Genomic DNA, 53874 nt, shown 5'->3' with positions numbered 1-53874 from the left:
GGTCCATTCAATCTATAATGCCAACGTTTTCCGCTCGGACTTGCAAAGCGCCGGAACGGGAACGGGCAAATACGGCTTCAACATTCCATTGCCAGTCAACCTTCGTGACGGCAAGCCGCATCAGTTAAGCGTGCGTGTGCAGGGCACCACATATGTGCTGTCAGGCTCACCACGGACATTAACTTGCTCAGTTCCTTCTCAGTATTATGGAAGCGTTAATGCACTGGATTGCAGCACAGTTCAGGGCTGGGTATGGGACAAGTCATATCCTGACTCTTCGCTGACGATCGAACTCTATGAAGGCTCGACAGTGCATGCTACTGTGGTGGCCAATGCATACCGTGCCGATGTGAAGTCAGCGGGCTATGGAACAGGCAACTACGGTTTCAGTTTCGCGCTTCCTTCGGCCCTGAAAGACGGCCAGTCGCACCAGCTTAGTGTTCGGGTAAAGAATAGCAGTTATACGCTGAATAATTCGCCAAAGACTGTCACTTGCGCTACAACTGCACGCATTGCCGCACCGGATGGGCCAAGTCAGGAAGTTGAAAAGGTATTTTCAGGGGCCGGTGAACAGCCGGAATTGGATATTGATCTGGTAATCTTCCCAAATCCTACAAGAGGAAAAATAAATGCGAGCTATTCTCTTAGTGAGAATGTTAACGCTGAGTTGACAATAACAAATATCGTTGGACTGCGGGTTTGGCGGCAGTTAGTGAAGGGAACAGGAGAGCGAGTTGAAATGCCATATGATTTTAATCAACTGGCTGATGGCGTTTACATTATGAAACTGGCTACATCAGATCAGAAAGTCGAGGTGAGGCGAATTGTACTGACGAGATAACAAGCGACTATTGTGCATCTAAACGGGTATTGAACAATGAGAGCGGTGAAGCTAACGTTTGCCTCACCGCTCCAACATCCCTTCCTGGTGACGCCAGAGATCTTGGAAAACTTCGCTGGTTGCCCGTAACCCTGTAAACGTCCCTTCGTCGATGAGATGCCCGTCCCTTAGGATATAGACGTAATCAAATTTGGTTAGCAGGTGAAGCCGGTGCAGTGTCGAGATGACGGCCTTGCCTTTGAATTCTTCAAACATCTTGTCGTAGATATGCGACTCGGTCTTCGGGTCTACACTGCTCGTTGGCTCATCGAGTAGAACGATTTCGCTCGTTCGCGCAGCCAGAATGCCTCTTGCCAAAGCCAATCTTTGCTTTTGTCCGCCCGAAAGATTGACGCCTTTTTCCTGAATGTTCGATTCGAGGCCGTTCGGAAGTTTAGCGATCACGTCTGTGAAATGGGCTGTCTTGCACACTTGCATAATCTCCTCTTCGTCGAAAGGAAGGCCCAGCGTAATGTTATAGGCAATGGTGTTTTCAAAAATTTCCGGGTCCTGCGGAAACAATGTGATCTGATCTGCCAGCAGTTGCATGTCGGTTCTATGCTTCTCGTCCACAACGACTTGCACGCCATTTTCCGGCTCATACAAACCCCTCAGCAAGGCTAGCAATGTGCTTTTCCCGCTTCCGCTTTCACCTATGAATGCAATGCGCTGACCTTTTTTAATGCGGATATGCAAGCCATGCAGACTGTGTGCCCGCATCTCGGCATCATAATGCTGACTATGCGAGAAACTGAGGTTGCTGATCTCAATTTGCTGCCAATCTTCGGGGAGACCTTCACTTGCGTCAGGCCGGTGTTGTCGGTTATAAGTTTCTGATATCGAGCGTGCAGTCTGGACTTCGGTGTTGTAACGGATGATCTCGGTATATTGCCAGGCAATGTCCTGAAACACGCTCGTAAACTGATTTACATAACTCAGCAATGTGACCAAACCGCCGACCAGGAAAACTTCGCCCGGAACATAATTTTGATAAACATAGCCCGTGGTAACCACAATGTAGATCAATGCAATGAACATGCTGGCCGTAAACCATTTCCACTCGTTGATTTTTATAGATCTCACAAATGGCAGAAACACTTCGTCAACTTTGCTCATCAAACTGATTTTCATCCGCTTTTCGAGCCGCAGTGTTATCACTGTAATGATGTTGGACAAGCTGTCGAAGAGCGTGGAAGACACAACGTGCTCCCGCTCATTGGTTTCGTCAAGAGCCTTGATAAATGGTTTGTCGAATTTGAATATTACCCAGACGTTAACAATGCCAATCAAAACGCCGATTGCGCCAAAAAGGGGCGAGAACCATATAATCGCGATGAAGGAAAAAATGAACTTTGCAAAGGCGTGCAAAAACATGAAACCGTTTTGGAAAAACTCTTTTAATGCCTCGTATGCCTTGCGAATGCGGTTGATGGTCGAGCCACTGTGATGATCCTGGTGCCAGCGAATAGGCAGGTGGAGGGCCTGGTGATACATTTCATCCAAAAAATTTTTGCTCAGGTCAAATGCCAGTTTCCGCTCCATAATCCGCGCAGGGCCGTGGAAAGCCCATTCAGCGAGCGTCAAAACAAGATAAGCACCTGTATATAACCATACATTTTCCAGAACATGCGACGGATCTTTTTGAATGGATTGGACAAACCAGCCATACATAAGCGGGTGCGCGGCCAACACAATGTTTGCCATTACAAACATGGCGTAAACCAGCACATAACGTTTTCTTTGCTGACGCGCATATCGCCAGGCAATGGCAAGCAGAGATAAATAGGGATTGTTCATTATAATTAATTCGCAGGCAAATATAGCAAAGCGTAAACTTCCGCTTTGCAACGTGCTACGCTGAGCGATATTCTATTTATGAAGAGTAGTTTTTTACCAAATGCGATTTTTTCGTAAAAGAGTTTAAATCACCCAAATACAACTGAGATTAATGTTCTTATGAAAAAAACATTTAATAATTTGTTCATAGTGCTCATAATGAGCATTGGATTACAATTTTCGGCAGCTACCCAGGATGGCTGGATCTCACTTTTCAATGGGAAAAATTTTGATGGCTGGAAGATTGGCGCCAATGCCTCTTCTTTTACAATCGTTGATGGCAGCATTCAGGTTGCTGGGCCGCGCGCGCACTTGTTCTATGATGGCCCGGTGAAAAACCACATGTTCAAGAATTTCGAATTCAAGGCGACCGTAATGACCAAGCCGGGTGCCAATTCCGGGATTTTTATTCATACAGCATATCAGGAAGACGGCTGGCCTTCGCAAGGATACGAAGTGCAGGTTAACCAGTCGCACACGGATTACAAGCGCACGGGAAGTTTATATAATGTAGTCGACGTGAAGGAAACCTACGTGAAAGACAATGAATGGTATACCGAATACATCAAGGTTGAAGGCAAGCACATTACCATTAAAATTAACGACAAAGTCGTTGTTGATTACGAAGAAGCCGATGTGGACAAAAGAGAGGGTGATATGAAAACAAAAGCGCTTAAAGCCGGCACTTTCGCATTGCAAGCGCATGATCCAAAGAGCGTTGTCCTTTTTAAAGACATTATGGTTAGGCCTTTGACAGAGTAAAAAAGGTTTTTTAAAACAAATAATTTGACAATTTGTCCTAAATAATAACTTAATCGCTTCCCGGAAAAGGGAGGCGATTTTGTTTCGTAATTGCTGATGATTTAGCAGCGCCGTTTTTTGCAGTCAAGCCCTGCTTGTCTTAGCCTTCTTTTCATTTTTTGCAGGATATTTTTTATATTTGTTCAAATCAAGCGGTTTGCTGACTGGGAAAGTTAAAGTCAGCTCATTTTTTAACATGTCCGTAGTCGTTTAAATCTATGGACCTTACAAGCTGAATTTTGAATTTCAATGAATTTGAGCTCCACGAAGACGTGCTAAACGCCGTGGATTCCATGAACTACCAGCAGGCAACGCCAATCCAGGAACAAGCAATTCCCTATATTCTTAACGGTAAAGATCTTTTGGCCTGCGCCCAAACCGGCACCGGAAAGACTGCCGCATATCTGATCCCCATTCTTGACAAAGTTGCACACGAGAACAATGGCAACACCGGAGCTTTAATCCTGGTGCCCACACGTGAGCTCGCTGTACAAATTGACCAGCAAATTCAGGGTCTGGGTTATTTTGTAGGCGCGACAAGCATTGCAGTGTATGGCGGAAATAAGGGTCCCGAATGGGATCAGCAGAAAAAAGCGCTTACCCAGGGAGCAGACATTATCATTGCGACGCCAGGAAGGCTCATTGCACATTTGCAACTCGGTTATGTCACTTTTGGGAATGTAAAGCATTTGGTGTTGGATGAGGCCGATCGGATGCTGGATATGGGCTTTTTGAGCGATATTTTGAAGATCATGAGTTTCTTGCCCGCAAAAAGGCAGACATTAATGTTCTCTGCGACAATGCCACCAAAAATTGGTGAGCTGGCAAAAAGAATTCTCCAAAATCCCGAAGAGATCAGACTTGCTGTTTCGCGTCCGGTTGACCGGATTGATCAGCAGTTTTATATGGCAAAAGACGAGCAGAAATTGCCGTTGCTATTGCATTTATTAAGCCAGGTCGAAAGCACAAGCATGGTGCTTTTCACCTCCCGCAAGTCTACCGTGGAGCCAATCGTACGGGCGCTGCGAAAGCTTGGACTTGTGGCAAGAGGAATTTCGTCGGATTCGGAGCAAGCTGATCGTGAGATTGTTTTGCGTGATTTTAAAAACAGACAATTTCCCGTGCTCGTAGCCACAGACGTGCTTTCACGCGGCATTGACATTGATAATTTGAGCCACGTTGTTAACTACGACGTTCCCCGCGATCCGGAAGATTACGTTCACCGCATTGGTCGAACAGCACGCGCTGAATCCAAAGGCACGGCCATCACGTTTATCAATGAGGCAGACCAGAAATATGTGTTGAAGATTGAAAGACTTTTTGAAAAAGAAGTCGAAAAACGATCGGTAACGCAGGATTTGGGACTTGGCGAGCCTCCGGTTTTTGAGCCGAAACGTTTCAGGGCAACCGGCGGTCGCAAACCGGCGGGAGCCGCAAAATCGGCTCATAAGTCTTCCAACAGACCAAAAAGACGTAAACCCAAAGCAGAACAAAATAATCCTACCCAGGCTTAGCCTATCAGAGTTTGTCAAACATGACGCAGCAGAAGTGAAGAAGTAATATGACTATATCAATGATTATTTTTACGAAATAAATGATTTGATCGGGATATGCCTTTTTTGCTTTTCATTTGCTTAGCTTTTTAAGTCGTCATGAATAAACTTAAATACCGTACTATTGGACCGTTTGATCGATTGGATTAGGAATCATAGGTTTAGCATAACAGATCCCCCCATCGTTTCTATGGAGGGCTTGTTTTCGCTCCTGCTGCTGTTATTGTTAAGCCTTGTAGCCGTATTTTTCCACCTTATCCGCATATTTTTTAACTCTCCCGTTGATTTTTCAATGGACTGGAACCTGTTTTTAAGCTGGATTCCACTGATAATGGCGTTTTTAGCCGATAATTTTACAAAACGCTTCGGACGCATTCCCTTTACATTGATCGTAATGACCACAATATGGCTGGCATTTTTCCCAAATGCACCATATATGATCACCGACCTGGCCCATTTGACCGTTGATTATCAGCGCGATCTGACCTGGCATGATACGATTATGCTGTTTTTCTACGCAGAAGTAAGTTTGTTTAATGGATTGGTGTCCCTTTATTGGATTCACCGTTCCTGGCGGCGCGTTTTTACGAGAAGTACAACCGTTACTTTTTTACTTTTAAGCCTTCCGCTGGCTGGTTTTGGGGTTTATTTAGGAAGAGTGAGGCGCATGAACAGCTGGGACATTCTTCATGATCCAAGAGCCATTTTGAATAACCTCATCGAAAGCGCGCTTGACCGCACAGCCTGGGTTTTCAGCATGGAAATCGGCATGCTTTTGGGCATTCTTTATCTGGTGCTATGGGCCATAGTTCGGTTCAGGATTCGTTATAGCAAGAAGAACAGCCGCTTACAACACGACGATTAAGGCATTTTTTCAATTGTATTTAAGCCAAAAAATAGAATATCGATATGCGAATATCCGATAATGTGAAGGATTCCTATTCGTCCCAATACAGCGACGCATCTGTCGAATGGCGAAACACGGGTGCGAAATACAAGGCGCAAAACATTGTTTCTCTTTCAAAAAACATCAATTTTAAAAATGTGCTGGAAGTGGGAGCAGGCGAGGGGAGCATTCTGAACTGGCTTTCGCAGTGGAATTTTTGTGAGGATATGAGCTGCGTTGAGATTTCCGAAAGCGGCATTGCATTGATTAAATCGAAGCAGATCAAAAACCTGAAAAATGTGCTGCTTTTCGATGGTTATCAGATTCCTTTCCCCGATGATCATTTCGATTTGGTGATCTGCTCGCACGTTCTCGAACATGTTGAACATGAGCGGATTTTGTTGAGAGAGATTAAAAGAGTTTCAAAATATCAGATTTTCGAAGTGCCCATTGACTTTTCATTTTATGTCGACAAGAAAGTAAAGCATTTCCTTTCTTACGGGCACATTAACATTTATACACCCGCTTTAATGCGATTTCTGTTGAAGTCAGAAAACTTCGAGGTGATCAAAGACATTTGTCATTTGTATAATGATGAGGTGCTTTTGCCAACATTCAAAAATAACAAAGCAGGGTTTTACGTAACAAAGGCCAAACATTTTATCCTCAAAATGTTTCCCTATTTATTGGGCATCAAGCCGAGCGCTTATGCTGTGTTGACGGCCAAGTCCAAAAATGATCTTTCTATATTTTAGGTGAAAGAACATTTCGCACCGCTTCAAATCCTTTATCAGGACGCTGACCTTGTTGCGATCAACAAACCCAACGGTTTGATGGTGCATCGTTCGCCCATTGCGACCGATACGAATGTCTTTGCCGTCCAATTATTACGGGATCAGTTAGGGCAAAAAGTATATCCTGTTCACCGCCTCGACCGCAAAACTTCGGGCGTGCTGCTTTTTGCGCTTAATGAAGAAATGAACAGTGTCATGCAGCAAAAATTCCAAAACGGTGAAGTTGAAAAGACCTATCACGCCATTGTTAGAGGCTACACCCCCGACACGCTCGACATTGATTATCCCCTAAAAAAGGAAGACGGAACAATCCAGGAAGCCTTCACATCCCTCCGAACACTCCAAAGAACAGAAGTCAATTTTGCCATTGGCAAACATCCAACCTCGCGTTATTCCCTCGTAGAATTAAAGCCCACTACCGGCCGCATGCACCAACTCCGCAAGCACATGGCCCACATTTTCCACCCCATCATCGGCGACCGTCCCCACGGCTGTAATAAGCAGAATAGGTTTTTTAAGGAGGAGTTTGGGATGGAGGAGATGATACTGCATGCTTTGAAGATTTCGTTTTTAAATCCCGTAGACAAGCTAAAAGTCGACATTGTAGCGCCCCTGAATAAACCTTTTACCAACATGATAAACCTTATCCAACTACATAGCAACCCCGCCTAACCAAACAAAAAAGCAAAACCCGAATGACCTTCGGTCATCCGGGTTGCTGTAATTAAATTACAATGCTTTTGTCTAAAACTATTCGTTGCTAGAACCGCTTGTTCCTGAGCCGCTGCCTTTATTTTTTTTCTTCTTGTTTTTCTTGGTTTCGCCTGACGAAGAACCAGAAGTTCCTGATGCGCCTGTATCAGTGCCTACTGTGGTTCCCGATCCAGTTGAGCTTCCTGATGTTCCAGAAGTTCCTGATCCAGTTGAGCTTCCTGATGTGCCGGAAGTTCCTGATCCAGTTGAGCTGCCTGAACCAGATGTTCCTGATCCACTAGTTCCTGATGAACCCGAAGTTCCAGAGCCAGTGCTGCCTGATGTTCCTGATCCAGTTGAGCTGCCTGATCCGCTGCCAGTCGTTCCGCTGCCAGAAGATCCGCTAGTGCCGCTTCCTTGCTGATACTGACCACTTGTTCCAGAAGTTCCTGAGCCACTTGTGCCTGAACCCGAAGTTCCAGTGCTGCCAGATGTTCCTGATCCAGTTGAGCTTCCTGATCCGCTGCCAGTTGTTCCACTGCCGGATGATCCGCTCGTGCCGCTTCCTTGTTGATACTGACCGCTTGTGCCAGAAGTTCCTGAACCGCTAGTGCCTGATGTTCCAGACGTGCCTGAGCCAGTGCTGCCAGAAGTTCCTGATCCAGTTGAGCTGCCTGTTCCGCTGCCGGTTGTTCCGCTGCCTGATGATCCGCTCGTGCCGCTTCCTTGCTGATACTGACCGCTTGTGCCTGATGTGCCAGAAGTTCCTGATCCGGTGCTGCTGCCAGTCGTTCCAGATCCGGTTGTGCTGCCTGATCCGCTGCCAGTCGTTCCGCTAGTTCCGCTGCCGGAAGTTCCGCTAGTGCCGCTTCCAGTTGAACCGCTAGTGCTGCTTCCAGAGCCGCTGCCGCTAGTTGTTCCCTGAGAATTTTGTTTTGATTTGTCCGTTGTTTGTGCGAATACTGTCCCCGCTGAAATCAACAAGAACAAAGAAACGCTTAATGTTAACTTTTTCATTTTTTTAGTTTTTAGAAGTCAATGAATTATTAATGAAATACTTTTTAATTCAGGGCGGAGTTATAAAAGTCGTTCCAGTGAAAAGTGTGGAGCGTTTGTTCACATTATGCATATCCGATTGGCACCATATTTTGATTTCAACAGCAACCTTAAACACTAATTCATTCACTATGAGCTCGAATTCTTACGCTTACGACTTGCCGGGGACCGTGTCGGCAGTCTTTTTTACTAAAAACAATGCAGAGAATGCCTATCGCGCGTTGCTTAGACTTGGGCACACGGAAGATGATATTTCCTTGCTTATGTCAGATGAGACATTGAATAAGCACGCAAATCCGACTCAGGGGGACGTTATTACAGACTCGGACACAGCTTATGAGCCTTCACAGGACCAGTCAAAATCCTCAGCCAAGCATATGCTTGCCGATGCCATTATTTCAATCACTTCCATGATATCTTTGCCCGAACTGGGGATTTCCATCTCCCGAAAACTGCTAGGAAGGGTTTCAGGAGTGTCAAATGAGGCTATTCCGCAGAAGGAAACCATTGGCAGCATCATCGCGACCAAGATTCCTGAGGCACATTGCCAGACTTACGAGAGTGGAATGAAAGAGGGAGGAATCATCATTAGTGTCGATCCAAAAAATCGGGCGGAAAAGGATGCAATCATCCGGGAGTTCCGCCTCAATGAGGGACACGATATTTTGGGTGATGACGGTTATACTGAGATGGATTAACCGGCAACAACACCCATGATCATGTCCCTCTACGATTCAAAAATGCTGTTTTTTACTTCTTAGGCCTTATATCCAGGTTGTGAAATATGAAAACCCGGAGCACATTGTTGCTAATGAAATGGTTTCCTGACGGAAGCTGCTGGAATTGGTTCATATAACCAACCTGCGCATTCAGTCCTTTTGTAAATTGATAGCCAAGCCCAACAAAAAATCTGTTCTGGTCAAAAAGATTATAGGTTATTTGTTTCCCCGCATTGATGTGTATTTCATCATTAAATGCAAAAAACAATGTGTTAGGTTCTATAAAGTCCCTGTTCAGGGGAACCATCAAGTTGAGAAGATAGCGGAAGCGGAAGTTGAAATTGTGGCCATCTTGCAGCTCGTCGTTCGCAATTTTTCGGTTAAACCGTTCTTCCAGGCGCACCCATTGCTGCGTTTGCAAACGCTTCTGCCGACTTGTCCAAAGTATTTGTTGCCAAAGCCTGTTCTCTGGCCTGACCGTATGCAGACCTGCGGCCGGATAACTGCGCGCGTAAGCATAACCAGCTGTAAATCTCAAATGATCATTAAAATAATAAGTGATTCCTGGTCTGATGATCTGTGTTGCCCAGCGATCCAGAAAATCGGTGCGTCTGGCGTGCAAGTCCAGCCACAATCCCCACCGATCCGAAATTCTGGTTTGATTAAAATATCCCAGCCACACGCCGCTAACATTGTTGACTTGTTTTTGGCCAAATGAGGGGATTGTAAAAAGGAGAAATAGCAGTAAAAGTCGACTCTTCATAATTGGTTAATAAGGTTACATTCAAAACATTGCCCGGTCAGTAATGCATACACTTTTCGGCCGCTGTCTTCCATATCAGCAGGCCGATTTGCAATGTTAAGCAATAGATAAATATGGAAATAGCACGAAAATGACCATTTGTATATTTTTTACTTTTTAAAAATCACCATTAAAAGTTGGTACAGCATTTGTATACCCTCAATCTTCACATAACAGCGAGTCACATGAGCAATGGTACAGGTTCTGAACCGAAATTTAAAACGAAAACATCAGCCGGTGCACAGCCAGCATTGATGAAATTATTCCTGGATAGTCTGCGCGATATTTACTGGGCAGAAAATCACCTGGTTAAGGCACTTCCAAAAATGATGCAGTCTGCAACGGCAGAAAAGCTGAGCGCTGCAATCGCGAATCACCTGGAAGAAACAACGGAGCAGGTTAGCCGCCTTGAACAAATTTTCGAATTGTTAGGAGAAGAGGCAATCGCCAAGAAATGCGATGCAATGGAAGGCTTATCCAAAGAAGGTGAAGTAATTGTGGAAAGCACCGAAGAAGGAACTGCAACGCGTGACGTGGGGATTATCCTTGCAAGTCAAAAAATAGAGCATTACGAGATTGCAACCTACGGCGGACTTACACAACTTGCGGCAACATTGGGGCTGGAAGATATAGCCGACCTGCTGGCATTAACATTGGCAGAGGAAAAACAGGCCGACGAATTGTTGACCGAAATCGCTGAAAACAGCGTGAATTACGACGCAGCGGAAGAAGTTTAATGCGTTTGAACAAGACAAATAAAAAGCTGCTGATAAGAAGCGCCCATCGGGGGTCTCTTATCAGCAGCTTTTCTCTTTTATAACAAATGGGCTTTTATCGCCAGTTGCCTAGATTTTTATCCCTAGTTTTTTAGCAATGTCGGCAAACATTTCCGGATCAATGCCCACTTCACCAGGTGAGTTTAATTGTGGTTCTTCTTCCAGATCCGGAGCAGGGAATCCTTCCGGCGCACCAAAAATAACTTCCAATGGCTGCCCATCTTCCGGGTGAGGACCGTTGAAAACCATTCCGGCTTGCTGATAATCGTCCTTGCTGAAAGTGTATAATTTCCGGTGAACACCATTCGCTTCATACTTGCGCGTTTCCGGAAAAGCCTTGTTGCTTAAATCCGGCACGGGAACTAGCTTGGTAACCGCAACGCCGGTCAGGATTTCCAATGCACGTGCATATGCAACCACGTGAAGGCCTCCTCTTACGAGCAGAAAACCAACCATTTCGCGCGCAGTCGGATCCGTAACCATTTCATATACACGCATTTTGTTTGCACGCGCTCCACATTCCAGGAAGAAATTATGAAGCAAATCGAGTCTCAGGTTACCGCTGCTGAAAACATTTTGTCCAGTCCACCAGTCGCCCATCGAATCTATAGGCAATGAGGTTTGCGCACTCGAAAGAAAATGGCGCGAAATGCGTGCGTCAACAGTCTCGCTCAAAGGCCCCGGCTCAGGGTCAAATCCTCTTTTCGTAGTTCCGGTTAAAAGTAAGTTTATCGCGTATGAAACAACTTCAATATGACTATATTCTTCCCCTGCAATGCTGGCCGTCAGGTCGTAAAAGGGTCTTAACCGCTTACGTCCCCTGAAATTGAAGGATTGAAAAGTATAGTTCATCAATGTAGACATTTCCCCAAATTTACCGCCAAGCAATTCTTGGATAGCGGCAGCATCATTGGGGGACGGATTTGTAGGTGTTGGCAGCTCAATCGGCAGCCGATCCATTTTTAAAATCATATTGTTGAAGTTTGATGAGAAATCATGCCCGCTCAATAAAAACTGTTCCAGACGGCAAGTGCGTAGAGTGGGGAAAAGCTGAGGAACAGGATTTTAGCATTCGATTGCACGGAAGTGTAACTAGGGTTTTAACTTTTTTATCAAAACAAAACAAATGAGGTCATGACGAAAAAGAGTGCAGGAATTCTGCTTTACAGAAAGCTAAATAAGACGTTGGAAGTTTTTCTGGTGCATCCGGGCGGTCCATTTTATTCCAGAAAAGATTTGGGCACATGGAGCATTCCGAAAGGCGAATACACGGACGAAGATCCGGAGCTGGCAGCGCGCAGGGAATTTTTTGAAGAAACCGGAAGCATGCTAGCCGGTGAATTAATGTATTTGGCGGAAACCAAAATGAAGAGCGGCAAGCTGATCAGTTGTTGGGCGGTGGAAGGTGATTTTGATGAAAAAAATCTGATATCCAACACATTTGAATTGGAATGGCCGCCCCGCTCGGGAAAAATGAGCGCGTTCCCGGAAGTGGACAAAGGCGCCTGGTTCAACATTGAAGACGCGAAAGAAAAAATACACCCAAGCCAGCTTGTGTTTCTGGATGCATTAGTGACATTTTTTGGGAGCTCTGGGAGTTAGCCAATGGAGTAGCAGGCGGGCTTAAATCCAAATTCTTCTCGATCCATTGCAACGTTCTTCTGCAACATGGTGTCTAAAATGAAAATTAGCCTCCCAAATCACAGCGCCATGAAATATTCGTTACTGCTGCTTTTGCTTGTCGCTCTTATTGTGTCCTGCACCACCGAGCGTGACGAGCCTTTACAAAGATTTCCCTTCGACGGGACCGGTTACCGACCAATTTACAGCACCGAAGAAAACCTTGCGAAAATCGAGACCATTGGTGCGCAGCCGTTGGCAAAGCCGGGCAAAATTTATCTGCTGGACAATTATTTGTTCATCAACGAATCCGGTCAAGGCATTCACATTATTGATAATGCTGACCCCAAGAATCCAAAAAACCTCTCCTTTATTTCCATTCCGGGCAACTATGACATTGCGGCAAAAGGGTCATTTTTGTATGCGGATAATTTATCCAATCTGCTGGTTTTCAACATTAGCGATCCAAAATCTCCCAAACTCGCCAAGACCATTCCGAACGCAATTCCGGTAAATAATTACCCGCCATTCAACAATGTTTATTTTGAATGCGTAGAAAGTAAAAAAGGGATTGTGACGGGATGGGAAAAAGTGCCGATGTCAGAAATGCCAAAATGCTCCCGATAACGACAATTCCTGGCAACCATTCTCCAAAAACTAGAAAGCTAGCGCTGAAATCATGAAAAGATTTGCTCCCATTATATTTATATGCCTCACTTTGATCGGCCTGTTTTTACTTCTGACAGGTTGTGAGGACGGCCGCACCGATTCGGCATTAAATCCCCAGTCCGGCACCGGCGGCTCCATGGCACGCTTTGCCATAACTGGCACCACACTTTACATTGTTTCAAAGCAAACGCTTGAAGTTTACGACATTGCCGATGGCGCCAACCCTGTAAAAGCGACCGACAAAAACATGAGTGTGGGGATTGAAACCATATTTCCATACAAAGACAACCTGTACATCGGTGCCAGCGACGGCATGTATATTTTCAATAATACCAATCCAAAAAATCCGCAACTCCTGTCGAAATTCCAGCACATTCAATCATGCGACCCGGTGGTGGTTCGAGATAAATATGCCTATGTCACGCTGAGGAGTGGCGTTACGTGCCGACCGCAAAATTCATTGAGCTCGCTGGATGTCATTGACATCAGCAACCCGGTCGACCCAAAGATGGTGCACACACAGCGCATGAGTTCGCCTTACGGTTTGGCTGTTTCGGGCAATAAATTGTTTGTGTGCGAGGGCTCGCTTGGGCTGACGTTGCTGGATATCACCAACCCAGCCTTGCCCGTATTCAAGCAAACATTCGGTGATTTGCCTGCCTATGATGTTATTGCAAGAGACAAACATCTGATTGTCACAGGGGAAAAAGGCTTGTTTCAGTTCAAATATGACGATGCGGATAATGTTGAATTGTTAAGTAAAATTCCTGTTTTATGAGATTGTTCTTTACGTTTTTGGTCGCATGCTGCTTACAAGCTTATACATCATTTGGCCAAATTGATGCCGAAACAGCGCAGCAGCATGTTATTGTAAAATTCGCGCCGCTTGCACTTTTCGACTTTGATAACGCAGTTCAGTTCGGCGTCGAAGTGCCACTGGGCACATCCGGAATGTCGTTGCAGCAAGACCTTGGTTATGGACATTCGTCCTTTAATATGTGGTATGAAAATGAAAGCATCCGACCGCGCAAATACACTTATAAAAGCAGAACGCAACTGCGTTATTATTACATGACGCGCCGCCGGGTTAAGGCTTATGTTGCAGGTGAATTTATGCTGAAAAAAGTGATTTACGCCGAGAACAAATGGGTGGGCATGGATTGCCTGGATGGCAACTGCAATTATTTTGAAAACAAATTTGTCAAAACGGGACGGACAGTAGGAGCAGGGCACGTGAAGCTCGGCTGGCAATTTTACTTCGGCAACCGCATGGCGCTCGACTTGTTTACCGGAATCGGTTTTCGCAACATCAGCGTAAAAGCAATCACACCCGGCCTCGACAATGCCAACATTCCCCGCACCGATCGCTGGTTCGAATACGATCGCCCCGGCGTCAACGAAATCGTCCCCAGCATAGCAATGGGAGTCCATTTCGGGATTGTATTGGGGAAGTTTGGTGATTAAATCTTAACCTGCAAAGTCAGATAAAAACCTCTTCCGTCCGAGGGCAGGATGCCGGGGCCGGGATATCCTGTGGCGCGGCGGGTGAAATACATTTCGTTGGCCAGGTTGTTGATGCTGCCCTCGGCTTTCAGGCGTTTCCATTCGTAAGAAAGGCTGACATCCATGATTTTGTAAGCTGGAATGAGGCCGACGACTGACGACACGCCTCCATCAACCGCATTGGTTGCTTCGGAAAACTGGTCTGTTAAATGTGTCAGCTGGAATGAGCCTTTGAGTTTTTTATAACCAAGCCTCAGACCCGTTTTTAAGTTTAACTTTGGCACAAATTCAACTTCATTGCCCTGAACACCAGGAATTTCGCTGTTCTTGTATTCTGATTTGATGAAGGCAATGTTCGCAAAAACAACAGCGCTCCAATCCCTGTATTCCGGATTTGCAAGTTTGATAAAATCAGCTTCCGCATAAGATTCAACACCTGTAATGATGGCTTGGCCCACATTGCTCCTAAGCCGCAGCACCCGGTTGCTTTCATCATAAAACTGCACTTCGCCAATCCGGTTATTATAATTGAGATAAAAAAGACTCACATCATAATTGAAAAACGCAGTCTGATGACTTCTAAAACCCAAGTCAACGCTGTATCCTTTTTCATCTTTTAGGTTAGGATCTATGACGGACGATGGATTGGCAATGCGCATGTCGCTGAATGTGATCGAGCGGTAATTTTGAGAGATGTTTCCATAAACTTCCACATTCAAATGCGGCTTGTAACTCACGCCAACACCGGCCAGGACAAACTGACGCCCATTTTTTCGATACTCATCGGTGCGTGTAATGTTGATAATGTTGCCGGCAAGATCGCGCGAAATGTTTCCGTAAAATCCGTCGGCGGTTGTTTTAATGTATTCAAACCTGACGCCGGGCGTCACCGAAAGTCGGTCTGTGAGATAAAAGATGTTCTCTGCAAAAAGCGATACATTCCGGTTCGGGAAGCGATAATCGTAAGTGATGAAACGCTCGGGCTGCACGAAATTGAAATCTGCATCTTTTCCTGTGCTTCCGATTCCTTGCAAACTGTGGTTGAACCCATGATAATAACGCCCGCCAACCAGCAGCACAGACTGCTTTTTAGCAATAAAATATCTTTTCAAATAACGCGCCTCGGCTCCCCAGTTCGTGAAATCGCCTTTTATCAAATCACGTTCGCTGTTATCATCAATGGTCGCCACGCGGTTGGGCCTGAAACCAAGAGAATAACGATGCGCAGCCAGTCCGAAAACGCGGAGATTGAAGTCGCTCGTTGCATTTAGTTTTTGGTCAAAATGCAATGCAAGCATGTTCCAGCCCACTTGAAACCAGTTTCTTTCACGGTTCGTCTGCCGGGGATCTTGCGAAAACATCGCATCCGAAAGCCCACCCGGCTGCTTTGCCAGATAATCCATATGCGTAACGTCAATGCCAATGCTGGTTTTATTAGATATTTTGTAATCAATGTCCGCATAGGCAGTTTTGTTTTCAAAATGCGAATTTTCCCGCCAGCCGTCTGCCTTTTTATATTGGAAAAAAGTATAATAACTCAACTTTCCCACCGTCCCGCTTGCGCTGGTGAATGCATTGTAAAACCCGAAAGAACCAACACTTTGCCGTGCAGTGATTTCGAGTTTTTTGTTCTCAACAGGCTTGCGCATCACAAAATTGATCAATCCGCCAAACTGCGTGCCATATTGGAGTGAAGCCGCGCCCCGCACGATCTGAATGCGGCCGACGCCTTCAATCGGAGGGGTGTAATAACTTTCCGGGTAACCCAATGCATCCGCGCTGATGTCGTGACCATTTTGCCGCACATTAAAATTAGAAGTGCGATTAGGGTCTAGTCCGCGGCCGCCAATGCTAAGCTGCAACCCGCCGCCGTCATTTTCCCAAATGTTCAAACCCGCAACTCGTGAATAAACTTGCCGTGCATTGTTAGTAGAAAGATTTGCGACAAGCTGATCGGGCGTGATAACTTCCGATTTCTTTCCCTCATAAATGCCCATATTCTCCACTCCACGTAACCGCGAAAAGCCGAAATCGGTGGCTTTTTCGGTGACCGTCAACTCGTTTAACGTTTGTTCGCTGGAAGTCAGGTGAATGTCAATGTGTTGGTCCTTGCCTGACAATGCGATGTTTTTTTGAAACGATCTGTAATGTGAGGACACGGTTTGCAGCGTGTGTTTTCCGTTGGGAATGTTGGCAAATGTGAAATGGCCGTTTGTGTCGGTAACCGTTTTCTGATTTTCGTTTAATAAAACAATGCACCCGGAAATTGCGGCACTATCCGACTTGGACAAAACCCTTCCGGAAATGCGAAACTGGGCAGCGGCGACACTTGAAAGGGTCAGTAATAATAAAAGGAATTTAAAGCCCTTTGATCTCATCATTAAAAGGAATAATCCAGGATTTGTGTTGGAAGGAATCAGTTTGTTTGGCCAGGTCAACTGCGGGATCAACGAGTGGTTTGCCCATCCGGCCATTGAGTGCCACGTAAGAATCCACGTAAACTTGTGGTTGTTGAAAGCCCGCAGCCGCGTAATGGTCACGAAGCATATGCGCATATTGCACGATCATATCCGGCTGGGTCGACATCATTTTCTCCTGCAAGCGCGTCAGGAAATCGTTGTTATTGACAATCTGTATTTTGCCAGAAGCATCCATGACCGTAAACTGCGTGTAACCCGCTTTTTCCATCAGCATAACCCGCCAGGAAAAACGATAACCTTCTTCTGTCCAGAAAAGCTCATCGGCATACAGCAAATAACGAAAAGGAAACAAGAGCTGAAATGTAAAAAACAGCGCAAAAATGGTGAGCAAAATCGGTTTTGCAATGCCTAAAACAATGTATGAGCGCTTTGGTCTGATGAATTGAATGGGCAAATGCAATGCGAAACTAATGGCATCGATGATTTTCTGGTGAAATTCGCCCGGGAAAAATATGAACGCCGTGACGATCATAATGTAAGGAAACATGCCGATTGGAAAGAGAACCGCAGTGAGCAAATGGAAAATGATCACCGAAATAAATGCAAACGGACGCGTTTTTCTGTTCCAAAGCAAAAAGCCAACGCTTAAATCATAAATGCATCCGGCCCAGCTGAAAAAGTAAGGCATCCATTTGTAATTAAACAGATTTCCGATAACGGGCAGGTCATTCTTGGCAGGCAACCAGATTTTTAATGGCAATGCATGTAAAAGCCAGTCACTGTTCAACTTGGCCAACCCGGCGTAAAAGTAAATGATGCACACCAGCAGTCTGATGCTGTCAATGCACCAGCTCGGAACCTGGTCTGCGAGCAATCTTTTGTTCCGGTAAGCGTCGATTGAAAAGGACGCGTGGGCTGGCAAAAAAATGAGCATGAAGCTCACCATGCTGACAAAATAATAGTGATTCAGATAAGTGCTTTTGTCGATCAGTTCAATGTAAGTGAATGACAGAAAGAGCATTAATGCGGAGAATCTGTAAAATAAGCCCAGTGCGACCATTAGTGCGGCCAATGCGCAGACGGCAAAAAGCACATAAGTCCATTCTCCCAACGGCCTGATGAATTCAAAACCGTAAAACGCGAAATGATATTTCGGTAGAATATAAAGATCATTGATCCAGCCTTTTGCCCAGAAACGGCAAATGCTCAAAAAGAGCATCATGCCGAAAATAACCCGGAACAAAGCCAGCGTCGCAGCCGGAGAAAATCTGTTAAAATAAGCCCGCATGAATGATGCGTTTAGTCGCCGTCGTTATCCGTGTAAGTGATGGTAATGCTCATAGCCGAGGTCATGTCCACTTTCAGCATTCTTACAGCTTTTTGCATTTCCGTGTAAGTGTCCTTCATCGCCTGATTATTGGTTTTCACCTCTTCGTACAGGTTGGGTTTCAAGACATTCAACTTCGTTTTGCTGGCTTCAAATTGTGCATTAAGCAACTCCGTAAGTGACTTTCCGGTGGCGCTATCTTTCGCGCCAAGCGCGTCCAGATATGTTTTTAGCGAAGGCCCGGTTGCATCCGATTTTGCGCTTTTGCCGTTGAAAAAGTCAGCAAACGCCTGGTGTGCCGTTTTTGCAAGAACCAATGAAATGTCTTTCTTATAATAAGCTTCCACTTTTTCAGCTGCGGGAATGCCGTTCAACATTGCCCCGGATGGAATCCCGAACTTGCCGGAACGGATATAACGCTCGTAATGAAGCACATAGCCATTCACCAGCAATGAAGTCGAGGAGCCAATGTCCAGACCGGTTTTAGTAACAAATGTTTCTCTGTAAGCGCCTTTCCATTCGCTGGTAACTCTATCCAGAATGCTGTCCATGCGATCGGTAACGCGCTTCATATAAGCCAGTTTGGCGGCAGCGTTTGGTGCGGTTGTGTATTGCGCAATAATCGCTGCATCCGTGGCGCCTATGCCGTTGATCAGATAATCAATTGCTGGAAATCCTTGTTTGGGATAAGAATCCGGCGTTTCAAGACTCGCTGTTGGATCGGCAATGTTGGCTGCAATTCCCTGCTCGCTGGCAGGGTAAATATTGAAAAAATTCCGGATCGTGTGTTTTTCGCCCGGACCAAAATCGAAGAGCTCAACTTTTTGCCATTCCGTATAAGCGTCCACCCAGGCTGCGCGGAAGTCTGTGAGCGTTGCAGCGTCTGGTTTGGCGGCAAATGCATTGGACTTGGTCACCATCAAGTCAAACTTCGTCTGAAAATTATCGTAAGACGGAATAATGATGTTATCGGCCAAGTGCGTCAACATTGCTTTCCGGTCCATGCCATCGTTAACAGGCTCTGGTTCAGGCTTTTCTTTTGAATCTGAACAGCCCAGAAAAAGCAAGGTCAGCAAAATCGCCAGGTAATTTTTCATTTGAATTAGTGGTCAGTTTTAAAACAATAAATGGTGGACTGACGAAAAACGTCAATCCACCCAGGGTCAGAAATAGTCTGAAATTATAATTTGAACTTCGCTGTTATCGCATCCGAAGCAGCGTTGATCTTGTCATTGGTCAAGTCCCAGAAACCATTCGGCGAGCCGATCAAGCCCAGCAAAATTGCGTCAGAAAACGCAGCGTCCGCCCCGTTAATCGTGCAGTAACGTAAAGAATAAATGAATCCAAGTCCTTCGCCAATCGCGTGTGCTCTGGCCGCATCGGTCGTTCCGCTCTTCCATTTGCTAAGATAACCCAATGCAGCAGAGGCAATTGCCTTTTCCATTTCGGTTCTGATGAATGTTGCTTGCGCCTTAACCTCCGCCTTGTCGTTGTTAACAATGGCCGCACGGCCTTTTACAAACGCCGGGTGCACTTTGGCATAACTTGCCTTATTGTATTCCCAGATATAAGAACCAAGGAATGACTCATTTGAAGTTCTTACAGCGTCCGTAGCGCCAGCAAGATAAACCGGATTCAGGGTTAGCAAGCCGTAAGCTTCATCCCAGTTGTGCTCCAATGCAGTGTATTTTTTGCCCGAAACCAGCGCTGAATTGTCAGCTTCCAATCCTTTATCAAGCAATACATTGCCGATCAAGTCCAGCTGCAATGCGCCGATGAGGCCTTTTTGAATGATCTGCGCGTGTTCAATTCCTTTTGCATCAACTAAATATGTTCCCAGTTTCCCCGCAACGCCTTTCGCGGCAGTGGCTTTTACTGATTTGCTGGCAGCTTCCAGTGCGGCAAAGCTCGCTTCCAGATTTGCTTTCGCCGCATCGGCTTCCGCAGAAGTTCTCGACGAAGCAGTAACATCGCGCAACTGAACACCTGACGCATTTAGGTCAGCGCCTTTGATGTTGATCGTAGCCGTGCTGATGTCCGTGAAAGGGCTTCCTGTATTTGTATACATGTTTTTCAACACCGTTGCACTCACCTGCGTTGTGTCGCGAACTGCTGAGCCCATGTAATAATTGAGCGCCTGAAACATTTTGTAACGCATGTTACCGGATGTCAAATCGGCTGTTGTATCGCCTTTTGCGTCAACGAAAAGGCTTTTGTAAGGTGTTGTTGGCGTGATCTTCGCGTAATCGATCTTGGTCCGAAGTTCTGTGGTTGGAGGAGTTACCGTCGGTTCAGCATCGTCTGAACAGGAGGTCAATCCTGCGATCAGCATCGAAGCGAACATTACATTGCGAAGGTTTAAATGTTGTAGCATTTTTTGCAAATTGTTGTTTTGTCAGGAAATGTAAGAGGTTGCTTTATTTAGACTGAAACTAAGCAGAGGCAAACATATACATTATTTAGAATTAGAACAAATTGCCTAAAAGAGTTTTCACAAGCATTTTACCCGACTCAAATAAAAAAAGACACTTTTCATTGACTGCAAGCCTGTTAGCTCGAAGACGATGAAAAGTGTCTTTATATTAATTTATTGTTACCTCAGGGCAATTATGGCCTAGCTGCCGCTGTCAGTTTTCTTTTTACTGTTGAATTTTTTCTCGGCCGTTTTTGCTTTTTCAAAATCCAGCACAACGCCGTTGATGCAATAACGCAAGCCGGTTGGAGGTGGGCCATCTTCAAAAACGTGGCCTAAATGTGACTTGCATTTGCCGCACATGACCTCGGTCCGGCGCATGCCAAGTGTGTTGTCTGCGGCTTCTAAAATCGAAGTTTTGCTTAATGGCTCAAAGAAGCTCGGCCAACCACAACCGCTTTCATATTTGGCATTGCTTCTGAAAAGTGCATTGCCGCAAACCGCGCAATAGAATGTTCCCACATCTTTGGAATGTTCAAATTCGCTGGTGAACGGGCGTTCTGTTCCTTTCAAACGGGCCACTTCGTAAACTTCCGGAGAAAGGATTTTTTTCCACTCCTCATTACTTTTATTAACTGAACCAGAGTCCTTTCTGGAATAAGCCGGGCTTTCCTGTTCTTTCTGCGCCGGTGCGGATTGTCCGTAGCAGCTTTGCAGCATTAATGCGAGCACGCCTGTAAATAAGAGCGCGGTTATCTTTCTCATGCTATTTTAGTTTGATGTTTTCTTATATACGATTTGCGGGTGTCAATAGTTGAATGTCACACCATTTTAGTAACAATAATGAGCAGCAAAAGATTTAAAGTTTTAAAACCATTGGTTTTAGCCGAAATTATAAAAAAGCGGCGAAACCGGTGAAAATCCGTGTTTTTGCTTTAATATAGTCGCTTCGATTCAACTCAACGTTACATGCAGGAAATTTTAAGGACTTTAAAAGTCAAGTATCCCGCGTATTGGCAGGATACACAAGCCGTCAGCCACATCCGAAAGAAAACCCTCCGATTTCTCTTGTTTGCCTATTGTATCATGGGCGTGCTGCTGGCCATGCTGCATTTGGCACAACACAAGAATTTTCTGCTTTGGAGAGTCCTCTTTTTCACCACATTAACGTGGGTGGGATATCAAATGCTTTGCCGCGGCGTGCACTTCAAAAGAGTTGGGCATTATGTCATGATTTGCCTCTGCCTGATCGTCTTGTCCACTGCGGTGCTGTATCAGAATGGACATTATCTCGTCACTTTACAATTTATTTTCGTCATTCTCAGCGCCGGATTCTACATTCTTGGACCCAGATGGGGACTTTTCTATTCGCTGGTTAGCGTGCTCTTGGTTGCCTGCGTTTTTGTCCTTAACCAATATTTTGATATTGAAATTAGAATAAAAGCTTCCGCAGTCGACACATATGCTCTGGCTTTTGCGCTGATTTACAATTACTTAATGCTGATTTACATTCACTATTTTTATTTTAAAGAATCCGAACTGGCGAGTGCAAAGGAAGCGACGCTTTTGAGTGAATTAAAAATTGCGGCAACAAAATCGCAGGATCTTGCCGAATACAAAACCAACTTTCTGATCACGATGTCGCACGAAATTCGCACGCCGCTGCATGCGATCATCGGCGGTTTGGAATTGCTTTCTTATGAAAATTCCAAAACCGATCAGGCGAAGAATCTGGAAAATGTGCGGTTTTCAGCAGATATTCTCAACTCGATCATTAATGACATTCTGAACCTGAATGCAATCGAAGGCAATCAAACCAAGCTTAATAAGGTTGCGTTTAGACCTGCCGTTATCATTAACGACATTTGTAAGGCACTGCAAGCTGCGGCGCGCAACAAGGGGTTGACGATGAGGCTAAATGCGTCACCGGAACTGGACGCGCTCTGGGTTGACGGCGATCCCGAGCGTCTGGCTCAGATCGCGATGAACCTGATTAGCAACGCTATCAAATATACCGAGCACGGCTCCATTGAGGTCACGCTGGATGCGAGGCGAATTGCCGATGATCAGCTGCAAATATTCTTTAATGTGACGGATACGGGCATTGGAATTCCTCCGGAGGTTTTTCCATACATTTTTGAGCCGTTCAAACTGGTTAACACGGGGATGAAAAAACAATATCACGGCACCGGCTTGGGACTGTCGCTGGCACAGCGGCTGGTTGATCTGCATGGCGGAAAGCTTGACTTTACCAGTCAGGAAGGAGTGGGCACATCATTCTTTTTTGACTTTCCTTATCCATTGAGTCAGGAACCGGTTTTATCAGAAAAACCTGCCTCGAACAAAGATCTCGGTCCGCTTGATATCAATGTGCTGGTTGCGGAAGACAATAATATGAATGCAATGATCCTCAAAAAGTTCCTCGAAAAATGGGACGTAAAGTTTGATATTGTTCAAAACGGCCGTGCCGCTGTGGAGTCAATGCTGGTAAAGAATTACCAGGTTATTTTAATGGATATCAACATGCCTGTCATGGACGGAATTCAGGCAAGTCAGCAAATCCGCGCACTTGAAGATGTGGAGAAAGCAAAGATTCCAATCATTGCTTTGACTGCCACCAGCAAAGAATCACTCGAATCGAGCGGCATGCTTGCTTTGTTTGATGACTGGATAGCAAAGCCCTTTCACCCGCAAATGTTGCATGCAAAGCTTGCGGGGCTTTCGTTAATCAACAGATAATCAATTGTTAAGCTAAAATTATTACACAAAAACGGACAAATCTTTAACACCGAGCTTTCTGGAAGTCGTAAATCCTTCTCCAAACGTCACACCAATCGCATGTCCCATTTCACGGGCGCGCGCAATGACAAATTCAAGGAAATCGGGTGAGGAAATGTAACTTTGAGGCTCGTCGCTGTTGTACGATGGCACGTAAAATTGGCTTTCAAAAGCGCGGATCGCTTCAATTTTCTTATCGTGCACATCTGTGATATCGACAATGAAGTCGGGCACAATGTAACGGTCCTGAACAGTGTGAAAAACGTGCTTTGGCCGCCAAGCTTCCTGCTTGTTTCCCTGCTCATCAAATGTTTTGACCATGCGCAAGCCTGAATAAAAACAACTGTCTGAAACCAGCTGACCAGCCCTTCCGTGATCGGGATGGCGGTCGGTTATTGCGTTGGTGATGACAATGTCAGGCTGATATTTTCGGATAAATGGAATGATGGCTTTTTGGTGCGCCTCATTGTTGGCAAAGAAACCATCTGCCAATCCTACATTGTCGCGAACGGGAATGTTCATGATTGCCGCTGCGTTCAATGCCTCCTGAATCCTGCCTTCCGGTGTTCCGCGCGTGCCGAGCTCGCCACGCGTCAGATCTACGATACCAACTTTTTTGCCAAGTGCAAGTTGCGAAAGCAATGTGCCGGCACAGCAGAGTTCGACATCGTCAGGGTGGGCTGTGATGGCGAGAATGTCTAGTTTCATAGAGGTGGTTGTTATTTGATGCGGAGTTTCTGCCCAATCCGCAATGTGGATCGACTTGAAATTCGGTTTTTTCTGGCAACGGATGAAATGCTTACGCCATATCTTCCGGCAATGGAAGAGAGCGTTTCGCCCGAGCGCACTTTGTGCAGGATCGAGCGCGTGTAAGCGACTGGCGCGTCGCCTGAGGCGAATTCACTTTTGGTAGACTTGCCGCGCAAATGGCTCCAAACATTGCTGGTCAGCAGGAAGTGATTTGATTTAATGGCTTTGTTTTCCCAGTCAAAAATATTTCTCGGGTCAAAAGGATTTCCCTCGTAACGGTTTTCATAATGCAAGTGCGATCCCGTGCTGCGTCCCGTATTTCCGCCTAACCCGATCACGTCACCCGCTTTCACGATTTGACCTGATTCGACGAGTTGCTTGGATAAATGTCCGTAAAGTGTTTCAAGGCCATTGTAATGTCTGACCACGATAAAACGTCCATATCCGCTGCCGTCGAAGGCCACAATGCGAACCATTCCGTCATAAGTTGAACGCACCGTGTCGCCCGTTTCCAGGTCCAGGTCGCTTCCATTGTGCCATCTTCCCCAGCGATAACCGAAGTTGGAGGTTGCCTTGGTGTCCGTCATCGGTGTTGCCCACATCCTGTTCGCCGTCGAGTCATACAATGTCAGCTCGACGGGTTCGTCAAACTCCAACGGGCTGAGTCCGTATGGATTAATGGTCCGGGCATCCCAAATGACATAATATTCGGCTGATTTTACCCATTCATCCGCAACTAACAATGAATCAACAACTTCCACGACATCCGTTTCACCTTCGTCAATGGTTGTGGTGTCCTCGCTTACGACAGGATTGAGTGGTTTCACAGGTTCAAACTGGTTTTGGAATCGGAGATTGGAGGTTTCGACCTGATATTCGTCCTCTGGTTGAGGCGTGCTTATTTTTGTTGGTCCTTCGTTGGCGTTGTTTCCGGACTGATTGATTTTTGGATTTCTTTTGAATTTCCCTCGCTCTTGCGCTTGCGTGTTCCAGGAGATCAAACACACGATCATTAGCAAACTTACAATAAGCTTTACTTTCATAGGTATAAAAATCAGATCAGACTACACTGCCTGTAAAAGCATTACCAGTGTAGCCTGAGTCAAATTAGGGGTTGGGCAAATAATTTTAAGCTGTTTCTTCGATAATGTTCTCCACTTCAAGCTCCATTAAAAAACGCTCGGCGTCCAATGCGGCCATACAGCCGGTTCCCGCAGCCGTAATGGCTTGTCTGTAAACATTATCCTGCGCATCACCGCAAGCGAACACACCTTTCACATTCGTGCAGGCGCTTCCTTTTATTGTTTGAATGTAGCCGGTTTCGTCCATGTTCAGATATCCTTTGAAAATATCCGTGTTGGGCTTATGTCCGATGGCTACAAAGAAACCGGTTGCGTTCAAAAGTTGCTCCTCGCCGGTTTTATTATTTTTTACCAAAACAGATTCAAGACCGTGCTCGCCGTTCAATTTAACTGTTTCCGTGTTCCAAAGGATTTCAATGTTTGGCAACATTTCAACGCGTTTCTGCATGATTTTAGAAGCACGCATTTCATCGCGGCGAACCAGTAAATACACTTTACGGGCCAATTTGGCAAGATAACTTGCTTCCTCAGCAGCTGTATCACCCGCACCTACAACGACAACATCTTGTCCTCGGAAAAAGAAACCATCGCAAACCGCACAGGCAGATACGCCATGTCCGTTAAGGCGTTGCTCATCTTCCAGGCCAAGCCATTTGGCAGAAGCACCCGTTGAAACAATCACTGCATCAGCTTCGATCTCGTGTTTGTTGTCAATGGTCACTTTAAGCGGATGCGTTGTAAAGTCAACCGCAGTTGCCAATCCGTAACGAATGTCTGTTCCGAAGCGCTGTGCTTGTTTTTCAAAATTCATCATCATTTCAGGGCCGGTAATGCCATCTGGATAGCCGGGATAGTTATCGACTTCCGTTGTAATGGTGAGCTGGCCGCCTGGTTGCGCGCCTTGGTAAAGTACAGGATTCAAACCTGCTCTGGATGCATATATTGCGGCTGTATATCCGGCAGGACCGGAGCCGATGATTAAGCAGGAGACTTTCTCGGGTGTCATGATATTTTATTACTAATTGTTAATGACGGATGTTTACGAACTAAGTTGTACTCGTCTATTACAACATTGGCAGATCGACAAAAGTGCAAAATTTCACTTCTTTATGCAAATACATTCAGAGGATCCGCCACTCGATCCTGCGGTTCTTCTGCCGGTTTTCCTGGGAGTCATTTGGGGCAACGGGATGCGTTTCGCCATAGCCTTTGGAAGTGATCCTTTCGGCAACTACGCCCGACTCATGCAGATATTCCTGAACAGAGAGCGCCCTTCTCCTTGATAATTCCATATTTTCCGTGTCGGAGCCCACATCGTCGGTGTGCCCGGAAATCTCGATCTTCACTGCTTTATTCTTATTTAAGAAATCAACCATTCGTCCAAGTTCCACCTTAGACTTCTCGTCCAGACTGAATTCTCCCGTTTTGAAAAATATATTGTTGAGCACTTCCGCGCGGTCTTTTTCAATGGCTTCCAAAGGAATGTCCAGGTTCACGAATGACGCGGAATCATTCACTGTAAATGACAAACTTTTAAACAAATAACCTGTTTTGGATACATAGAAAGCATATTCACCGCCGCTGTTCAGCACGGCAAGGAAAGAGCCCGTTTGCCCGTCGGATGCAAATTCACCGACTTTTTGTTGTGTTTTAAGATCAAATAAATCGATTGCGGAGGCCAGCGGCGTGTTTGTTTTTTTGTCAAAAACCTTCCCCTTTGCATAGCGCGTCGGGACGATCAAATCTTTAACCTGCTGGGGCAAATTGAATGTGTAAAGCAGCGAGCGGCCTTTTCCTTCCGAAGCATCGTCGGTGTAATAAGCCTTCTGCCCGTCGGAAGCGATAAAAAGTCCAACCTGATCGGCGACGGTGTTGATGGGATAACCAATGTTTTTCGGCTGCGACCAGATCGTGTCCATGCGCTGCGAGATGAAAATGTCGAATCCGCCCATGCCCGGCAATCCATTGGACGCGTAAAATAATGTTCTGCCGTTGGCGTGAATGAATGGTGCATTCTCTTCGTCGGGCGTGTTAATGTGCGCACCCAGGTTTTTAGGCGCTGCCCATTTTCCTTTTTCGTCAAGCCGCGTAACCCAAATGTCGCGCTTGCCCTGGCCGCCCCGGCGATCGGAAGCAAAGTAAAGCAAATGGCCGTCAGCCGATAACGACGGCTGCGATTCCCAGTCCCGCGTGTTAATTTCCTGGCCCAGATTCACCGGCGCGCTCCAATCTTTTCCTTCCTTTCTTGTAATGTACAGATCGCAGCTTCCATAGCCGTCGGGCCGGTTGCAGGCTGTGAAAACCAATGTGCGACCGTCGGCAGAGACGCTGCAAGTTCCCTCGTTATTGGTCGTATTAATGGATGCAGAAATCTCCTCCGGCACGTCCCAGCCCTTCGTCGTGCGATGCGTGGTGTAAATGTTTTCGTCACGCTGCTCGGTGAGGCCGGTGAAGATCAATGTCTCATCATCCGCCGTCAGAACGGGAAAATATTGGGTGTTGAGAAAATTAATGGTGTCGCCTAATGAGCGTTTTTGAATGCTAAGCGGGTTTTTGATCGCTTCGCGGGCAAATTTTGAAGAGGCAATCGATTTCTCCGCCAATCTGCCTAAGCTCGATTTGGCAGGAAACAATGGCAAAGCTCTTTCAAAATAAGCCTGAGCTGAATCATATTTTTCCGCCTCGAAATAATTCCGCCCGATCCATTGCAGCGCCGCCGCAGATTGCGGCACAGCGGGCCTCAGTTGAATGGCTTTTGTATAATATTTCTTGGTAAGATCGGGATTGCGTTGCAGTTCGTAAATCTGCGCAAGCCGCAGATTGGTGTCGTAGCTGTTGGGTTCCTGTTCAAGGACTTTTTCAAAAAGCTCAATGGCTTCCGGCAGTTTCCTTGCCTGCCACGCCTGCTGTGCTTTGTCGTAAATTTCCCTGGCCTTTCTGGACAATGTTGCGTCCTGGGCGGAAGCGGATTTTGAAAAAACCAAACAGATAAAAAGCAAAAAAATAGCAGCGCGGCGCATTATGGAATGTTCATGTACTTGTGAGTTTGTAACGACATTTTCCATTTGGGATTGTCTTTGATATAGTCAATGATCAAAGGCAGCATCACCTCGTGCTTACTCCATTCGGGCTGCATGAGCAATGTACAATCATCGGAAACGAGCGCGGCGTGCAATTCAGCAAACTCAAAATCACTCTTATTATAAATGATGGCTTTGAGCTCATTGGCATTTTTATAAATGTCTGGATGCGGCGTTTTGAATTTTTTAGGAGAAAAACACACCCAATCCCAACGTCCCGTAAACGGATAGACCCCGGAAGTTTCAATGTTGGTTTTGAAGCCTGCATCTTTAAGTTGGCCCGTCAGTTCATCCAGATTATACATTAAAGGCTCGCCTCCGGTGATCACCGCCAGACGCCCGGGATATTGCAAAGCGCCTTCCACAATCTTATTAATGTCAAATTTTGGATGCAGGTCCGCATTCCAGGATTCTTTTACGTCGCACCAGTGGCAGCCCACTTCGCAGCCGCCTAGGCGGATAAAGTAAGCGGCGCGCCCGCTGTGCTGGCCTTCTCCCTGTAAAGTATAAAAAGCTTCCATAACCGGAAGCTTTGTGGTTTGAATTGGTAAAGTCTCGGTAAACATTTTGCAAAGATACGAAAATCAAATCAGGCGTTTCCAATAAATCATTATCAGCATCGCATTGTTATATAACAGCTTTATTATACGTTTGTTACGCACCTCAATGGAATTACAAACCTCTATGAAAAAAGCTTTACTATTAAGTGTAATCTTCTCACTATGCCGCGTTTTTTCGCCCTCATTTGCAGAGAAAATCCAGATTGTCAATTTTAGCTCGCTGCCTGAGGATTTGCAGCTTTATCCGCGGAATGCAAATAATGAGGCGGACGTTACGATCGCTGGAAATGTTGAAGCTGCTGGTTACGCCTATGTTTCCGTCGTGACGTCACGCAACGGAGCGCGGACCAGCTACCATAAAAATGCATTGAAATACACAGCCGAAGTTGGCGCTTTCAGCATTGCCACAACAATTAAATCGGAACTGGCAGAATATTCATTTGCCGTGTATGCTTGCAAATCCGCCACGGATTCAACATTGATCGTTACGCGCAATAATGTCGTTGCCGGTGATCTTTACCTGATTTATGGCCAGTCCAATGCAGTTGCGTGGGAAGTGGATTATCCATATCGCAATGAATTTTGTCGCACATTCGGGTCCGCGCCCAAGGGAACCGGCTTCGGACTTGCCAATGCACTGAGCCCGCGCGTTGGTATTTTTGGGATTGAATTTCAGCGTCGCGTCGCCGAAAAGTATGGCATTCCAACCTGCGTGATCAACGGCGCACTTGCTGGCGCTTCGCTGGCGCAACTCATCGAGCGAAATCCTGATAATCACGAAGATCCTGCCAAATTTTATGGTGTTTTATTGAATTATGTAAACCAATCGGGCCTTATGCCTGCATTGAAAGGCATTTTTTACTGGCAAGGCGAAAATGAAGCTGCGTCGAATGATCCGTTGGTGTGGGCGCCGCGCTTTGAACAGATGGTCAACAATTGGAAAGAAGATTATCCGAAGGTTGAAAAAATATACGTTTTCCAGCTTCCGCTTTTCGGTGGAGGCGCTTATGACGACCGGATTGGTCAGTTTCGGGAGGATCAGCGGCTTTTGGGAGAGAAATATCCCATTATTCAGCCTTATGCAGCCCTCGGAGCGCCGGGCTGGAATGGTTTCCATTATGGTTTGGAAGGATATCTCAAATTAGGACAGGACCTGGCCGATATGGCGGGATTTTATCACTATGGAAAAAAAGAAAAAATCACTTCTCCCAGCTTGAAAAAGGCTTTTTACTCAAAAAAGGATTCAACGGAAATCACCATGGTTTTTGAGGATTATCAGAAAATGGTTTATCCCAATGACACATTGAATACGAACATTGAGGGCAGCCAGGAACCGTCGTCCATTTACTCGGTGAAAGACTTTTTTTACTTAAATGCGGAATGGCAAAAGCTAAAATCAGGCAGGGCAGAGGCTAACAAAATCATTGTCGAGAAGAAAGCCGCCGGACCTGATTCTCTGATCAAATATTTACCTTCAAAATATCACTATGCCGGATTATTATCGGCGCCGTGGGTTTACATCGGGCCGTTTTTGCGGAATGATAAAGGATTTCGTGCATTTGCTTTTCATCATAACAAGATTTATCCATTCCCAAATCTGGGAACGCTGACGCTGACCGCCAGGGATGAAGTGGGCAATGTTGTCTTGAGCTGGAATGAGCTGCCTGGCGCAACGGGTTACATTTTGGAAAGATCCGGCGGACCGGATTCATTAGGCGCTCACGAAATTCTGCATTTGCCTTTGCAAGCAACTTATTCTGATCCATCCGCGAAGCAAGGCGTTGAATATATTTACTCGATCCGGGCGGTTACAGAGCATGCGGAGTCGGGAATAACGAGCATTCGTTACAAGAAATTGAGTGCGGACGTGCTGGGCATTGAGCCACTTGCCTCATCCAATTTTGATGTTTTTCCAAATCCATCCGCAGGGGAGGTCAATGTTGTCTCGGCCCAGGGCAAAATAGGGATGGTGGAAGTGTTTTCGAGTTCGGGCGTGAAGTTGAAAGAGGCACTTTATGACCAGCAGCATTGGGCTGTTCTGAATCTGGCTGGCATTTCCAGCGGTTTTTACCTGATCAAGATCCATACGGGGAGCGGCTCGGTGGTTAAGCGGGTGGCGATCCGGTAAGTTGAATCATTGAATTGCGCTTTCTTGGCGGGATGTTGGAATGCTGGTTTTTGCCTGATAGTTGATTTAATGGCATATTTACAGCATGGACATTATACCAATTCATCAGCAAGAAGTTATTTGTGCACTCGCTACGCCCTCGGGTGTGGGCGCCATTGCCGTCATCCGGGTTTCCGGGCTGGGCGCTATTTCCATGGTAAAATCCATTTTTAAAGGAAAAAATCTGGAAGAAGCCGATAGCCACACCGTGCATTTCGGAACGATCCAGCACAATGGCGAAATCATCGACGAAGTGCTGGTAACCGTTTTCAAAACACCCAAATCTTTCACTAAAGAAGATTCCATAGAAATTTCCTGTCACGGTTCCGACTACATTATAAGGCAAATACTTAAACTCCTCATCACAAAAGGAGCCAGAATCGCCAAGCCAGGAGAATTTACTCAACGCGCATTTCTGAACGGCCAATTCGACTTGGTACAAGCCGAAGCCGTAGCCGACCTCATCGCCGCAGACTCTCAGGCCAGTCACAAAACAGCATTGAACCAGCTAAGAGGTGGTTTTTCCAAAAAACTCGCGTCCTTACGAACCGAACTCATCCATTTTGCATCTTTAATAGAACTTGAACTCGATTTCGGCGAAGAAGACGTAGAATTCGCCCAGCGCGACGACCTGCGCCGCCTGATCGAAGCGCTTCTAAGCACCATCGCCCCGCTCATCGATTCATTCGATTTTGGCAATGCATTAAAAGAAGGCGTCCCCGTGGCCATCATAGGCTCGCCTAACGTTGGGAAATCTACATTGCTGAATGCATTATTGAATGAGGAAAAAGCCATTGTCACCAGCATAGCAGGCACAACGCGTGATGTGATTGAAGATACGATTGTGCTGGAAGGTTTGAAGTTCCGCTTCATTGACACTGCAGGGATTCGTGAAACCAGTGATCTGGTAGAATCCATCGGGATTGAAAGGTCCAAGAATGCAATGGAGAAAGCGGATATTGTGATTTTCCTTTTTGATAGTTTGGAGACGTTAAGGGAGAATCAGCAGCTGGGGGCAATGCTTCCGGCTGGGAAGCAGGTTTTGTATGTGCTTAATAAGATTGATATTGGAGAAATATCTGCTCAAAATTTAACCCTGTTCCAAGAAGATGTTATTTCTATATCAGCAAAGTCGCAAGCTGGTCTTTCTACATTAACCAATAAACTGGTTTCCATGGTTTACGGGCAATCGGCTAGCGATACTGTTGTGACCAATTTAAGGCATTATGAGCATTTGGTGAAGACGCATGATGCCTTGCAGGATGTTTTGAATGGGTTGGAGACGGGGGTGACGGGGGATTTTTTAGCGCAGGATATTCGGTTGTCTTTGTTTCATTTGGGGGAGATTACCGGGAGTATTGTTACGGATGATTTGTTGGAAAACATCTTTTCCCGCTTTTGCATTGGCAAGTAAATGATTTTGAATACTAAATGTACATGGAGGAGCAGGATATTCGTTGGAAACTACGCTTTGAGAATTATAAAAAAGCACTTAAAAAATTAGGTGAAGCCGTATATCTGGATACGCAACGGGCGCTAAGCGAGCTCGAAAGGCAGGGAATTATACTGGCCTTTAAATTTACACATGAACTGGCCTGGAAGGTGATGCAAGACTTTTTTATTTACCAAGGCAACTCGGAAGTAAAGGGTTCGAGGGATGCAATCCGCCAGGCATTTAGTGTTGATCTGATCACGGACGGCGATAACTGGATGAAAATGATCAAGAGCAGGAATCTTACCAGCCACACTTACAACGAAGAAATATCAGAACAGATTTATAAAAATATCGTCCGTGATTTTTATCCACTTTTTGTCGCATTTCAAGAAAAGATGGAGTCGATAATAGCCAAAGAAAAATAATGTACGGACTATATTCCGTTTGATAAAGCTGAGAAGTCAGCGCTGTTTGACCTGAAAGTGCACTGGGAGGGTTTTTGAACGAATGCAGAAAAATTTTTAGAATGTTGGGGACTGTCATTTGGCAGTCCTTTTTTATTGAGTTGACTGCTGGCCCGATTATGAAAAATGCCTATCGTCGACGATAAAAAGAGCCAGATGATGATCTGCGGTAAGAACCAGAAGATGAGCGTTGGGACGAATTAGATGATGACTTCTTGTAAGTCTTTATTGAAGACTTGCGTGATGACCCACTGTTAGAACTTGATGCTCCTTTCTTTATATATGTTTTATTGCCTTTGATTAATATAATACCTGCCACCTCGCGGGCCAGTGTGGATAGTGGCGCCCCTGCTGGAAGTAGAACCATAAGGTTTGGATGATGATTCGGAGCCGTAAGTACTTCCTGAGATTCGGTTTGGTTCGCTGGTAGAAGCAAATGTGTATCGGGCATATTGACTTAAATAGGCTTTTCTGCTAATTCGTTTTCTGCTAATCAACTTTGTTGTATGAGGCACGCCGACTGTCCAAACAAGTCTTGATTTATGGACAACGATCATCACGTTTTCAAGTTTTTTCCGCGGCTTGGCAACAATCATTATAGTATCACCTGGCTCAATTTCTCCTAACTGTTCCGCCCCGATTCCCTGTTCGCCGTAAACCGGCATTGTCTCAACTGTCTCAAGGTTATACTGCGTCATTGAGCAGCCCAATGAAAGGAACGTCAACAGGAGTAGATATTTTTTCACTTTAAAGAGGAGAAGATTGAGATTGTTAATTTAAAAGTCTGCGCTTTTGGCAAATACTGTTTTGCCAAAATGTCAATGATTAATAGTTATTAAGCGGTAATCGCACCCCGAAACTTTCGGTTTTCTATGCCAATTTTTGTTTAGACATCTTTGAAAATGAATCGTGTAAAAATTACGGTGGCAGTCAGCGAGTGTCTTGGTGAAAGTTTTCTAGGAGGGAGTTACTAAATCTACAAAGACCTCGTACGGCACTTTTCGCCTACCTTCCAACTTGAACCGCCGAGGATTCCTCGGTAGTTGCACCGCCAGATTTATGCAAAACTCACCAATGAGGCATAAAACACAAATTCTTTACTTTTAAGGGTAAGCACAAATGTAGTATCGAGGCATCCCCTTATCCTCCAAATGAAAAAACTTCCAATCCAACATTCGCGGCGGGAATTTATAACTTCCGTCTCTGGGGCAGGCGCTGCGATGATGATCACGCCATTTTTGGCGCTGGCAGCGGATAAACCTGATACGAAAGTGGCTAAGATCGTGGCTGAAACAATGGGGATCGACACGCACAATCACATTGATGTTCCGTTCGCAGCTGCCGAAGTTCCTGGGCCGGATGTTGACCTCGCCGGTGAGATGAAACGTTCTGGGCTATCCGCTATCTGTATGACATTTTCCGTCGACCGCCCCGAACTGCGTAATCCCGGTGATGGCTATGAGCGCTTCAAAAACGGACTGGCTTCAATGGACAAAATCCTTGAAAAGAATGGCTTAAAGCGCGCATTGAACATGCATGATGTTCGCGATGCGTATAAAAAGCACCAGCCTGCCATAATTCAGTCTGTTGCGGGTGGCCACTTTTTGGAAGGGAAAATAGAGCGTCTGCAAGAGGCTTACAGCCATGGTTTACGGCATCTCGGCCTGCTACATGACAATGATGCGATTGTTCCCTTGGGTGACGTTTCTACTAATCCAGTACGCTGGGACGGGCTGACTGCCTTCGGTGCTGATGTGATCCGGGAATGTAATCGGCTAGGCATTCTGATCGATTGGCACCTGCCAACCAGCGGAGGTTGGCTGCTACGCTCAAACTGGCAGCCCGTCCAGTTATAATATCTCACACGGGATTGAATACTCAGCTGGGACAAGACCCGGAGATGGCTAAAAGAATGCTCACGCGACTGATCAGCAAAGAACAAGCCAAAATGGTTGCTGATGCGGGAGGCATTGTCGGCGTATGGACGCATCTGGCCGTTACGCCCCTGGAATATGCTCAGAACATAAGGGCAATGGTGGATGTGATTGGGATTGACCATGTCTGCATTGGAACGGATACTAAAATGACGCCGACATACCGACAGCCGAGCGCGCAGAATAACGCTGGTGCCAACCAAAAAACTGAAAGAGTAGGGAGCGTACCAACCTGGCCCGGAACGACCAGAAATTCGGGTTTTACTATGCAGTTGTTGATGCCATGCTAAAAACCGACTCTAAATCGGCAAAATAGGCGGGAGCAACTTCCTTCGAGTCTTTGCTTAGAAACCACGCCGATATCCAGTAATCAATTAAAGGCTTTTCGGAATGCAAGAGGTGATTGTTCGGTTTTGGATTTGAACAACTTACTGAAAGATTGGGAATGCTCGAATCCGAGCTGATATGCGATCTCACTCACAGATAAGTTTGTTGTAGAAAGCTGCTGTTTGGCCTTTTCGACGAGTTTTTCATGAATATGTTGCTGCGTGGTCAGGCCGGTGAGGGTTTTGAGCAAGCCACTCAAATAATCAGGCGACACATTAAGCTGCTTGGCAAGATAGCCAACCGCGGGCAATCCGTTTTGCGTTGCATTTGCGTCATCAAAATACTTGACGAGCTCCGCATTCAGGCGATCCAGTATTTCGTGATTGGTTTTCCTGCGCGTCATGAACTGGCGCTGGTAAAAGCGCTCGGAATAATTCAGCAGTGATTCCAATTGAGTAATGATAATGTCGTGGCTGAATCTATCCATGTTATTATGATATTCCTGGCTGATGTTTCCGACAATTTGATTTAATGTAACCTCTTCTTTGTCAGAAAGAAACAGCGCCTCATTCACGGCATAATCAAAAAAACCATATTGATTTATTTTCTTGGCGAGTGGAGTATTCCAAAGCAGATCCGGATGGAAAAGAAGCAACCAGCCAGATTGCTCCGGGCTGGCGTATTTTTGCGGATCAAAACCGCTGATCTGCCCTGGCGACATGAAGCTGAGCACGCCTTCGTCAAAGTCGTAAGCCTGCTGACCGTATTTAAATTTAACGGGCGACTTAAAACCTTTTTTGAGAGAAATGTTATAAAAGCCCTGAACCACATTTCCCGGAATTCCGTCGGGAACATGCTCGAATGGTTCGATTTTGATGACGCTGATCAATGGGTGCTCAGGTGCAGGCGCACCCAGTAATTTGTGAAAATCACTGATTGTCTTGATCTGATATAGCTGACCTTTTTCCATCATGCAACCCGGCTATTGGTTTGATAAATTTTATAAGCCCGTTCCACGGCCTGTCTGTAAGTGAGCGGCGCGCGCGGCAAAAGTTTTCGGATGGCTGCTGGATCCCCGACCAGATCTGCGCCTAAACCATCCAGCGCTCCTTTGATAGAACCTTTGGGCGATTTGGCAATAAATTCAATCAGCGGAGCTGCGAACCGTAACAATGCCAGCGGAATGTGCACCTTTCTTGGATGGCGATGGCCCGTTGCGTCGGCAGCCGCATCAATCAACTGATCAGCCGTTAATATATCGTCACAACCCACTTCATAGCATTGTCCGTAAGCTTTTGGCTCATTCATTACACCGATCAAATTGTAAGTCAGGTCGTCAATCGCAATGCTGCGAAACTTGTTGCGCCCATCACCGATGACAAAAGCGGTGCGTTTTTGCGCATTAGTCAGCACCATATTGAATCCTTGTCCGCCAATTCCCACAATCATGCCCGGCTGAATCACGGTCACATTCAAACCACTATTTAGTAAATATTGTTGCGTTTTCCATCGTCCGCTCGTCCAGGCGTCCTTTGAATCTGCCGAAATTCCCATAGAGGTGACGTAGATCAGGCGCTGGACGTGGTGCATTTTGCAACCTTCGACTATGTTTTTCAGGCCGTTCATTTCAATGTCCATGAAGCCAAGATTCGCCGTGTCCTTGTGCTGCGGCGCCAGTGTGTGGATTGAAATGTAAATCGCATCCATTGAAGCAATCGCTTGCTCCACAGACCGAGAATCGGAAAGATCGCCCTTCATAATTTCACAGCCAAGTTCTGCCAATTCCTTCACCTTATCCGGGTTGCGGGCGAGGCAGCGCACTGTATAATTCTCTTTTAACAATTGGCGTGTCAAATGTCCGCCAACAAATCCCGATGCACCAATGACCAATATCCTTTTCATAATTCATTTATTTACAGAAGCAAAGCTCCGCATAACGCTTGTCAAGAATGTGACCGAATCAGGTTTTGTTGTAGCCGAAACTGGTCAGTTCATCCATTGTCCAGCAGCATATTCACAGCAAGCTCATTGAAAAAGCAAAGGAAGTATTAGCATTCAGTGATTTGACAATGCGAGAAATTGCTCATCACGTAGGTTTCGAACATCCGCAGGCATTCAGCAAATTGTTTAAATTAAAGACGAATTTTTCACCGCTCGAATTTTGTGCGAGCTTAAATTAGAAGTGGATTTTTGTTAAATGATCAGTTATCAGTTCATTTTTGAGCCTAAAACCTGAAAATCCGGGTGGCCTGCTTGCCACAAACAGAAAGCATACATATTAGCGTAGTTGCGGAATGAGACCGTTTTGTCTTCGGTAAAATGGCCATTGTCATAGTTGACCTGCATGAGGACTGGCTTGCCGGACGAACTGGAATTTTGCAACGCTGCAGCGAATTTTCCGGGTTGCCAGGCAATCACCCGAGGGTCATTCATGCCAGCAACATTGATGACCGCGGGGTATTTCTCACCATCCTTCACATGATGAAAGGAGTCCATTTCATACAATGCCATGCTCTCGGTAGAATCTTTTACGGTGCCAAGCTCGGGCAGGTTTCCGGGGCCATTAGGCGTAAGTTCGAACCGGAGCGGATTACTGATGCCTACATTGTTGATGGCTGCTGCAAAGAGGTCGGGGCGCTCGGTGATGGCCCGGCCAATCAGGATACCGCCCGCAGACGTCCCCATTCCGATTAGCTTTTCCTTGGAGGTGTATCCATTTTTTACCAGGTAGTCGCCACTGGCGATGAAGTCTTTCCAGGTATTTGGTTTGGTCGTTTTGAAACCGGCTTTGTGCCAGGCAAGGCCTTTTTCAGCGCCTCCCCTGGGATGGGTCATTGCAATTAATACGCCTTTGTTCATCAAGGCGAGATACTGCCGGCTGAAAAAGGGCGTTGCCGAAATTCCGTAAGCCCCATAACCATGCATGAGGCATATCGCGCTCCCATCTTTTCTAAGATCTTTTCGGTAAACCAGTGATAAGGGCACCATCACCCCATCGTGGCTGGGGATTTCTATTTCTTCCACCACCAAATCGGCGACGCCGGGATAATTCATCTGTACGTGGAAAGCGTTAACTTCTAATTTTTTGGTCTGGGGATCAAAGTCATAAAAGGTGCCTGGGTTATTCCATGACGTGCCGAAAATATTTACTTCATTGCTTTTGGAAGCTTCATAACTTTCCAGCCGCATGGTGCCTTTAATGGGCATTGGAATGGTGCTCCAAACTTTGTGTTTGGGATCATAGTATTGGATCGTTTGATTAATGCCGTCACTCAGGTTGACAAACAGATAGTCCCTGGTCGCTAAAATTTGTGTGATGTTCAGCTTGCTTTCGGCGACTACAATAGTCGCGGTTGACAGGTTTGGATTGTTTGCATCCGTTACAATGATCTGCCCGTTCGGAGCGCTTTTAAGGCTATTCATGAACAGCTGGTCGCCGATTTTGACAAAACTCTGAATGCTATCCAAGGGGGCGAGCAAACGCTTCCAGGGGATAGCGGGTTTGTTCAGGTCTGCCGGTGCGGCTACCCAAACGTCGTTTCGCCAGTCGACGGAGCCGAGGTGTCCGTATAATTGGGTATGATCTTCGGAGTAAAATACATCCGGGATTTGCTCGGGCTTGATTTTCAGATCCGGGTATTTGGTCCGCGAAAATATTTCACGATCTGTCTTACCCGAATCGCCAAGCTTATGAAGTCGGCACTTGGTATCAATGGCGGCTTTGGGATCATTGGGGTCGGAAGAATTATCAGGTGTGTAAACGAAACCACTTGCATCCGGCAGCCATACAACATAGCCTCCAAACACAGAAGAAATTTGGCCGGGGCCGAAGGTCTTGGTCGCAACGTCCAACGTCCGCAAAGTAGAATATTCGCCCCCGCCTTCTTGGAGACCGATGACCATTTTTTTGCCGTCCGGACTGGGTGTAAATGCCGAAATCGAGTAGGTTTTACCTTTCTCAAATGCCTCCGGATCAAAAATCAAGCGTTCACTTCCTGATTTGCCTTCCCGAACATAAATTTTGCCCACTTTTTCTGACGGAAGGGTCTTTCGGTAAAAATACAGATTGCCCCGTTTGATAATTTCGCCGTACCGGACTGCAAGCAGCTTATCGTATTCGGTAAAGGTTTCAATCAATTGATTACGTCCGGGAATCTGATCAAGCACTACGTTGGAATAATCGCCCTGGGATTTGAACCACGACACTGTTTCGGGTTTAGTCATGTCTTCAAGCCAGCGATAATTATCGGTGACTTTTTTGCCAAAATAGGTGTCAATGACTGGTCGCTTGGGGCTGGCAGGAAGGGCGGGATTGACCTGATCAGATTGAGCGAAGCAAAAAGTGGTTGGTAACAAGCCGAGTAACAATAATACAAGTTGTTTCATAACAGGATGTTTTGACTTTCTTGTAAAGCTATATTTTCAACACGCTGAAAAATAGCGTATTACTACTTGTTTTCCATTTAGAGAATGTAGTTTTTTCAGCTTAACATAGTAATCTGTAAAGGGTCTTGAATGACCGATATAGATTCGACCAAAAAAAAATTCGCCTTTTTCTGCGGTTTTTAACTTAGGTGAAAAACGGGCGGTTAATTCTGATTGACCTTTGATGTAACAAAAAACAAAATGTATATCATGAAATCATCCGACACATCCACCATAACCCTTACCAGCGAGGCTGTTCAGACCGCCAAATCGCTACGGACACTTTATTTTACACGCGCGGCATTCTCCCTTATTTGGGTTTTGCTGGTGACATCCTTCGCCAGTAAAACAAATCCATCATTGAGCAGGATAAGGAAGCGGATTAAAAGATAAAACCGGAATTCATGCTTTGGGTTGCCCCCTAAATCCCCCAACACGTCACCACCAAGCTCCTCGCCCCGCCGCGATCCCTGTGTTCACAAAGATAAATGCCTTGCCAGGTGCCTAGTGCAAGCCGCCCGTTGCGAATCGGAATCATGACGGAACTGCCCAGTAATGAGGCTTTTAAATGTGCCGGCATATCGTCCGATCCCTCGTAGTCGTGCTCATAATCCGGGTCATTTTCCCGCACCGTTTTGTTGAAATACATTTCAAAGTCCTTCCGCACAGTTGGGTCCGCATTTTCGTTGATGGTAAGCGAGGCCGAAGTGTGCTGGATAAAAACCTGGCACATGCCGGTGCTGATCTCTGAAATTTGTGGCATAGCATGCAGAATATCACCGGTGATCAAATGAAACCCGCGCCGCTTTTCACGAAATGTCAAACTTTGCTGAAATATTTTCATGAGGCAAAAGTATCGAATATTAGTCAGGGCAAATCACCTGTCACCAATCGAATCGCTTCATCGACAACTTCTTTTGGATAATCGTTCAGTTCCAAAATCCTGATCGCATTGGTGGTCGCTAGTTTTCCGGGTTTCAGCTTGAAGTCAAAAACAATGTCATCACCATTGATAATCTCCGTAAAATGATAAAGATCAAACGTGTCCGCTAAAAGGTCAGACAGTTCCCGGTCGTGCGTGGAGGCTACGGCCAGGTTATCATCTTTTGATAAATAAGTAAGCACAGATTTGCCGATTGCAATTCGTTCAACCGAATTTGTTCCTTTAAATAGTTCGTCGAGCAAAAACAAATTGGCGTGATTGCATTGACTTTCTTCCAGCAGGGTTTTCAATGTTAAAACCTCTTCAAAATAATAACTCTTATCGCCAAGCAAATCATCTGAAATCCGGATCGATGAATGAATTTTCATGGCGGGTATCACGAATTCTTTTGCAAAGCAAGTGTTAATTGTCTGCGCCAGCAATGCGTTAATGCCTACGGTGCGAATAAAAGTGGTTTTGCCTGACATATTAGAGCCAGTAATCAGGATCGATTTTTCATTGAATGTAATGTCATTAGAAACACCATTAAATATTAAGGGATGATAAACTTCCTGCATTCGCAAATGCTTTTTGTGCGTGCTGAATATTGGCTGGCACCAGTAAGCAGCGTTTTCTCTTAACGCAAGTGTCGAAAGAGCAATGTCAGTTTCGGCTACGAATTGAAATACAGCTTTAATGTGCTGCCTTTTAGCGTCCAGAATTTGTAGAACCGTGAAAAGCAAAACCGGTTCTATCAAAAACAATGCTTTAAACAATTCAAAAACATAATCGATAAATTGACCGATCTCGCTTTGCAGTTTAGCTTCGATTTTAAAAATAGACATGGGCAATCCCAGTTGCCTCAATGTATTTATACTATTGTGCAACCCATTTTTTTGATCATTGAATTCGCTATTCTTCCATATCCTTTGGGCAATTTGAGTCAAAACAAGCAGTTGCGGAATAGAGCTTCCGTATTGATATAAATTGTTTTTATTCCAATAATGAATGCCCAGATTAACAGGCAACAAAACAATAATAAAAATCAATATTTTTGGAAAGAAGAAAGCAAGCATGACGGACAACATGCTGATAACCGAAAGTATTTTTACAAGCCAGAACCAAGCTGGCCTTTGTGTATACTTTCCGTAAATAAGTGAAGTGATGTAATAGGCATCGGTTTTATTAAGTTTCGAAATTTCCGCAATAAGCGCTGTCCTCAGATCGGGATTTTTTTTAATAATACTGATCGCCTTTTCTAGTCGCAGCTTTCGAGAATCGCCTTGCGGAATGGTCCGCATAAAATAATATAAATATTGCTGACCAATGCTGGAAACGGTCCGATCAATAAACTTGAAAACATCTTCAAGGTCCAGGTCTTGGAAAGTTCTATCAGCAATTACTTGAAAAACGCCGTCCTGATCTTCCTTAACAAAATACTTTTCAATCTGACCGAAATTGAAATATCCTGTTTTGACTTGTTGTATACTTTCTGCTTTGGAAGACGTTTTCATCAACATTAGTTCATAGCATATTAATTAAGCTGGAACCAATGTATGATTTTTAGATTTAAATGGATGGAATGTGTTATGAGCGGAGGGATTTTCAAGCTGATGTTCAAAAAAAAGTCCGATAGATTTCTCTATCAGACTTTTTGAATGCAATTTATTTTATCAAAACAATTCTCTTGACAAGCGTTGCGTCGGCGGTTCGAAGTGATACGACGTAAGTGCCGGTTCCATGACTGCTCAGATCGACCTGTATCTGATAAGATTCACCAGAACCGATGGTCGATTGTTGCCAAACCGTTCGCCCGGTAAGGTTAGTAATTGACAATTGAGCTTTCTTATTCTTTGCCAACCAAGCTTTGATCGTGAGCAAGCCATTTGTTGGATTGGGTGAAACTGTCAGTTCGAAATCTGAGTTCGTGGGGCGCTCATCCAACTCGACAAGTTCTTTTTTTACTTGTGAGGCAATTTCAGGCGCTGCAATTTCCCGGAGGGTTGATTGGCATGTCACAATTTTGGTGTTGTTCAATATTGTGCTGCTTCCTTTCACACGCACGGTCAATGTATGCGGCTGCCCGTCACGAAGTGCCGCAGGCAATGGCAGGCTGAACCCGTATTTGCTTGTGCCAGTGCCCAGGGTTATGAGCTCTGCCCTCAGCAGGTCTGCGGTTGCCGTGGCGATGACATTGTCTGCTTCCAATATCTCAACAGTGAGCGCAGGTCCGTAAGGATTGTTTTTATCCCATGCCCAGCCTTTGAGCTCATTGCAGCTGGCAACGTCGAAGACGCCCTGGTAAAGTGATGGCGGCGGGCAGGTAATGTCTTTTGCGCCTTCCAAAACAAATGTTGTCCCTTTGACCCGGGCAGTTATTGTGTGCGGCTTTCCATCGCGCAGCAGTGCTGGGAAAGCCGTGCTGAACCCGTATTTTCCTGTTCCGGTGCCTGCATTCTTTAAGTCTTCCCTGTAAATGTCGGCATTGACTGTTGCCACGATTCGGCCTGCTTCAATCAGTTCCACAACCAGCGCTGGTGCATTTGGGTTGTTTTTGTCCCATGCCCATCCTTTCAGCTCTGTGCAGCTGGCAGTTTCAAAAGTGCCCTGATAAGCAGAAAGTGGGTTACATGTCACAATTTTGGTGTTATTCAATATTGTGCTGCTTCCTTTCACCCGCACGGTCAATGTATGCGGCTGACCGTCGCGGAGTGCTGCCGGCAGTGGCAGGCTGAACCCGTATTTGCTTGTTCCAGTGCCCAGGGTTACGAGCTCTGCCCTCAGCAGGTCTGCCGTTGCCGTAGCAATGACATTGCCTGCTTCCAATATTTCGACAGTGAGCGCAGGTCCATATGGATTGTTTTTATCCCATGCCCAGCCTTTGAGCTCGTTGCAGCTGGCAACGTCAAATACACCTTGGTAAAGTGATGGGGGCGGGCAGGTGACGTCTTTTGCACCTTCCAAAACAAATGTTGTCGCTTTCACACGGGCAGTTACTGTGTGCGGTTTTCCATCGCGCAGCAGTGCTGGGAAAGGCGTGCTGAACCCGTATTTTCCTGTTCCGGTGCCTGCATTCTTTAAGTCTTCCCTGTAAATGTCGGCATTGACTGTTGCAACGATGCGGCCTGCTTCAATCAGTTCTACAACCAGTGCTAGTGCATTCGGGTTGTTTTTGTCCCATGCCCATCCTTTCAGCTCAGTGCAGCTGGCAGTTTCAAAAGTGCCCTGGTAAGCAGAAACTAGGTTGCATGTAACAATTTTAGTGTTATTCAATATTGTGCTGCTTCCTTTCACCCGCACGGTCAATGTATGCGGCTGCCCGTCGCGGAGTGCTGCCGGCAGTGGCAGGCTGAACCCGTATTTGCTTGTGCCAGTGCCCAGGGTTATGAGCTCTGCCCTGAGCAGGTCTGCCGTTGCCGTGGCAATGACATTGCCTGCTTCCAATATTTCAACAGTAAGCGCAGGTCCATATGGATTGTTTTTGTCCCATGCCCAGCCTTTGAGCTCATTGCAGCTGGCGACGTCGAAGACGCCCTGGTAAAGTGATGGGGGCGGGCAGGTGATGTCTTTTGCACCTTCCAGAACAAACGTTGTCGCTTTCACACGGGCAGTCAATGTATGCGGTTTGCCATCGCGCAGCAGAGCTGGGAAAGGCGTGCTAAACCCGTATTTTCCAGTTCCGGTGCCTGCATTCTTTAAGTCTTCCCTGTAAATGTCGGCATTGACTGTTGCCACGATGCGGCCTGCTTCTATAAGTTCTACAACCAATGCTGGTGCATTCGGGTTGTTTTTGTCCCATGCCCATCCTTTGAGCTCTGTGCAGCTGGCATCTTCAAAAGTGCCCTGGTAAGCAGCGACTGGGTTGCATGTTACAATTTTGGTGTTGTTCAATATTGTGCTACTTCCTTTCACCCGCACGGTCAATGTATGCGGCTGTCCGTCACGGAGTGCTGCCGGCAGTGGCAGGCTGAACCCGTATTTGCTTGTGCCAGTGCCCAGGGTTATGAGCTCTGCCCTCAGCAGGTCTGCCGTTGCAGTGGCAATGACATTGCCTGCTTCCAATATCTCAACTGTTAGTGCAGGCCCATAAGGATTGTTTTTATCCCATGCCCAGCCTTTGAGCTCATTGCAGCTGGCGACGTCAAATACACCTTGGTAAAGTGATGGCGGCGGGCAGGTAATGTCTTTTGCACCTTCCAGAACAAACGTTGTCGCTTTCACCCGGGCAGTTATTGTATGCGGCTTTCCATCGCGAAGCAGTGCCGGGAAAGGCGTGCTGAAACCGTACTTTCCAGTCCCTGTGCCTGCATTCTTCAAGTCTTCCCTGTAAATGTCGGCATTGACTGTTGCCACGATTCGGCCTGCTTCAATCAGTTCCACAACCATTGCTGGTGCATTCGGGTTGTTCTTGTCCGACACCCATCCTTTGAGCTCTGTGCAGCTGGCAGCTTCAAAAGTGCCCTGGTAAGCAGAAACTGGGTTGCATGTAACAATTTTAGTGTTATTCAATATTGTGCTGCTTCCTTTCACCCGCACGGTCAATGTATGCGGCTGTCCGTCGCGGAGTGCTGCGGGCAGTGGTAGGCTGAACCCGTATTTGCTTGTGCCAGTGCCAAGGGTTATGAGCTCTGCCCTGAGCAGGTCTGCCGTTGCAGTGGCAATGACATTGCCTGCTTCCAATATCTCAACTGTTAGTGCAGGCCCATAAGGATTGTTTTTATCCCATGCCCAGCCTTTGAGCTCATTGCAGCTGGCGACGTCAAATACACCTTGGTAAAGTGATGGGGGCGGGCAGGTAATATCTTTTGCACCTTCCAAAACAAATGTTGTCCCTTTGACCCGGGCGGTTACTGTGTGCGGCTTTCCATCACGCAGCAGTGCTGGGAAAGGCGTGCTAAACCCGTATTTTCCTGTCCCCGTGCCTGCATTCTTTAAGTCTTCCCTGTAAATGTCGGCATTGACTGTTGCCACGATTCGGCCTGCTTCAATCAGTTCTACAACCATTGCTGGTGCATTCGGGTTGTTTTTGTCCCACGCCCATCCTTTCAGCTCAGTGCAGCTGGCAGTTTCAAAAGTGCCCTGGTAAGCAGAGAGTGGGTTGCATGTAACAATTTTGGTATTATTCAATATCGTGCTGCTTCCTTTCACGCGCACGGTCAATGTATGCGGCTGTCCGTCACGAAGTGCTGCCGGCAGTGGTAGGCTGAACCCGTATTTGCTTGTGCCAGTGCCTAGGGTTATGAGCTCTGCCCTGAGCAGGTCTGCGGTTGCCGTAGCAATGACATTGCCTGCTTCCAATATTTCAACTGTTAGCGCAGGTCCGTAAGGATTGTTTTTATCCCATGCCCAGCCTTTGAGCTCATTGCAGCTGGCGACGTCAAATACACCTTGGTAAAGTGATGGTGGCGGGCAGGTAATATCTTTTGCACCTTCCAAAACAAATGTTGTCCCTTTGACCCGGGCGGTTACTGTGTGCGGCTTTCCATCACGCAGCAGTGCTGGGAAAGGCGTGCTAAACCCGTATTTTCCAGTCCCCGTGCCTGCATTCTTTAAGTCTTCCCTGTAAATGTCGGCATTGACTGTTGCCACGATTCGGCCTGCTTCAATCAGTTCCACAACCAGCGCTGGTGCATTTGGGTTGTTTTTATCCCATGCCCATCCTTTCAGCTCATTGCAGCTGGCAGCTTCAAAAGTGCCCTGATAAGCAGAGAGTGGGTTGCATGTCACAATTTTGGTATTGTTCAATATTGTGCTGCTTCCTTTCACCCGCACTGTCAATGTGTGCGGCTGCCCGTCGCGGAGTGCAGCCGGCAGTGGCAGGCTGAACCCGTATTTGCTTGTGCCAGTGCCCAGGGTTATGAGCTCTGCCCTGAGCAGGTCTGCCGTTGCCGTGGCAATGACATTGCCTGCTTCCAATATTTCAACAGTAAGCGCAGGTCCGTATGGATTGTTTTTATCCCATGCCCAGCCTTTGAGCTCATTGCAGCTGGCAACGTCGAAGACGCCTTGATAAAGTGGCGTGTTACAAACGTCGAACACAGCTTGATTTGACAGTCGATACGCAGTGTTTTTGATCCGGAAAGTAAGTTGATGTTGCCTTCCATCTTGAAGTGCAGCCGGCCGGGCAATCGAGAATCCGTAGTTTCCAGTCCCCATTCCGGCATTTTTCAAGTCAGCTCTGAACTGATTCGCAGTGACCGTCGCGTGTAGAACACTTCCTTCAAGGATTTCAACAATTACGGCTTCACCATCATTGTCCTTGTTGCGAGCCCAGCCAGAAAGCGTGTAGCAGTCCGTCTTTTCCACGAGTCCGTCAAAATTACAGCTTGTGGTTTTGGGTGATCCTGGTAAAACATAGGATGAACTTCGAACTCGAATGCTAAACTGATGTGCTGCTCCATCCCTAAGCTGCTGAGGCACTTGGAAAATGAACCCATAATTTCCCGTTCCTACACCGCTATTTTTGAGCTCAGCGATATATTGATTTGCCTTTACAGCAGCATAAACCATGCTTCCTTCGAGCAGCTCAACAGTTAATTCGGCATCCGCATGCTTTTTATCCCAAACCCAGCCTCGAACCTCGGAACAGGAAGCCGTTTGGAGCAAGCCCTCATAGTCCGGAGCAACAACGGAAGCTGTCATTGACGCCAATGTAAAAATGTTGTACTGGTTTGGAACAATAGATTGAATCGTGGTAATCGATCCGGAGGTAATGGAACTGGCTGTTCCCAGTAGTGAGACTTGGTCTATTACCGAGTTGATCTTTTCCCATCTCGCACTAATTACATTCCATCCAGCAATTGTAATAGAACTGATATCGTTCGCCGTAAGGGTTGTAAGATCGCTTTCGGCATTCCAGCTTAATGTGATTTGCGTTGCATTCGTCCCATTGATGTCCCAATATTCTTTATTGCTGACATTTTTGATATCCCCATCTTTTGTCTGAATGTTGAAAGGGCCACCCGCAGGAAGTGTGGCCGCATTGGGATCGGTGTGAAAGTAAGCGCCTTCGGTTCCTATGGCGCCGGCTTCAAACGGACCGTAAAAATTTCCATGGCCAACGGGGAAGAAAGTGATCTCATTCCCACTTTTGTTGACGTAGCCATCAATAAAATTGTTTTCGTTAAACCCGACTGCCTCCGAAGTTTCAGAGATGTTAACAACTCCGATTGGCAAGTTTCTGGATGTTATAATAACACCTTTTTGCGCTGAACAGAAAAATGAAGCAATTGAAAGACAAAAAAGAAAAGCTAGCCGGTATATTTTTTTCATCAAAAGAACTGGATAACTAGTGGTGGTTGATTATCGGGAAGCTGTTCACTATCAGGTTCAAGCAAGAACTAGTATCGCCAACAACTTCGGTCAAATTTATAAAATATATTTCCATTGTATAGTATTAATTCTACTAACAATGTAAATATATTTTTTGCATCACTCAAAAAATAGGGTGACGAGCTCAAAAGGGCTTTGAGCCCCTGGACGTGGATGTCCAGGGAAAAAGTTATTCTTACTATGCTACGCATTCACACTTCGAGCATCACTGCCAAATCAAAACCACTCCCTAATCAACTCCCCATTAACAAGCGCGCCGGCCATGGAGCCGGAGGATACGGACATGGCGACGGATCGGGCCTGGTTGGAATTGTCTCCTGCTGCGAAAATGCCGGGGACCGTTGTCTGTTGAAAGTTTTCCAGTTTTAAAAGACCAGTTTCTGTAAATGCGCAGCCGAGCTGTTCCGGGATATGAGAGTGTTGCTCGAAAACCGGCCGTGAGTAAATTGCCGTGATTGCCTCTTCGGTGTGGTCATTGAAAATTATCTTGCTTAATCTTCCTGCTTTATGCACCAGCGAAGAAATTGCTTTCTCGACAATGTGAATGTTGTGTTTGGAAAGTTTAGCGGATTGCTCAGGCGTGAATTGGGAAGGGCCATTTGTGAAAACAGTCAGATCTTTCGTCCAATTGGAAATCAGCTTGGCATATTCGAAGCCAGCTTCGCCGTTTCCCAGAATCCCTGTTTTTTCATGCTTAACCTCGTAGCCATGGCAATAGGGGCAATGAATGACAGAAATGCCCCAACATTCGGCGTAACCGGGAATGTCAGGCATGATGTCCTTCAAGCCCGTCGCGAAGATTAGTTTTTTCGCTTTGAATGTGTCACCCGATTCGGTCGAGATCTCAAAACCTTCATTGACCTTTCGGCCATCGGTCGCAGATCCTTCGTAAAAGTGAATGCTTGAATAGCGCTTGACTTGTTCTTTGCCGATTTGCGCAATTTGTGTTGGCGTCTGGCCGTCTTGCGTGAGGAAATTGTGGGAGTTTGGCGTCTGGGCATTGCACGGCTTGCCGCTATCGATCACCAGGGTTTCTCTCAATGATCTGCCCAAGCTCATCGCAGCAGAAAGTCCGGCGTAACTCCCGCCAATAATGATTACTTCAAAGTCGGATTTGTCCATATTACAGTGCTTCTATTTGTGCAGACGGCAAGCGCCCTGCTGCGCGTCATAGAAGCAAAGTTAGGAAAGGCATTTATATTTGCAACAATGTTGCAAATATAAATGCCGAACGTCAGTTGTATGTTTGCGTAAATGTCTTTTCCCTGATCTTGCAATAAACCTGAATGAAGTAAGCCGTTTTGAGAATGGCAAATGTGAATCCGCGGGTCCCGTCGCGGAACCCGCCTAGCAGAATAAAACTTCCGAAGAAGAAAGCCGGGCCAACGAGTGGCGTTTTGATGAGGCGATATTTGATCCGTTGTTTCCAGGTGAACTTCGTCATCATCGACGTTTCCGAATACAATTTCATGAAGCGCGCAGCCTCCCAGCTCGCGTAAGCATTGTGCTTGTCAACATAATGCGATATGCCCCGGAAATCCTGATGATCGATTTTGCTTTCTATCAAACCGATCTTGCCATTCAATATCGGATGCTCGTGAATTTCCATGTCCAAATGGCTCCATTGGTCTTCATCAATCATCTCGTATTCCCCTTTGCCGACCTGGAAAAGCGCCAGTTTGCGCAGCGGATAGCCGCCTTTGAGTTCTTTTCCTAAAAAATATACGGTGTAATTCAGCCAGTAACCGACCACATCGCTTGGCTGGGTAAGGGCATTTCTGAGCTCCGATTTAAACTTGGGAGTCAAATATTCGTCCGCATCCAGAAACATCACCCATTTGGTCTGCGGCGGATGCATGCGGAGATACCAATTTCGTTTTTTGGGAAAATGGCCGTTCCAATTAAACACAATCACTTCCACGCCAAATTCCCTTGCAATGTCCTGCGTTCTGTCGGTGCTGTGTGAATCAATGACAACAATGTTTGCTGCCAATTCGGGCCCGATCGCGCGCAGGCAGTTGGCCAGGTTTGTTTCTTCGTTGCGTACCGGAATGACGATGGTCAGATCAAGTGGACTCATGAGTTAAAACTTTTAGGGCTGTTTTACTGAATTCTCCGATGACCCGTGGCTTGATCGGCTTGCAGGGATGGCCTGCGCAAACCGTCCACTCGGGCATATTTTTGTGCACAACGGAGCGCGCACCGATCACGCATCCCGCTCCAATGATGACACCGGGATGAATGAAAGAATCTGCTGCGATCCAGGCTTGCTCACCAATGTGGATCGGCAGCGTTAAAAGTGTAAATCCTTCGTTCGTATAATCGTGCGTTCCGGTGCAAATGTGCGTTCCCTGCGAAATCACGGCTCTTTTTCCAATGGTAATTTTACCCTGACTGTATAAAGTCACATTGTTGGCAATGCCGCATTCATCGTGAAGCACCAGATTCCAGGGTGCCCATATCGACACATGCGGATATACGTGAACGCCGCGGCCAACCTTTGCTCCAAAACAGCGCAGCAAAAATGAACGCCATGCATGGAATGGTTTGGGTGAATATTTAAAAAAGACCGATGACAAAGACCACATTAGCCTGGCGATTCGATTGGCCAAAGAGAATGACGGTCCCTGATGCGTGTTCGTATTTATTTCCATTGCACGATGCGAGACGACATACTGAATGTGCACAACTAACTGGTGTTAGTTGTAGTAACGTTCATGTATATACGACAATAATTTCTACACGAGATTTTGCTTCCTTAGTCAGGAGTTGGTACGTCCGTGATTCACAAAAATGTCTCCGTTAATGCCGTGTTACAAGTGCCGAAAGGCAAGACGGGCAAATCGTGTGTTAAGGCGGACATTAGGCAACGCTATTGATATACATTTTCTTCTACGTGCAATCCTTCCAGCCATTTCAAAAAGTCAGTTGCATTTGCCTTGCTGATAATGACCGGCTCCGGGGTGCGACAAGAGATGCCGATGAGCAGCTTTCTGCCAAAATATTGCTGAATGCTGGTCACGGACTTCCTATGAATGATGAACTGCCGGTTAGCCCGGAAAAAATCCCTGGGATTCAGCGTCTCGAAAATGTTGTTAAGCGTGTCCCGGGTCTCGTATTGGCCGCTTTCTGAATAAACGGTCACCTGGTAATTGTTGTAATAAATGTAATCGACTTTATCGAGGTTGATCGGGATGATTTGATCTTTGAAATAGACCAGAATAGAGCTCCTGAACCCACTGAGCGTGGAAATGGCCTGACTCAGGCGAAGCGAGTCGTGAGAGGCGTCCTCGCCAAAAAATCGCCGAAAGCGACAAAACTTTTCCAAACTTCTGTTAAGCAGGCCGCTGTCGACAGGTTTTACCAAATAATCAATGCCATTGTTTTCAAACGCCTTCATTGCAAATTCATAATCTTCGGTGTAATATATCACCGGGCATGTGATGGTAAAATCTTGGAACAGCTTGAAAATCAGACCGTCGGGGAAACGGACGCCACATATGATCAAGTGGGGGGATTTGTTATTAACCAGCCATTTCTTGGCTTCTTTTATTGATCCAACAATTGCACATACTTTGAAGCCACTTCCAAATTGCTCTATAATATTTTGCAGTTTTGTTGCCAGTTTTGCTTCTTCTTCAATAACGAGTATACTGATCATTGAGCAGAGGGTTTGATGAGTAAATCTAAACGTTGAAATGGGCAATATGGGGAATTCTTTGGACAGGTCATGACGACAAATCCCACAACATTAAAACTAAATTAAAATGAAAATGTGTACACGAATTTTTAAACTGACTTTTGTCACAGTTTTTGTGTGAAGAAAAAGATGCAGGGCCAATCAAAAAAATCTTATTACCGTTGAGCTGGAATTCGGCAAATGCGTAAAAGAACGCGCATTTGCAATGATTTACTTGTGAATAGTTGCGGTTTTATTTTGATTAAACGAGCCAAAGGTGCTGGCAGTTTTCTCAACTTTAATGATTGCCGCAAGATAGTCACGCTAATGATAAAGTGCCTGAGTGCCATTAAAAATCATGCCGGGGGAGTTCGCCTCTGCCTAATCTGTTTAAATATACGAAGTCACGTAACTTGAACCTAATTTCCAGAAACTTTAAATCGATTTTTTCTGATCGTATTTACGAGCGATCCGGGAAGAATTCTCTTGGTAAGCGCGATGGTAAGACCCTTGATTGCTTTGGGCAGAATTTGTTTTTGCAAAGCCAGCATATCACGCGGCATCATTGTCGCAACTGAGGTTTCGGGGAATGCCGGGTAGTTTGCGCGCATGCCAAAGCCGAGATAATCCAGAACTTCGGGGTCCCGGTTTGTTACAAACGAGGTGTTGATCAAGATATTTTCGCCGTGGCCAGCGTATTCATCAGAAACCTCATCGACTTGAAAAAGCAGGGTTAGGCGCTTAAAAGCGTGATTATTGAATGGTTTGGCGCGGTGGATCATCTTGGAATTGCATATGATAAGCGTCCCTTTTGGCGCGCGAACCGAGACAACTTCCTCGCCATAATGCTCCTCAATGTAACTTTCTTTGAAGAAGCGCTCGGCATTATTCTGGTGGGACCAGGTCTGGGAAAATGGAATCAGCTGGAATGGATTGGTGTCACCAACATCAGAAAGATAGAACAGGAACATCAATCCGGGCAGATCGTGCTTTCCCTTGTAAGCATTTCCATCCTGCAAATTGTTGTCCGTATGCCACGGAAGATGCGATGCGGTGTGCGTTTCGTAAATCCGTTGATTGCTGATCCTAAATGGCTTGTCAAAATATTTGCGGCATATAGCGCGGATATTTTCGGATGTGACAATGTCAAAACAGTTGCGCGAGACGGCTAGCGTATGCGAGAAGTAATTGCTGCTATACGCTTTCACGTAACCGATGCGGTTGTCATTTACCAGAACTTGCTCGCTGGGCAGCGATTCCAGAAGTCCGTTCAACGCTTCCGGTGTGAGCGCCTGCTCAAAGATCTGATAACCTGTCTCATTCTTGATCTCGTCAGCAATGGATTGCGCGTCAGCCTGGCTAAAATCGGCTGAGAATAATTGTGTGGAGTTTGTAGTCATTGTGCTAGATCGGTTGAGAATATACGTTACGTGTTGATGTAAATAATTCTAATTAGTCGAGAAGTGTCTTTGCAGCCCGCCATTATTAAAAATGTAGAATTAATGATTCTCATAAAATAGTTGTTCGATAATGCGGACAAAAGCTGTGATGAAACGGGCAATTGTCTGCATTATCGAATGTTGTATTGAGTAAAATCAGGCATCCATCAGTTAAGTTCTCCTTCCAGCTTGCTCGTCGTTTGAATTTCAATGCGTTTATTAAAGCTCGGATGCACCATATGCACAAGCTGCTTTTCAAACCCGGCAAGAATATTCTGTGCTTCCAGATAATTTTCGGCAAAGGCGCGCGCGTTCAGTTTATAGATCTGCAAATCACAGGAAAGTGCATTTTCTATCGCCTCGCAAAGCGACTCGGCACATTCCGGTTTGATCAGAAAACCAAGGTTATTTTGATCAACAATTTCGTACAATGAAGTTCCTGGAAGTGCCGACACAATCGAGCAACCGCCTGCTGCGAGAATGGTCGATAACTTGGAAGGCATGAGTAAGTCGGATGCAGATTGCTTTTGCAACACCACATGCAAATCAGCGACTGCCATCAGTTCCGACAAAAGTTCATAGGGCTGTAAAGGCAGGAAAAGCACATTATGACAACCATAATCCTTAGCCAATGCCATTAACTTCTCTTTGTAAGCGCCGGAACCCACAATGACAAACTTGATTTCTGGCCTGTGCAGCAGCCGCTTTGCCGCTTCAACTAAATGTTCGAGCCCTTGCTTTTCACCAATATT

46 protein-coding genes and 1 pseudogene (1 of these 47 cut by a window edge) are annotated in these 53874 nt (G+C 46.0%); 20 read left to right on the top strand and 27 right to left on the bottom strand.

All coding sequences use genetic code 11. The features are described 5' to 3' along the window. Positions 1 to 841, top strand: an 841-nt coding sequence (locus LZG73_RS12870) for a T9SS type A sorting domain-containing protein (RefSeq protein WP_233849938.1), incomplete at its 5' end; no start/stop codon positions are given. Between the two features lie 63 nt (positions 842 to 904). Here LZG73_RS12870 and LZG73_RS12865 read toward each other — a convergent pair. Continuing rightward, positions 905 to 2677: an ABC transporter ATP-binding protein gene (locus LZG73_RS12865; RefSeq protein WP_233849936.1), complete on the bottom strand. Its 1773-nt coding sequence runs from the start codon at positions 2675 to 2677 to the stop codon at positions 905 to 907. A gap of 198 nt (positions 2678 to 2875) precedes the next feature. Between LZG73_RS12865 and LZG73_RS12860 the strand changes: the two genes are divergently transcribed. From LZG73_RS12860 to LZG73_RS12840, 5 genes are all read left to right on the top strand, one after another. Next, positions 2876 to 3478, top strand: a complete 603-nt coding sequence (locus LZG73_RS12860; protein WP_233849934.1) for a DUF1080 domain-containing protein — start codon at positions 2876 to 2878, stop codon at positions 3476 to 3478. Positions 3479 to 3810: 332 nt separating this feature from the next. Then, positions 3811 to 5031, top strand: a complete 1221-nt coding sequence (locus tag LZG73_RS12855) for a DEAD/DEAH box helicase (protein ID WP_233849932.1) — start codon at positions 3811 to 3813, stop codon at positions 5029 to 5031. A 229-nt stretch (positions 5032 to 5260) separates the two neighbouring features. Next, positions 5261 to 5935, top strand: a complete 675-nt coding sequence (locus tag LZG73_RS12850) for a DUF1361 domain-containing protein (protein WP_233849931.1) — start codon at positions 5261 to 5263, stop codon at positions 5933 to 5935. 44 nt (positions 5936 to 5979) lie between these two features. Next, positions 5980 to 6711: a class I SAM-dependent methyltransferase gene (locus LZG73_RS12845; RefSeq protein ID WP_233849929.1), complete on the top strand. Its 732-nt coding sequence runs from the start codon at positions 5980 to 5982 to the stop codon at positions 6709 to 6711. Further along, positions 6712 to 7422 (top strand): pseudouridine synthase, encoded by a 711-nt coding sequence (locus LZG73_RS12840; protein WP_233849927.1) that lies wholly within the window; start codon positions 6712 to 6714, stop codon positions 7420 to 7422. It abuts the gene before it with no gap. A gap of 78 nt (positions 7423 to 7500) precedes the next feature. On the opposite strand, the gene LZG73_RS12835 is transcribed toward LZG73_RS12840, so the two are convergent. Beyond that, entirely contained in the window at positions 7501 to 8460 is a 960-nt protein-coding gene (locus tag LZG73_RS12835; protein ID WP_233849926.1) for a hypothetical protein, read from the bottom strand. A gap of 170 nt (positions 8461 to 8630) precedes the next feature. Between LZG73_RS12835 and LZG73_RS12830 the strand changes: the two genes are divergently transcribed. Then, complete coding sequence (locus tag LZG73_RS12830; RefSeq protein WP_233849916.1) at positions 8631 to 9197, top strand: hypothetical protein; 567 nt, start codon at positions 8631 to 8633, stop codon at positions 9195 to 9197. A gap of 52 nt (positions 9198 to 9249) precedes the next feature. On the opposite strand, the gene LZG73_RS12825 is transcribed toward LZG73_RS12830, so the two are convergent. Then, positions 9250 to 9981, bottom strand: a complete 732-nt coding sequence (locus tag LZG73_RS12825; protein WP_233849914.1) for a DUF2490 domain-containing protein — start codon at positions 9979 to 9981, stop codon at positions 9250 to 9252. A 224-nt stretch (positions 9982 to 10205) separates the two neighbouring features. Between LZG73_RS12825 and LZG73_RS12820 the strand changes: the two genes are divergently transcribed. Further along, entirely contained in the window at positions 10206 to 10757 is a 552-nt protein-coding gene (locus LZG73_RS12820; protein WP_233849912.1) for a ferritin-like domain-containing protein, read from the top strand. Between the two features lie 108 nt (positions 10758 to 10865). On the opposite strand, the gene LZG73_RS12815 is transcribed toward LZG73_RS12820, so the two are convergent. Next, a complete protein-coding gene (locus LZG73_RS12815; protein WP_233849910.1) occupies positions 10866 to 11768 on the bottom strand; it encodes a manganese catalase family protein in 903 nt (300 codons plus the stop codon). Between the two features lie 162 nt (positions 11769 to 11930). On the opposite strand from LZG73_RS12815, the gene LZG73_RS12810 reads away from it, so the two are divergent. The 4 genes from LZG73_RS12810 (at position 11931) to LZG73_RS12795 (ending at position 14549) form a co-directional block, all read left to right on the top strand. Next, positions 11931 to 12398, top strand: a complete 468-nt coding sequence (locus LZG73_RS12810) for an NUDIX domain-containing protein (protein ID WP_233849908.1) — start codon at positions 11931 to 11933, stop codon at positions 12396 to 12398. A 108-nt stretch (positions 12399 to 12506) separates the two neighbouring features. Beyond that, positions 12507 to 13043 carry a hypothetical protein gene (locus LZG73_RS12805; protein ID WP_233849906.1) on the top strand — a complete coding sequence of 179 codons (537 nt, stop codon included), beginning with the start codon at positions 12507 to 12509 and terminating at the stop codon, positions 13041 to 13043. 52 nt (positions 13044 to 13095) lie between these two features. Beyond that, positions 13096 to 13863, top strand: coding sequence for an LVIVD repeat-containing protein (locus LZG73_RS12800; RefSeq protein WP_233849904.1), 768 nt, complete (start codon positions 13096 to 13098; stop codon positions 13861 to 13863). Then, positions 13860 to 14549: a DUF3575 domain-containing protein gene (locus LZG73_RS12795; RefSeq protein ID WP_233849901.1), complete on the top strand. Its 690-nt coding sequence runs from the start codon at positions 13860 to 13862 to the stop codon at positions 14547 to 14549. Before LZG73_RS12800 ends, LZG73_RS12795 begins: the two co-directional genes overlap by 4 nt. On the opposite strand, the gene LZG73_RS12790 is transcribed toward LZG73_RS12795, so the two are convergent. The 5 genes from LZG73_RS12790 to msrB form a co-directional block, all read right to left on the bottom strand. After that, positions 14546 to 16969, bottom strand: a complete 2424-nt coding sequence (locus tag LZG73_RS12790) for a TonB-dependent receptor domain-containing protein (protein ID WP_409014334.1) — start codon at positions 16967 to 16969, stop codon at positions 14546 to 14548. The genes LZG73_RS12795 and LZG73_RS12790 overlap by 4 nt on opposite strands. After that, positions 16947 to 18296 carry an HTTM domain-containing protein gene (locus LZG73_RS12785; protein WP_233849900.1) on the bottom strand — a complete coding sequence of 450 codons (1350 nt, stop codon included), beginning with the start codon at positions 18294 to 18296 and terminating at the stop codon, positions 16947 to 16949. Before LZG73_RS12785 ends, LZG73_RS12790 begins: the two co-directional genes overlap by 23 nt. 11 nt (positions 18297 to 18307) lie before the next feature. Beyond that, entirely contained in the window at positions 18308 to 19432 is a 1125-nt protein-coding gene (locus LZG73_RS12780; protein WP_233849891.1) for an imelysin family protein, read from the bottom strand. 83 nt (positions 19433 to 19515) lie between these two features. Beyond that, entirely contained in the window at positions 19516 to 20709 is a 1194-nt protein-coding gene (locus LZG73_RS12775; protein ID WP_233849889.1) for a DUF4856 domain-containing protein, read from the bottom strand. A 240-nt stretch (positions 20710 to 20949) separates the two neighbouring features. Continuing rightward, the gene (msrB, locus tag LZG73_RS12770) at positions 20950 to 21513 is read right to left on the bottom strand and encodes a peptide-methionine (R)-S-oxide reductase MsrB (RefSeq protein ID WP_233849887.1); all 564 of its coding nucleotides are present in this window, start codon (positions 21511 to 21513) and stop codon (positions 20950 to 20952) included. A gap of 204 nt (positions 21514 to 21717) precedes the next feature. Between msrB and LZG73_RS12765 the strand changes: the two genes are divergently transcribed. Continuing rightward, positions 21718 to 23487 carry an ATP-binding protein gene (locus tag LZG73_RS12765; protein ID WP_233849865.1) on the top strand — a complete coding sequence of 590 codons (1770 nt, stop codon included), beginning with the start codon at positions 21718 to 21720 and terminating at the stop codon, positions 23485 to 23487. Between the two features lie 21 nt (positions 23488 to 23508). Here LZG73_RS12765 and bshB1 read toward each other — a convergent pair whose 3' ends face one another. The 5 genes from bshB1 to LZG73_RS12740 form a co-directional block, all read right to left on the bottom strand. Beyond that, positions 23509 to 24234, bottom strand: coding sequence for a bacillithiol biosynthesis deacetylase BshB1 (gene bshB1 / locus LZG73_RS12760; protein ID WP_233849863.1), 726 nt, complete (start codon positions 24232 to 24234; stop codon positions 23509 to 23511). 11 nt (positions 24235 to 24245) lie between these two features. Next, a complete protein-coding gene (locus LZG73_RS12755; RefSeq protein ID WP_233849861.1) occupies positions 24246 to 25319 on the bottom strand; it encodes a peptidoglycan DD-metalloendopeptidase family protein in 1074 nt (357 codons plus the stop codon). An 85-nt stretch (positions 25320 to 25404) separates the two neighbouring features. Then, entirely contained in the window at positions 25405 to 26364 is a 960-nt protein-coding gene (trxB, locus tag LZG73_RS12750) for a thioredoxin-disulfide reductase (RefSeq protein WP_233849859.1), read from the bottom strand. Positions 26365 to 26479: 115 nt separating this feature from the next. Further along, the gene (locus tag LZG73_RS12745; protein WP_233849857.1) at positions 26480 to 28378 is read right to left on the bottom strand and encodes an OmpA family protein; all 1899 of its coding nucleotides are present in this window, start codon (positions 28376 to 28378) and stop codon (positions 26480 to 26482) included. Continuing rightward, positions 28378 to 28959: a 7-carboxy-7-deazaguanine synthase QueE gene (locus LZG73_RS12740; protein ID WP_233849848.1), complete on the bottom strand. Its 582-nt coding sequence runs from the start codon at positions 28957 to 28959 to the stop codon at positions 28378 to 28380. Before LZG73_RS12740 ends, LZG73_RS12745 begins: the two co-directional genes overlap by 1 nt. A gap of 163 nt (positions 28960 to 29122) precedes the next feature. Here LZG73_RS12740 and LZG73_RS12735 point away from each other — a divergent pair, with 163 nt between their 5' ends. The 3 genes from LZG73_RS12735 (at position 29123) to LZG73_RS12725 (ending at position 33025) form a co-directional block, all read left to right on the top strand. Then, the gene (locus LZG73_RS12735; protein WP_233849839.1) at positions 29123 to 31126 is read left to right on the top strand and encodes a T9SS type A sorting domain-containing protein; all 2004 of its coding nucleotides are present in this window, start codon (positions 29123 to 29125) and stop codon (positions 31124 to 31126) included. A gap of 85 nt (positions 31127 to 31211) precedes the next feature. Continuing rightward, positions 31212 to 32579, top strand: a complete 1368-nt coding sequence (gene mnmE, locus LZG73_RS12730; protein WP_233849837.1) for a tRNA uridine-5-carboxymethylaminomethyl(34) synthesis GTPase MnmE — start codon at positions 31212 to 31214, stop codon at positions 32577 to 32579. Between the two features lie 23 nt (positions 32580 to 32602). Next, positions 32603 to 33025 (top strand): nucleotidyltransferase substrate binding protein, encoded by a 423-nt coding sequence (locus LZG73_RS12725; protein WP_233849835.1) that lies wholly within the window; start codon positions 32603 to 32605, stop codon positions 33023 to 33025. Between the two features lie 326 nt (positions 33026 to 33351). Here the strand turns inward: LZG73_RS12725 and LZG73_RS12720 are convergent, their stop codons facing one another. Further along, positions 33352 to 33810 carry a hypothetical protein gene (locus tag LZG73_RS12720; RefSeq protein WP_233849833.1) on the bottom strand — a complete coding sequence of 153 codons (459 nt, stop codon included), beginning with the start codon at positions 33808 to 33810 and terminating at the stop codon, positions 33352 to 33354. 405 nt (positions 33811 to 34215) lie between these two features. Between LZG73_RS12720 and LZG73_RS25505 the strand changes: the two genes are divergently transcribed. Together LZG73_RS25505 and LZG73_RS25500 are read left to right on the top strand one after the other, a co-directional pair. Further along, a complete protein-coding gene (locus LZG73_RS25505; RefSeq protein ID WP_255697058.1) occupies positions 34216 to 34920 on the top strand; it encodes a membrane dipeptidase in 705 nt (234 codons plus the stop codon). Beyond that, positions 34857 to 35288, top strand: coding sequence for a membrane dipeptidase (locus tag LZG73_RS25500; protein ID WP_310588430.1), 432 nt, complete (start codon positions 34857 to 34859; stop codon positions 35286 to 35288). Before LZG73_RS25505 ends, LZG73_RS25500 begins: the two co-directional genes overlap by 64 nt. 80 nt (positions 35289 to 35368) lie before the next feature. Here the strand turns inward: LZG73_RS25500 and LZG73_RS12710 are convergent, their stop codons facing one another. Beyond that, positions 35369 to 36298, bottom strand: a complete 930-nt coding sequence (locus tag LZG73_RS12710) for a helix-turn-helix transcriptional regulator (RefSeq protein WP_310588429.1) — start codon at positions 36296 to 36298, stop codon at positions 35369 to 35371. Then, positions 36295 to 37227 carry an SDR family oxidoreductase gene (locus tag LZG73_RS12705; RefSeq protein WP_233849831.1) on the bottom strand — a complete coding sequence of 311 codons (933 nt, stop codon included), beginning with the start codon at positions 37225 to 37227 and terminating at the stop codon, positions 36295 to 36297. Before LZG73_RS12705 ends, LZG73_RS12710 begins: the two co-directional genes overlap by 4 nt. Before the next feature lie 98 nt (positions 37228 to 37325). On the opposite strand from LZG73_RS12705, the pseudogene LZG73_RS12700 reads away from it, so the two are divergent. Then, a pseudogene (locus tag LZG73_RS12700) lies at positions 37326 to 37505 on the top strand (helix-turn-helix domain-containing protein); the annotation flags it as partial. Positions 37506 to 37533: 28 nt separating this feature from the next. Here the strand turns inward: LZG73_RS12700 and LZG73_RS12695 are convergent. Continuing rightward, positions 37534 to 39711, bottom strand: coding sequence for a prolyl oligopeptidase family serine peptidase (locus LZG73_RS12695; protein ID WP_233849829.1), 2178 nt, complete (start codon positions 39709 to 39711; stop codon positions 37534 to 37536). Between the two features lie 249 nt (positions 39712 to 39960). Between LZG73_RS12695 and LZG73_RS12690 the strand changes: the two genes are divergently transcribed. After that, complete coding sequence (locus LZG73_RS12690) at positions 39961 to 40143, top strand: hypothetical protein (RefSeq protein WP_233849827.1); 183 nt, start codon at positions 39961 to 39963, stop codon at positions 40141 to 40143. A gap of 28 nt (positions 40144 to 40171) precedes the next feature. On the opposite strand, the gene LZG73_RS12685 is transcribed toward LZG73_RS12690, so the two are convergent. The 9 genes from LZG73_RS12685 to LZG73_RS12645 all read right to left on the bottom strand — a co-directional run. Next, a complete protein-coding gene (locus LZG73_RS12685; RefSeq protein ID WP_233849825.1) occupies positions 40172 to 40594 on the bottom strand; it encodes a secondary thiamine-phosphate synthase enzyme YjbQ in 423 nt (140 codons plus the stop codon). A 23-nt stretch (positions 40595 to 40617) separates the two neighbouring features. After that, complete coding sequence (locus LZG73_RS12680; protein WP_233849823.1) at positions 40618 to 42186, bottom strand: MutS-related protein; 1569 nt, start codon at positions 42184 to 42186, stop codon at positions 40618 to 40620. Positions 42187 to 42337: 151 nt separating this feature from the next. Further along, the gene (locus tag LZG73_RS12675) at positions 42338 to 47848 is read right to left on the bottom strand and encodes a T9SS type A sorting domain-containing protein (protein WP_233849815.1); all 5511 of its coding nucleotides are present in this window, start codon (positions 47846 to 47848) and stop codon (positions 42338 to 42340) included. Positions 47849 to 48220: 372 nt separating this feature from the next. Beyond that, positions 48221 to 49126, bottom strand: a complete 906-nt coding sequence (locus LZG73_RS12670) for an NAD(P)/FAD-dependent oxidoreductase (RefSeq protein WP_233849807.1) — start codon at positions 49124 to 49126, stop codon at positions 48221 to 48223. A 112-nt stretch (positions 49127 to 49238) separates the two neighbouring features. Beyond that, positions 49239 to 50084, bottom strand: a complete 846-nt coding sequence (locus LZG73_RS12665) for a glycosyltransferase family 2 protein (protein WP_233849805.1) — start codon at positions 50082 to 50084, stop codon at positions 49239 to 49241. Next, positions 50071 to 50691, bottom strand: coding sequence for a putative colanic acid biosynthesis acetyltransferase (locus LZG73_RS12660; RefSeq protein ID WP_233849802.1), 621 nt, complete (start codon positions 50689 to 50691; stop codon positions 50071 to 50073). The genes LZG73_RS12665 and LZG73_RS12660 overlap by 14 nt, the downstream gene beginning before the upstream one ends. A 185-nt stretch (positions 50692 to 50876) precedes the next feature. Then, entirely contained in the window at positions 50877 to 51665 is a 789-nt protein-coding gene (locus LZG73_RS12655; protein WP_233849801.1) for a LytTR family DNA-binding domain-containing protein, read from the bottom strand. 437 nt (positions 51666 to 52102) lie between these two features. Beyond that, complete coding sequence (locus tag LZG73_RS12650) at positions 52103 to 53083, bottom strand: phytanoyl-CoA dioxygenase family protein (protein ID WP_233849799.1); 981 nt, start codon at positions 53081 to 53083, stop codon at positions 52103 to 52105. A 206-nt stretch (positions 53084 to 53289) separates the two neighbouring features. Continuing rightward, on the bottom strand, positions 53290 to 53874 hold the 3' portion of the coding sequence (locus LZG73_RS12645; RefSeq protein WP_233849777.1) for a WcaI family glycosyltransferase. It continues 705 nt past the right edge of the window; only the last 585 of its 1290 coding nucleotides appear in the window; its start codon lies beyond the right edge, outside the window — the gene reads right to left on this strand; it ends in the stop codon at positions 53290 to 53292.

The organism is Dyadobacter sp. CY326, from assembly GCF_021390515.1.
Classification (GTDB): domain Bacteria; phylum Bacteroidota; class Bacteroidia; order Cytophagales; family Spirosomataceae; genus Dyadobacter.
The sequence above is the reverse complement of the archived record's forward strand: the minus strand, read 5'-3'. Positions and strand labels throughout refer to the sequence as shown.

What these genes read in the sequence shown, in the direction of transcription:
- LZG73_RS12865 (WP_233849936.1), bottom strand. Translation starts at nt 2,677, where the DNA reads ATGAACAATCCCTATTTATCTCTGCTTGCCATTGCCTGGCGATATGCG.
- LZG73_RS12860 (WP_233849934.1), top strand. Translation starts at nt 2,876, where the DNA reads ATGAGCATTGGATTACAATTTTCGGCAGCTACCCAGGATGGCTGGATC.
- LZG73_RS12855 (WP_233849932.1), top strand. Translation starts at nt 3,811, where the DNA reads ATGAACTACCAGCAGGCAACGCCAATCCAGGAACAAGCAATTCCCTAT.
- LZG73_RS12850 (WP_233849931.1), top strand. Translation starts at nt 5,261, where the DNA reads ATGGAGGGCTTGTTTTCGCTCCTGCTGCTGTTATTGTTAAGCCTTGTA.
- LZG73_RS12845 (WP_233849929.1), top strand. Translation starts at nt 5,980, where the DNA reads ATGCGAATATCCGATAATGTGAAGGATTCCTATTCGTCCCAATACAGC.
- LZG73_RS12835 (WP_233849926.1), bottom strand. Translation starts at nt 8,460, where the DNA reads ATGAAAAAGTTAACATTAAGCGTTTCTTTGTTCTTGTTGATTTCAGCG.
- LZG73_RS12830 (WP_233849916.1), top strand. Translation starts at nt 8,631, where the DNA reads ATGAGCTCGAATTCTTACGCTTACGACTTGCCGGGGACCGTGTCGGCA.
- LZG73_RS12825 (WP_233849914.1), bottom strand. Translation starts at nt 9,981, where the DNA reads ATGAAGAGTCGACTTTTACTGCTATTTCTCCTTTTTACAATCCCCTCA.
- LZG73_RS12820 (WP_233849912.1), top strand. Translation starts at nt 10,206, where the DNA reads ATGAGCAATGGTACAGGTTCTGAACCGAAATTTAAAACGAAAACATCA.
- LZG73_RS12815 (WP_233849910.1), bottom strand. Translation starts at nt 11,768, where the DNA reads ATGATTTTAAAAATGGATCGGCTGCCGATTGAGCTGCCAACACCTACA.
- LZG73_RS12810 (WP_233849908.1), top strand. Translation starts at nt 11,931, where the DNA reads ATGACGAAAAAGAGTGCAGGAATTCTGCTTTACAGAAAGCTAAATAAG.
- LZG73_RS12805 (WP_233849906.1), top strand. Translation starts at nt 12,507, where the DNA reads ATGAAATATTCGTTACTGCTGCTTTTGCTTGTCGCTCTTATTGTGTCC.
- LZG73_RS12800 (WP_233849904.1), top strand. Translation starts at nt 13,096, where the DNA reads ATGAAAAGATTTGCTCCCATTATATTTATATGCCTCACTTTGATCGGC.
- LZG73_RS12795 (WP_233849901.1), top strand. Translation starts at nt 13,860, where the DNA reads ATGAGATTGTTCTTTACGTTTTTGGTCGCATGCTGCTTACAAGCTTAT.
- LZG73_RS12790 (WP_409014334.1), bottom strand. Translation starts at nt 16,969, where the DNA reads ATGATGAGATCAAAGGGCTTTAAATTCCTTTTATTATTACTGACCCTT.
- LZG73_RS12785 (WP_233849900.1), bottom strand. Translation starts at nt 18,296, where the DNA reads ATGCGGGCTTATTTTAACAGATTTTCTCCGGCTGCGACGCTGGCTTTG.
- LZG73_RS12780 (WP_233849891.1), bottom strand. Translation starts at nt 19,432, where the DNA reads ATGAAAAATTACCTGGCGATTTTGCTGACCTTGCTTTTTCTGGGCTGT.
- LZG73_RS12775 (WP_233849889.1), bottom strand. Translation starts at nt 20,709, where the DNA reads ATGCTACAACATTTAAACCTTCGCAATGTAATGTTCGCTTCGATGCTG.
- msrB (WP_233849887.1), bottom strand. Translation starts at nt 21,513, where the DNA reads ATGAGAAAGATAACCGCGCTCTTATTTACAGGCGTGCTCGCATTAATG.
- LZG73_RS12765 (WP_233849865.1), top strand. Translation starts at nt 21,718, where the DNA reads ATGCAGGAAATTTTAAGGACTTTAAAAGTCAAGTATCCCGCGTATTGG.
- bshB1 (WP_233849863.1), bottom strand. Translation starts at nt 24,234, where the DNA reads ATGAAACTAGACATTCTCGCCATCACAGCCCACCCTGACGATGTCGAA.
- LZG73_RS12755 (WP_233849861.1), bottom strand. Translation starts at nt 25,319, where the DNA reads ATGAAAGTAAAGCTTATTGTAAGTTTGCTAATGATCGTGTGTTTGATC.
- trxB (WP_233849859.1), bottom strand. Translation starts at nt 26,364, where the DNA reads ATGACACCCGAGAAAGTCTCCTGCTTAATCATCGGCTCCGGTCCTGCC.
- LZG73_RS12745 (WP_233849857.1), bottom strand. Translation starts at nt 28,378, where the DNA reads ATGCGCCGCGCTGCTATTTTTTTGCTTTTTATCTGTTTGGTTTTTTCA.
- LZG73_RS12740 (WP_233849848.1), bottom strand. Translation starts at nt 28,959, where the DNA reads ATGGAAGCTTTTTATACTTTACAGGGAGAAGGCCAGCACAGCGGGCGC.
- LZG73_RS12735 (WP_233849839.1), top strand. Translation starts at nt 29,123, where the DNA reads ATGAAAAAAGCTTTACTATTAAGTGTAATCTTCTCACTATGCCGCGTT.
- mnmE (WP_233849837.1), top strand. Translation starts at nt 31,212, where the DNA reads ATGGACATTATACCAATTCATCAGCAAGAAGTTATTTGTGCACTCGCT.
- LZG73_RS12725 (WP_233849835.1), top strand. Translation starts at nt 32,603, where the DNA reads ATGGAGGAGCAGGATATTCGTTGGAAACTACGCTTTGAGAATTATAAA.
- LZG73_RS25505 (WP_255697058.1), top strand. Translation starts at nt 34,216, where the DNA reads ATGAAAAAACTTCCAATCCAACATTCGCGGCGGGAATTTATAACTTCC.
- LZG73_RS12710 (WP_310588429.1), bottom strand. Translation starts at nt 36,298, where the DNA reads ATGATGGAAAAAGGTCAGCTATATCAGATCAAGACAATCAGTGATTTT.
- LZG73_RS12705 (WP_233849831.1), bottom strand. Translation starts at nt 37,227, where the DNA reads ATGAAAAGGATATTGGTCATTGGTGCATCGGGATTTGTTGGCGGACAT.
- LZG73_RS12695 (WP_233849829.1), bottom strand. Translation starts at nt 39,711, where the DNA reads ATGAAACAACTTGTATTATTGTTACTCGGCTTGTTACCAACCACTTTT.
- LZG73_RS12690 (WP_233849827.1), top strand. Translation starts at nt 39,961, where the DNA reads ATGAAATCATCCGACACATCCACCATAACCCTTACCAGCGAGGCTGTT.
- LZG73_RS12685 (WP_233849825.1), bottom strand. Translation starts at nt 40,594, where the DNA reads ATGAAAATATTTCAGCAAAGTTTGACATTTCGTGAAAAGCGGCGCGGG.
- LZG73_RS12680 (WP_233849823.1), bottom strand. Translation starts at nt 42,186, where the DNA reads ATGAAAACGTCTTCCAAAGCAGAAAGTATACAACAAGTCAAAACAGGA.
- LZG73_RS12670 (WP_233849807.1), bottom strand. Translation starts at nt 49,126, where the DNA reads ATGGACAAATCCGACTTTGAAGTAATCATTATTGGCGGGAGTTACGCC.
- LZG73_RS12665 (WP_233849805.1), bottom strand. Translation starts at nt 50,084, where the DNA reads ATGAGTCCACTTGATCTGACCATCGTCATTCCGGTACGCAACGAAGAA.
- LZG73_RS12655 (WP_233849801.1), bottom strand. Translation starts at nt 51,665, where the DNA reads ATGATCAGTATACTCGTTATTGAAGAAGAAGCAAAACTGGCAACAAAA.
- LZG73_RS12650 (WP_233849799.1), bottom strand. Translation starts at nt 53,083, where the DNA reads ATGACTACAAACTCCACACAATTATTCTCAGCCGATTTTAGCCAGGCT.